This is a genomic window from Sandarakinorhabdus sp. (genome assembly GCF_051860625.1).
GTDB lineage: Bacteria > Pseudomonadota > Alphaproteobacteria > Sphingomonadales > Sphingomonadaceae > Sandarakinorhabdus.
Window position 1 is genome coordinate 56,315 of the sequence record NZ_JBHYDQ010000002.1, and the last position, 54,176, is coordinate 110,490.

Sequence of the window (54,176 nt, forward strand, 5' to 3'; positions counted from 1 at the left end):
GCACCTTTCGCGGCTGTTGCGGCGCCGGCGTATCCGGTGATCCTGATTTCCGTGGATGGCCTGCGCGCCGATTATCTGCAGCGCGGCATCACGCCCAATATCACGGCACTGGCAGCGCGCGGCGTCACCACAAGCGCGATGCGGCCGAGCTTCCCATCGTTGACCTTCCCCAACCATTATACGCTGGTGACGGGCATGCGGCCGGACCGGCACGGCGTCGTCAACAACAACATGGAAGATGCGCAACTGGGCCGCTTTGCGATGTCGATCCGCGAGGCGGTGGAAGACGGGCGCTGGTGGAGCGATGCCGAGCCGATCTGGGTGACCGCCGAGCGCGCCGGCATCCCGACTGCCACCATGTTCTGGCCAGGCAGCGAAGCGGCGGTGCGCGGCGTGCGCCCGCGCAACTGGTTGCCGTTCGATGGCAAGATGCCCGAATCCAAGCGGGTGGACCAGGTTCTCGCCTGGCTGGACATCAAGCCGCGTGCCGGCTTTGCGACCCTGTATTTCGATACGGTCGATCATGAAGGGCACGGCTTTGGCCCGGATTCGGCTGAGGTGAACAAGGCCATGGCGGACGTGGATCGCCAGATTGGGCGCCTGCTCGACGGGCTGCAGGCACGCGGGATCAACGCGAACATCGTGCTGGTCGCCGATCATGGCATGGCGCAGGTTTCGGATGATCGCCGCATCTTTCTGGATGCGCTGGTGGATGTCGCCAAGCTGAAGCTGGTGGCCGGCGGTGCCGTGGCCGGCATCAATCCGCTGCCGGGGCAGGAAGCGGCAGTGCGCAGCGCACTGGTGAAGGCGCATCCCCACATGAATTGCTGGGACAAGGCCAATATTCCCGCCGCGCTGCACTATGGTCGCCACCCGCGGGTGCCGGCGATCATCTGCGCCGCCGAAGCTGGCTGGATGATCTGGCTGAGCCCGCCAAAGCCCGATCCCAATCGTGGGTCGCTGGGCGGCATGCACGGCTATGATCCGGCGCATCCCAGCATGGCGGGGGCCTTTGTTGCAGCCGGGCCGGCATTCCGCAGCGGGATGGTGCTGCCGGTGTTCGACAATGTCGATGTCCACCCGATGCTGCTGCGCCTGATGGGCTTGCCGGCGATGGAAACGGATGGGAATGCGCGCACGCTGGCGCCCGCCCTGCGCTGATACGGCCATTGCGCTGACGCCGCCAAGGCCTTAGGCGGCGCGGCAATGATTGGGGCGAGCAACAGGACAGCGATCGTCACCGGCGGTGCCAAGCGGATTGGCGGCGCCATCAGCCGTGCGTTGGCCGCCGATGGCTGGCATGTGCTGATCCACTGCAACACCAGCCTGGCCGAAGCCGAGGCGCTGGCCGCCGAACTGGGGCATGCGAATGTGGTCGCGGCCGATCTTGGCGATCCGGCGGCAGCAGACATCATCATGGCAGCCACCGCTGGCCTGCCGCCGTTGGGGCTACTGGTGAACAGCGCCAGCCGGTTTGTTTATGACCGAATCGAGGATTTTGCGGCCGACGATTTCGACACACATATGGCGGTAAACCTGCGCGCGCCGGCCTTGCTGACCCGGGCCTTTGCCGCTGCGGTGCCTGATGGGGGCGAACCGGCGCTGGTGGTCAATCTGCTCGACGCCAAGCTGGCCAGCCTGAACCCGGACTATTTCACCTACACGCTTTCGAAAATCGGCTTTGAAGGCCTGACCGAGTTGACCGCCCGCAGCTACGCGCCGCGGCTGCGGTGTGTCGGCATCGCGCCGGCGGTGACGTTGGTTTCGGGGCCGCAGACTCGCGAGAATTTCGAAGCCGTGCACGCCATGAACCCGTTGCAGCGCGGGGTGACGGTGGACGATATCGTCGCCGCGCTGCGCTTTGTGATTGCCACCCCCACCTACAACGCGCAGACGGTCGTGCTCGATGGCGGGCAGCGCCTGCTTGGCCTGCCGCGCGACGTTGCCCATATGCTGGAAATCTGATGCCTGACGTTGTTCCGCCGCCGACCTTCATCGAACCGCTGGCGCATGGCCTGGTGCCGAACCAACTGGCGATCCGCACCCGCAAGCTGTTCCTCGAAGGCTTTGATCTGCATGTCGATATCGGCTTCCACGCCTTTGAAGTCGGTGCGCCGCAGATCCTGCGGGTAAGTGTCGAGGTGTGGGTGGATGCTGATCATTTCCCGCGTTGCGATACGGTGGCCAAGGCGTGGGATTATGATTTCCTGCGCCAGGCGGTGCTGCGGCTGGTGGAAGGCCGGCGCTTCAACCTGCAGGAAACGGTTGCGCACGCAATCTATGACATGGTGGCCGCCCGTTCCGGCGTGGTGGGCCTGAAGGTGAGCACCCGCAAGCCCGATGTCTATCCCGATTGCCAGGCGGTGGGCGTGGAGCTGTCGAGTTTTTGACTCAAGCTCCCCTCCCCTGAAGGGGAGGGGAGTTACTTCCTGAACTTGTTGTACCAGTTGATCACCGCCAGGTTGGATTGCAGCCATTGCGATGGCCGGCCCATGCCGTGGTTGGCTTCGGGCAGGCGCACCATCATCGCCGGCACGCCGCGCACCTGAAGCGCTTGGTAATAGGCTTCGGTCTGCGCGATCGGCGTGCGGAAATCGGCTTCGCCGGTGATCAGCAGGGTCGGTGTCGTGACGTTGCCGATCAGGCTGAACGTCGAGCGCCGCCAGTAAAGTTCGCGCTGCTCCCACGGGTTGCCGACCACCCAGTTGCTGAGCGTGACCGCGGTGATGTCGCTGGTCAGCGCCTGGATCGACCAGTCTGTCACCGGGCGCAGCGCGGCGGCCGCCTTGAAACGGTCAGTCTTGCCAATGGCAAAGGTGGTGAGCACGCCGCCGCCGCTGCCGCCGCCAATGAACTGGTTGTTGGCATCCGCCCACGGCCGCTTCAGCACTTCATCCACGCCGGCCATCAGATCATCATGATCGGGGCCGGGATATTCGCCGCCATATTCCGGGGTGATGCCGTTGGCGAACTTCTCGCCGTAACCCGTTGATCCGCGTGGGTTGGACCACAGTACGACATAGCCGGCGGCGGCGTAGAGCTGGTGGGTGATCGAGAAATAGGGCCCATAATCGCCATTGGGGCCGCCGTGGATTTCCAGCGCCACCGGGTATTTCTTCGCGGGATCGAAGTTCGGCGGATACTGCAGCCAGCCTTCGACGGTCAGGCCGTCGGGGGCTTTCCAGGTCAACCGCTCCATGGCGCCGATCTGCTTGTCGGCGCGCCAGCCGGTGTTGAAATCGATCTTGCCGATCAGCTTGCCGGCCCGCATCACGCCTAGTGCGGCCGGGCGGTCGGCTTCCACGGTGGTGAACGCGTGGGTATCGCCGCCAACCGACCAATCACCACCCGATGACGGCAGATACAGGCGGGTGCCGCCGATTTCGGGCACGATCACCTTGGCCGCACCGCCGGTGGCTGGAATCGTGGCGACGCGCACCAGGCCGACATCGCCGTAAGACACATGCAGCGCCTTGCCGTCCTTGCTCCACGCGAAGCTGCCCACCGGCCGGTCGAGCGTAGCGGTGAGGTGCACCGGCTCCCCACCGGCGACGCGGCGCACATACAGGCCGGGTTGGGCATAGAATTTCGTGGTTCTCGGCTGGCCGATCCATGCCAGCCATTGGCCATCGGGGGACAGGCTGGGATCGCCTTCGCCGCCATCGATGCTGGTCAACCGTTCCGGGGTGCCGCCAGTGGCGGACAAGCGATACAGATCGGTTTCGCCGGCGATGCGATCATTGCCGGGGCGCACGGCCGCCGCATAGACCAAGGATTGGCCATCCGGCGCCCATTCGGCGCCGCCCTGGATCTGGTTGGTATCACCCTTGGTCAATTGCGTGGGCGTGCCGCCGCTGGCGGCCACCACAAACAACTGGTCAGCGCCGGCCTTGATGTAGCCGCCTTCGTTGGTGCGGTACCGGAAATCGCTGATCACGCGCGGATCGGGCGCCCAGGTGGCGCCGGCGGGCTTTTCGGGCATGCCGGCGATCTTGGGGCTGGGCGCTTCGACACGGGCGGTGAAGGCGATGCGCGTGCCATCCGGGCTCCACACCGGCGTGCGGGGCGGCAGTGCGCCAGTGGTGATGGGTTTGCCGATGCCTTCGGTCACGTCCATCACCCATAATTGCGGTTTGCCCAGCCAGGGCGCGACATAGGCAATGCGCTTGCCGTCTGGCGCCCAGGCCAGGGCCGATGCGCCGGCCTGCGCCGGGATCAGCAACTGCTTGTCGAGGCCGGTCTTGGTGACGGTGGCCAGCCACCATTCGGTAACGCGGCGATCGGTCTGGATATCGAAGCTCATCCGCGTGAACAGCACATGGTTGCCATCGGGCGACACTTCGACGGCGTCGGTCATGCTGATGCGGTAGAGATCGGCCGGCTCGACCGGGCTGGCGGCGATTGCAGCGGTGCTGGCCAGCAACAGGCCGGCGGCAAGAAATTTGTACATTCGTGATCCCCAGGTTGATGGCCAATCTTCGGCCCCGCAGCGCGGGCTGGCAAGCCCGGGCGCAAGGCCCCCCGCAATTTGCGACAGGCTGGCGGCCATCGCCCGCCCGCAGCATAGTGATGGCGGGAGAAGCTTGGCATGAAGCCGCATGATCATGTGCCATTCCGCGATTTCGTGCCGCTGCCGGCGGCCGAGATGTTGGCGCGGGCATCCAGCTTTCAGGCCTTGATGGCGCGGCGCCACAGTTGCCGCGATTTTGCAGACACACCGGTGCCACAGGCGATCATCGCCGATTGCATCCGCACGGCCGGCACCGCGCCCAGCGGCGCCAATCACCAGCCCTGGCATTTCGCCGCCATTTCGTCGCCAGCCTTGAAGGCCGAAATCCGCGCCGCCGCCGAGGCCGAGGAGCGCGGTTTTTATGATGAGGGCAAGGCGGGTGACGACTGGCTGAATGCGCTGGCGCCGCTCGGCACCGACGCCTCGAAGCCTTATCTGGCTATCGCGCCGTGGCTGATCGCCGTCTTTGCCCAGCGCCGCGGCGGGCCAAATGCAGGCGATCGCGCGAAAAATTACTACATCCATGAATCGGTGGGCATCGCCGCCGGCATGTTGATCACCGCCCTGCACCAGGCCGGGCTGGCGACGCTGACCCACACGCCCAATCCGATGCAGTTTCTGAACCGCCTGTGTGGCCGGCCGGCGGACGAAAAGCCGTTCCTGCTGCTGGTGGTCGGCTATCCGGCCGATACCGCGACCATCCCCGTGCACGCGCTGGTGAAGAAGCCGCTCGATGCCATTGCCAGTTTCCTGTGAGGTATTGTCATGACGATCAGCTTTGATGAGTGGCGCACGCGTTCGCCCTATTACAACGACAGCCACGAAGCGGTGGCGATGAGCGTGCGCAAGTTCATGGCCGCCGAAGTGCTGCCCCATATCGACCAGTGGGAGGCCGACGGCGAGTTGCCACGCGAACTGCACAGGAAGGCCGCAGCGGCGGGCATCTTGGGGCTGAATTATCCGGAAGAATATGGCGGGCACAGCGAAGGCTTCGATGTGTTTCACGGCCTGGCGCAATCGGAGGAGCTGGCCGCCGCCGGGGCCGGTGGGCTGGGCGCCAGCCTGATGACGCACGGCATCGGCCTGCCGCCGATCCTGGCGCTGGGCAGCGAGGAGATGAAGCGGCGGATTGCGCCCGAAGTGCTGGCCGGTGAGAAGATCATCAGCCTGGCGATCACCGAGCCGTCGGGCGGATCGGATGTGGCGCGGTTGCAGACCCGTGCCGAGAAACAGGGCAACAAATATGTGGTGAACGGGCAGAAGATGTTCATCACCAGCGGCATGCGCGCCGATTACATGACCGTGGCGGTGCGCACCGGCGGGGCGGGCATGGGCGGCATTTCGCTGATGCTGATCGAAACGGATCGGCCCGGCGTGTCGCGCACAAGGCTCGACAAGATGGGCTGGCGCTGTTCGGACACCGCAGCGGTGTATTTCGACAATGTCGAGGTTCCGCCGGAAAACATGATCGGGCCGGAAAATGCCGGCTTTCCCGGCATCATGCGCAATTTCAACAGTGAGCGGCTGGGCATGGCGCATGGCTGCTGCGCAATGGCGCGCGTGGCGCTGAAAGAGGCGATGGACTGGGCGATGCAACGCGAAACCTTCGGCAAGCGGCTGGCGGCGCATCAATCCATCCGCATCAAGCTGGCCGATTGCGCCCGGCAGATTGCCACCACCCAGGCCTGGGTCGATCTGTGCGCGTGGCAGCACACCAAGGGCATCGGGGTGCCGGCGGACTATGCGATGTTGAAGGTGCAGGCGACGCGGATGCTGGAGCAAGTGGTGCGCGAGGCCGCGCAGGTGCTGGGCGGCGCCAGCTATATCACCGGCAGCAAGATCGAGCGCATCTATCGCGAGGTGCGGGTGAACGCGATCGGCGGCGGATCGGAAGAAATCATGCTCGATCTGGCGGGAAGGCAGATGGGGCTGGGGTGAGGGCGCCTCAGGGATTGCACCAATCGCAGCTTGCCGGGTTCGCGGCGGTCAGTCCGTCCGGCCGCGGCCGGGATGCCTGAAACCCGCAGGCGTTGCAGCCGTCGATGATTGTCTGCACGCCTTGCGTGGCGCTGCCGCAGGACGCGCAGGGCAGGCCGCGCGCCACATCCACCATCCCGAATCCCGGGCAGCCGCACGCCGGGCAGAATGTTGCCAGCCGGGCCGCCAGTTGGCCCGCAAGCGCGCGGATCGCCGCCATGCGTGTGGGGTTCAGGTGGGCGCGCATGTCGGTTTCCAATCTAGTGCCCGGAATTGCCAGACGGGCGAGCGTGGCTTCATCCTGCACGCCGCTGGCCAGTACTCCGCCGTCGCCATCGCGCACCACCAGCGCATGGGCGGGGAAACCGATCCGGCGCAGGAATGGCGCGGGATTGGCGTTGGCCGCCACATCATGCCAGGCATAATTGGTGCGGCGTGACACGGCAGACAGGGTGAGTTCGTTCCTGCGCAAGGCATCGATGAAGGCCAATGTTTCCACGCCGCCCGCGCCGAACGGCAGCCAGGGGTGCGGGCCGAAACTGCCTTCGCTGGCCAATCCCAATGACAGCCCGGACGCGGCCATCCCGGCCCGCGCCTTGGCCAGCGCGACCTCTGCAGCCGTTCCGGTTCGGGTGACGCTGCCCGTGAAGGTGCCGAAGGCATCGGTATCGATGGCGAGCGGCACTATGATCAGCCCGGGCCGCCGGGCCAGCGGGGGAGCCAGCGCCCGTTCCTTGCCGTGCTGCGTGGCCAGGGCAACCTGAACGCCGCGGTACGGATGATCAGCCAAGGAAACGCCACGCCAGGGTTTCGCCGGCGTGAAAGGGCACGATTTCGGTGCCGGCAGCGGCCAGGCGGGCGGGGACCGGGGTGGGTACCCGCTCCAGGGTGATGACATCGGCGTTCAACGGCAGACGGTAAAATGCCGGGCCATACTCGCTGGCAAAGCCTTCCAGTCGGTCGAGCGCGCCCTCTTCCTCGAACGTCCTGGCATAGGATTCGATGGCAAACGGGGCATTGTAGATGCCAGCGCAGCCGCAATCGCTTTCCTTGGCTTCGATGCCATGCGGTGCGCTGTCGGTGCCGAGGAAGAATTTGGGATTTCCGCTGGTGGCGGCGGCGCGCAGGGCGAGGCGGTGAAGCTCGCGCTTGGCGACGGGCAGGCAATAGAAATGTGGGCGCATGCCGCCATCGAACATGGCGTTGCGGTTGATGGCGAGATGGTGCGGGGTGATGGTTGCCGCAATATTGGGCCCGGCTTCCGCCACGAAGTCGACGGCGTCTTTCGTGGTGATATGCTCGAACACGATTCTCAATTCCGGGAAATCGCGGACGACGCCGTTCAGCACGCGATCGATGAAGGCAGCCTCCCGGTCGAAAACGTCCACCGTGTGATCCGTCACCTCGCCGTGGATCAGCAGCGGCATGCCGATGCGCTGCATGGCTTCCAGCGCGGCGTGGATGTGGCGCACATCGGTAACGCCGTGCGCGCTGTTGGTGGTGGCGTGGGCCGGATACAGCTTGGCAGCGGTGAACACGCCTTCGCCGTGCCCGCGCACCAGTTCGTCGGGATCGATGCCGTCGACGAGGTAGCAGGTCATCAGCGGTTCGAAATTCAGCCCAGGCGATACTGCGGCGCGGATGCGATCCCGATAGGCGGCCGCTGCGGCGACCGTGGTCACTGGCGGCTTGAGGTTCGGCATCACGATGGCGCGGGCGAACTGGCGGGCGGTGGCATCGGCCACGGCGGCCAGCATGGCGCCATCGCGCAGGTGGACATGCCAATCATCGGGGCGGCGCAGGCGGAGCGTATCGGTCATGACTCTGGCGATACAGGCTTGCAGGTGCGGCGCAAAGCCCCTCCGGCAAAACCCTTATGGTATTCATGCGTAAAGAATTGCCACCGGCAACCGGGCGATAAATGCGGGACTATCGGTGATGGCTGTCCGGGTGGGTGCATGAACGATGAAGAACATACTGCTCCACATCCATGACGATGACGAACAGGCCAATCGCCTGGGCGTCGCGGTCCACCTGGCGGAGCAGATCGGCGGGCATCTGGCCTGCGTGCAGGTGACGCCGATGGAAACCTATGCCAGCGACCCCTATGGCGGGCTGTTCGGCATGGCGGCATTGATCGACACCATCCACAGTTCCGACAAGGCCCTGCGCATCGCCACTGAAGCCCGGTTGCGCCGCGGCGATGTGCCGTGGGAATGGCATGGGTCCGATGGGAATGTGGTGGAAGGCCTGATCGATCAGGCGATGCTGGCCGATCTGGTGGTGCTGAGCCAACCGGCAAATCCGGCGCGCCGCCTGACCCGCCAGCCGCTGGCCATCGTCGGTGATGTGGTGATGTACACGCGCTGCCCGGTGCTGGTGGTGCCGCAGGGCGTTGATCGCCTGGCGCTGAATGCGCCGGTGGTGGTGGCGTGGAATGGTTCGGCGGAGGCGGCACACGCGCTGCGCCTGGCGCTGCCGCTGCTGAAACTGGCCAGCGCCGTGCACATCGTGGAAGTGAGCGACGATGAGCCGCGCCTGTCGGCCCGCGAGGCCGCATTGTGGCTGTCGCGCCACGATATTTCGGCGGATGTGCACGAATGGCCCGCCAAGGGTCGGCGGGTGTCGGTGGCGCTGCTGCATGCCGCTGCGGAATTATCGGCAACCTATCTGGTGATGGGCGCTTATGGCCATAGCCGGCTGCGCGAAACCGTGCTGGGCGGGGTGACGCGCGAATTGATCGCCACCACCACTGTGCCGATCCTGATGGCGCATTGAGCGCCATGCGATTCCAGCGTTGAAATTGCGGACATTTGCTGCACAGTCCGTGCGATGTGTCCCTTTATCAACAACCAGACGGCGCAGCCGATGGCGCTGCTCAACACCAGCGATGCGTTGCAACGCACCATCCTGGCCACTGTGCCGGATGCCATGATCGTCATCGATGAAGCCGGCACCATCCTGCTCTTTAGCGACGCCGCGTCCCGCATGTTCGGTTATGATGCGGGGGAGGCCATTGGGCAGAATGTGCGCGGGCTGATGCCCAATCCCGACCGGGATCGCCATGATGATTACATGCGCCATTACATGGAAACCGGCGAAGCGCATGTGATCGGCATCGGCCGGGTGACCAATGCCCGCCGCCGCGATGGCAGCACGTTCCCGATCGAACTGGCGGTGGGGGAGGTGCTGGGTGAGCACGGCCGGTTGTTCACCGGCTTCATCCGCGATCTGACCGAGATGCAGCGCGCCGAACGCCGGCTGGCCGACCTGCAGGCCGAACTTTCACATATCAGCCGGGTATCGGCGATGGGCAGCCTGGCCAATGCGCTGGCGCATGAATTGAACCAGCCGCTCACCGCCATTTCCAGCTATGCCGAAGGCGCGCGCACCCTGTTGGGCGAGGATGGCATGCCGCCGGAAGAAAATATCGCCATGGTGCGGGAGGCGCTCGCCGATGCCAGCGAACAGGCGCTGCGGGCCGGGCAGATCGTGCGTCGGCTGCGTGAATTCATCAGCCGCGGTGAAAGCGAGCGCCGGGTGGAGCGGCTGCGCCGGCTGGTGACAGAGGCGGCGGCGCTGGCGTTGACCGGCACCGGCCCCAGTGGCATCGATTTCGAAATCCGCCTGGATCCGGCGGTGGACAAGGTGCTGGTTGATCGCATCCAGATCCAGCAGGTGCTGCTCAACCTGATCCGCAATGCCGTGGAAGCCATGCAGCGATCCCCCCGCCAGATCCTGGAAGTGCGCAGCCGGCCCGGCACGCGCGGCATGGTGGAGGTGACGGTATCCGACAGCGGGCCGGGCCTGGCGCCGGAGGTGGCCGCCGTGCTGTTCCAACCGTTCAACACCTCAAAGGAAAAGGGCATGGGCCTGGGCCTGTCGATCAGCCGCACCATCGTGGAGGCGCATGGCGGCCGCATCTGGGCCGAGCCATCGGAATTTGGCGGCACCGCCTTTCATTTCACGCTGGAATTTGCCGCCGAAATCACGGAGGAGCCGCAGGATGGCTGAGACACGCGTCTATCTGGTGGACGACGAAGGCGCAGTGCGGCGTTCGGTCGGCTTCATGCTGAAAACCTCTGGTTACGAGGTTGAGGCGTTTGATTCCGGGGAAGCGTTTTTGAAGGTCGCGGCCGGGCTGGCGCCGGGTTGTGTGCTGCTGGATGTGCGGCTCGGCGGCATGGACGGGCTGGCGGTTCAGGAGGCCCTGAAAGGGCGCGGCATTGTGTTGCCGGTGATCATCATCACCGGCCATGGCGACGTGGGCCTTGCAGTGCGCGCCATGAAGGCTGGCGCGGTGGATTTTCTGGAAAAGCCGTTCGAGAAGGCGGCGCTGCTGACGGCGCTCGATCAGGCACAGTTGCGCAACCAGGGCCGGGCAGCGCTTGACCAGTTGGCGGAGCAGGCGCGCGCGCAGTTGAACGGATTGACCCCGCGCGAACGCGATGTGCTGAATGGCCTGGTGGAAGGGCAATCGAACAAGGTGATTGCCTATGATCTGGGCATCAGCCCGCGCACGGTGGAAATTCACCGCGCCAATCTGATGTCCAAACTGGCGGTGAACAGCCTGTCGGATGCGTTGAAGATCGCTTTTACCGCGCGCGTCAACGAACTGGCCAACACACCGCGATCAGAGCCGGCCTGAACTGCCGGGCTTTTTGGGGCGGTTGCAGGCGGCGTGACAGGCTGTTTCGCAATCGCGCGTCGGGGCTGGAATCTGTCCGCCGCTGCATGACGCCATGAAACGGGCTTCGGCACGCGCCGGCAGGCTGAGGCCGGCCACTGCCAGCGCGATCAGCGCCGGCAGAGCGGCGAACGGTTCGGCGCGCAACCGTTCAATCATCGTCCCGGGCCTCCGGCGTACGGGTGTCGCCCTCGTCATCGATGAAGATGCGCAGCGCGGCGCCATCGAGATCGTCGAACTGGCCGCGCCCGACCGCCCAGAAGAAGGCGAACAGGCCAAGCAGGCCGAGGCCGAGTGCCACCGGGATCAAGACGAGGATGCCGTTCATCGGGCGGCGCCCCGCAGGCGCAGCGCGTTGGCGACGACGATGATCGACGATCCGGACATGGCGAGTGCGGCAATCAAGGGCGTTACCAGCCCGGCGATGGCCAGCGGCACGGCAATAACATTATAACCGATGGCGAGGGCGAAATTCTGCCGGACAACGCGCTGCGTGGCGCGTGCGGCCCGGATGGCGATGGCGACGGGCGCCAGGCTGTTGCCCAGGAACACCGCATCGGCCGCATTCTGGCTGGCATCGGCGGCCGACGCCGGCGCCATCGAGACATGGCCGGCAGCGAGTGCCGGGCCGTCGTTCAGTCCATCACCAACCATCAGCACGCGGGTGCCGGCGCTGGTGAGCGCCTTGATTCGCGCCAGCTTGGCGGCGGGATCGAGGCTGCCCTCGCCTGCGATGCCCATTTCGGCGGCGACGGCGGCCACCGGGCCGGCACTGTCGCCGGACAGGATGCGCGACGAGAGGCCAAGCTGGCCCAGTTCGGCTATGGTCTGCGCCGCCTGCGGCCGCAGTGGATCAAGGAAGTGGATGATCTGTTCCGGTGCATCGCCAATCTTCAGCGCGGTTGCCATCAGGCCGCCCACATCCGCGATTGGCCGACCCAGCTTGACTATATGGCCCAGCCATTGGCCAGACAGGCCTTCGCCCGGGGTTTCGCTGATCAGCGTGACCCGCTGCGGCAGCGTGCCGGCAGCGACCAGTACGGTGCGCAGTGCTTCGGACAGCGGGTGGCGGCTGCACTGCGCCAGCGCCAGCGCGACGCCGGCGGCGTCCGGGTCGAGACCCGTGAGGTCGACCGGTCGCGGCATACCCAGCGTGAGCGTGCCGGTCTTGTCGAACACGGCGGCATCGGCTTCGGCCAGGCGTTCCAGCGCACTGCCGTCCTTCACCAGCACACCGGCGCGCATCAGGGCACCGCTGGCGACGATCTGCGCGGCCGGCACGGCGAGGCCCAGCGCGCAGGGGCAGGTGATGATCAGCACGGCCACGGCGATCAGCAGACTGTCATGCCAGCCAGCGCCGGCCAGCATCCAGCCGGCGAACGACAGCAGGGCCAGGGCATGCACGGCCGGCGCATAGAGCCGCGCGGCGCGATCGGCGATGCGCACATAGCGGGATCGGCCTTGCGTGGCATCCTGCATCAGCCGGGCGATATCGGCGATGCCGGTATCGGCGCCGGCAGCGGTGACGGTGACGTGCACGGCATTGCCGCTGTTCAGCGTGCCGGCCAGCACCCGCCCGCCAGGGCCGATCGTAACCGGCATGGCTTCGCCAGTGATCAGCGACTGGTCGAAATGGCTGCGCCCGGTCACGATCACGCCATCGGCGGCCAGCCGCTCGCCGCTGGCAACCAACATGGTCATGCCGGCGCGCAGATCGTCGGCCTTGTGCCACTTGCTACTGCCATCCTCGGCAATCACCAGCGCGCCGGCAGCCAGATTCTTCAGCAGCGCCGACACGCCATCACGGGCACGATCGCGCATCACCGCATCCAGCCAGCGGCCGGCGAGCAGGAAGAACAGCAGCATGACGGCGCTGTCGAAATAGGCGTGAGCGCCGTGATTGAGGGTTTCGTACAGCGACAGCGCGGTCGCCAGCGTGACGCCGATCGAGATCGGTACATCCATGTTGGTGTGCCCGGCCCGCAGCGCGCGCCATGCCGAGCGATAGAAGGGCTGGCCGGCATAGGCGATGGTCGGCACCGCAATCAGTGCCGACAAGAGATGGAAGAGATCGCGGGTGACTCCGCCGGCGCCCGACCATATCGAGACTGACAGCAGCATGATGTTCATCGCGGCAAAGCCGGCCACGGCCAGCGCCTTGACCAGCGCGCGTGCTTCGCTGTCGGGTACGCCCAGCGCATCGTGGATGGCGCTGGCTTCGAAGCCGAGCCCGGCAAAGGCCTTCACCAGCTCGGGCGCGTCCACATCCGCATCATGGCTGACCAAGACCTGCCGGGCGGTGAAATTGACGCGGGCGGCGCTGACGCCGGGCATGGCGGCCAGGCCGACCTCCAGCTTGGCGATGCAGCCGGCGCAGCGCATGCCGGGCACCGCAAAGCGGCTGCTGGCCTGTGCCGTTTCGAAGGCGCGCGGGCTGACAGCCTGGTTCATGACAGAGTTTCGGTCAGGCGCTTGGTGTCGCTGCCCGACCTGATTTCCAGCTTCACCTGCCAACGGCCGGCGGGCAGGGCGGCGCTGGAACGCAAGCGGCCTTCGCCGTCGGCGCGGAAGACCATCGGCACATCGGCCGCGCGGCCGAGCGGGTGATGGGCGGTGCCGGTGGCGACGAAACCTGCACCCGGCACGCCGATCAGCACGTGGCGGCTGGCATCGAGGCTGAGCGGCGTCGCCCAGCCCAGCCGATCCTGCGCGCGGGCCTGTGCCAGCCAGCCATTGAATTTCTGGCTGGCGACATAGCTGTTGTCGACCACCGTGCCGCCGAACGTGCTGCTGGCCAGCCGCGCCATGGTGATATTCACCGCCACGACCACGCCGAAAAAGGCGACGATGATGGCGGCGAACATGCGACCGGTGAAGGCGGGTTTGGCGGGGGCCATGATCTTTGTCCTTATTGGCGCACGAATTTGAGGTTGCGGGCAGCGCCGCGGGCGTCGCGGCTGCCGGCCACTTCATCCAGCGGTTTGGCGACCAGCGTGAACGGCGTTTCGCCGGCGGGCCCACGCGGTGCGACCACATAGAGATGCACCTTGGTGGTGGCATCGGGCGCCAGTTGCAGAGTCACGCTGCGCGCGGCGTCGCGGCGGTCCATGGCGTCGGTCCACAACCGGCCGTCGGGCAGGCCGGCCATGGTCAACGCCACGGTACGCGGGCGGCCCTGCATGTTGCGCAGTTTCAATGTCCAGCCATTGCGGACCTGGCCGTCCGACATGGTGACCACCATCGGATTGCGATCCTGCGCACTGTCGATGGCCAGCCGGGCGCGCTCGCCCAGCGTGAACAGCATGAACAGGCCGATGCTGCCCCACACGGCAAAGTAGATCAGCGTACGCGGGCGCAGCAGGGTTTTCAGCACCGGCACCGGCTTGGCGCCGGCGCGTTCATTGGCCTGATCATCGAGGTTCAGGAAATCGATGAGGCCGCGCGGGCGATTGAGCTTGGTCATCACCTCGTCGCAGGCATCGACGCACAGGCCGCAGTTGATGCAGCCCAGTTGCGGGCCCTGGCGGATATCGACCCCAGTCGGGCACACCGCCACGCAGGCGTTGCAATCGATGCAGTCGCCCACCTTGCCGCCGGCTGTTGCCGCCTTTTTCACCCCTTGCGTGCGCGGTTCGCCGCGCCAGTCGCGATAGGTGACGATCAGCGATTTTTCATCGAGCATCGCCGTCTGGATGCGCGGCCACGGGCACATGTAGATGCAGACCTGTTCGCGCATGAAACCGCCCAGCGCAAAGGTGGTGAAGGTGAGCACGCCGACGGTGGCATAGGCGACGAAGGGCGCGTCGCCGGCAGCGAATTGGGCGGCCAGCGTTGGCGCGTCGGCAAAATAGAAAATCCAGGCGCCGCCAGTGGCCAGCGCGATCAACAGCCAGATGCTCCATTTGCTCAGCCTGCGGCCCAGCTTGCTGGCGGTCCACGGCGCATTGTTCATCTTGATCTGCGCGTTGCGGTCACCGTCGATCCAGCGTTCGACATGCTGGTACAGATCGGTCCACACGGTTTGCGGGCAGGCAAAACCGCACCAGGCGCGGCCAACGGCAGAGGTGACGAGAAACAGGCCAATGCCCGCCATGATCAAGAGGCCAGCGATATAGTAAAATTCCTGCGGCCAGATCTCGATATCGAACATGTAGAAACGCCGGTTGGCCATGTCGATCAGCACCGCCTGGTCCGGCGCATATTGGCCACGATCCCAGCGAATCCACGGCGTGATGTAGTAGACCGCCAAGCAGAGCAGCATCACCAGCCATTTCAGCCGGCGAAAACGCCCGTTGATAACCCGCGGGAAGACAGGGTCCCTTTTCTTGTACAGGCCGCTGTTCGGATTGATGAAATCAAGAGCGGACATCGGTCTCGCCGGTTGCGGCTGCGGCTGTTTCGGGCGCAGCAGCGTCGATCGACGCTGGATTTGCCTCGCCGCCACCCAGCGAATGCACATAGGCCGCCAGCATCTTGATCGTCACGGCATCGAGCCGGTTCGACCAATGTGGCATCACGCCATAACGTGCCTTGGCGATCGTCTGGGTCAGGCTGGCGCGGTCGCCGCCATAAAGCCAGATCGCGTCGGTGAGATTGGGTGCGCCCATTTCGCGATTGCCCTTGCCGGCGTCACCGTGGCAGCTCGCGCAGTTTTCCGCATAAAGCGCTGCGCCCGCGGTGGCTGCCCGGCTGGGCTGATCCTGACCGGAGATCACGCGGACGTGGCTGACGACCTGATCAATCTGGGCCTTCGTCAGGATGTCGGCAAAGGCCGGCATCTGGCTGAAGCGGGTTTCATCCACGCCGGGGCTGCGGATGCCGTGGATCAACGTGGTCTGGATCGAAGCGATGTCGCCGCCCCACAGCCAGTCATCGTCATTCAGATTGGGGTAGCCCTTGGAACCCGCCGCGCCGGCGCCATGGCACTGCACGCAATTGACCTTGAAGGCCGCACGCCCGCCTTCGATGGCGATGCGCATCAGTTGCGGATTCTCGGCCAGGGCCTCGATGGGTGTGGCTGCCACGGCATTGAGTTTCGGGGCACGGGCGGCGGTTTCGGCCTTCAGCATCTGATCCAGATCACCGCGGCTCGACCAGCCTGACGTGCCCGCCGTATCCGGGAAGGAGGGATAAACAACCACATAACCTGCCGCGAACACCACGCAGGCGACGAAGATATAGACCCACCAGCGCGGCAGCGGCGTATCGAGTTCCTCGATACCATCCCATTCATGGCCGACCAGATGGGTGCCGGTGGCTTCGTCCACCCGGTTCGGATCAGATTTGTGATCAGTCATCGCTGTCACTCCGGAAGATGCTGTTGGCGGCGTCGTCGAGATGGCGGCGGGCGCCGGGGCGGAAGGTCCAGCCAACGAGGCCAAGGAAGACCAGCGTCATGAACACCAGGCCCCAACTGTCGGCGAAATGGCGCAGGATTTCATAATCGCTCATTTCGGCTGCTCCTGGGCTTCGGCGGCCTTGAAGTCGACGAGCGTGCCAAGCATCTGAAGATAGGCGATCAGCGCATCCATTTCCGACACCATCGCCGGATCGCCATCATAATCGCGCGACTGGGATTTGGGGTAGCGCGTCTGCATTTCGCTGGCATCGGCATCGGCGGTGGCCTGCAGCACCAGATCATCATTGGCGCGTGCAATGTCGGCATCGGTATAAGGCACGCCCACCCGGCGCAGCGCCGTGAGGTGGGCGCGCATGTCGCCAGCGTTCAGCGGCTTTTCGGCCAGAAAGGCATAGGGCGGCATGATCGATTCCGGCACGACGCTGCGCGGATCGCGCAGATGTTCACGGTGCCATTCGTCGGAATAGCGGCCACCAACGCGGGCCAGATCTGGCCCGGTGCGTTTTGATCCCCACTGGAACGGGTGATCATACATGCTCTCGGCCGCCAGGCTGTAGTGGCCATAGCGTTCCACCTCGTCCTTGAACGGGCGCACCATCTGGCTGTGGCACAGATAACAGCCTTCGCGCATGTAGATGTTGCGTCCGGCCAGCTCCAGCGGCGTGTAGGGGCGCATGCCCTCCACCTTCTCCACGGTGCTGTCGACCCAGAACAGCGGCGCGATTTCGACGATGCCACCGATGGCGACAGTGATCAGCGAAAGCACGCCGAGCAGGGTGACGTTGCGTTCGATGGTGCGGTGCGAAAAGCCCTTGTGGGTCGGCAATTCAGGGGCGGGCGCTTTGTCAGGCTTGGTAGCCATGGGTCTTGCTCCGGTTCAGGTGCGGTTATTCGGCGGGCTGCAGGGCCGGGCCTGACGGCGCGCGGGCTGGCAGCGGCCGATCGGCAGCGGCATTGTACGGCGTTTCGGTCATCGGTTTTTCGACCCGCAGGCGCCCGGCGATGGTCATCGCGATGTTCCAGGCGAACACCAGCGCACCGGTGAGGTACATCACGCCGCCCAGCGCCCGCAGCACGTACATCGGGTGGATGGCGGCGATGGTTTCGGCAAAACTGTTCACCAGATAGCCGTCGGCACCATATTCGCGCCACATCAGGCCCTGGGTGATACCGGCCACCCACATCGAAGCGGTGTAGAAAACGATCCCACCCGTCGCCAGCCAGAAGTGCCAATTGATCAGGCGCAGGCTGTACAGGCGTTCACGGTTCCAAAGGCGCGGCGCCATGTAATACATGCAGGCGAAGGTGATCATGCCGTTCCAGCCGAGCGCACCCGAATGCACATGGCCGATCGTCCAGTCCGTATAGTGAGACAGGCTGTTGACCGACTTGATCGACATCATCGGGCCTTCGAAGGTGCTCATGCCGTAGAAGGCCAGTGCCAGCACCATCATGCGGATGATCGGATCGGTGCGGATCTTGTCCCAGGCGCCGTTCAGCGTCATCAGGCCGTTGATCATGCCGCCCCATGACGGCATCCACAGCATGATGGAAAACACCATGCCCAGGCTCTGCGCCCAATCGGGCAGCGCCGTGTAATGCAGATGGTGCGGGCCAGCCCAGATATAGAGGAAGATCAGCGACCAGAAATGGATGATCGACAGGCGATAGGAATAAACCGGCCGTTCGGCCTGTTTCGGCACGAAATAATACATCATGGCCAGGAAGCCGGCGGTAAGGAAGAAGCCCACCGCGTTGTGGCCATACCACCATTGCGTCAGTGCATCCTGCACGCCCGAGAACAAGGCGTAGCTCTTTGATCCGGTCAGGCTGACCGGCATCGACAGATTGTTGACCAGGTGCAGCATGGCCACGGTGATGATGAACGCCAGGTAGAACCAGTTGGCGACATAGATATGCGGTTCGTTGCGGCGCAGGATGGTGGCGCCGAACACCAGCAGATACGACACCCAGACGATGGTCAGCCAGATATCGACATACCATTCCGGCTCGGCATATTCGCGGGCTTCGGTAACGCCCATCAGATAGCCGGTGGCGGCCAGCACGATGAACAATTGATAGCCCCAGAATACGAAGCGGGCGAGGCTGGGGAAGGCCAACCGCGCCCGGCAGGTGCGCTGCACGACATAGAAACTGGTGGCGATCAGGGCGTTGCCGCCGAAGGCGAAGATCACCGCCGACGTGTGCAGCGGCCGCAGCCGGCCAAAGGTCGTATATTCGGAACTGAAATTGAGCACCGGATAGGCGAGCTGCAGCGCGATATACAAGCCGGCGAGCAGGCCGACCACACCCCAGAAGGTGGTGGCGATCACACCCCAGCGGATCGGTTCATCGTCATAGACGCTGTGATCCGTGCGCAATCGTTCGGTCACATCGGCGCTGGACAGCACCGCCAGCGCTGCGATCAACGCAGCGAGCGCCATTATGCCCATGTGCACGGCAAAGGCCGTATCTTGCGCTGCGGCCAGACCCATCAGGGCGATGACCATGGCAGCAAACAGACTGCCCGTTTTTACCAGCGTTGCCGGCATCGGAAATGCCCCTTTTCATATCGTTGCTCTGTGGCTGTGTGGGGCCGGATGCTGCATCGCGGAAATACGGGGTTGCCCTATTAGGTAATGCACCGGAGATAGTGTGCGCAGCCTGTGTCGGTAGAAACGTTGGCAGGACGAGTATAAGCCGCAATACTGGCGGCCCGGGGGTCACGAGACACATGCCGATGCATCAGCTTGCCATCGTTTACGAACATCCGCGCTGGTTTCAGCCGCTGTTTGCCGCGCTCGAAAAGGCTGGCATCGATTATGTTGCAGTGCACGCTGATGGCCATGGGTTTGATCCGATCGGTGGCCAGCCGCCCGCGCCAGTGGTGTTCAATCGTGTCGCGATGAGCGCGGGCCCACGGGTGCCGGGCCAGCATGCGCCGGTCTGCTATACGATGGCGCTGCTCGATCATTGGCAGGGGCAGGGGGCGCTGGTGCTGAACGGCGTCGATGCGATGGCGCTGGACGCCAGCAAGACAAGGCAACTGGCGCTGATCAACCGGCTTGGCCTTGCAGCGCCGGCCAGCCGGGTTGCGCATGATGCGGCCGGCCTGATGATGGCGGCGCGGGCCATCGGCTTTCCGGTAGCGGTGGTCGCCGATACCGGTGGCGCCGGGTCCGGGTTGGCGTGGTTCGGTGATGCAGCGGCCCTGCAAGACGCGATTTTCGACGGGCGGTTGCCCTATTCGGCCAATGGCGTGTGGCTGTGCCAGGCGCTGGTGCGGCCGCGTGGTGGCGTAACCACCCGTATCGAGGTCCTGGGCGGGCGCTATCTCTATGCCGTCAATACCGTGGCCGACGAGATTTTCAGCCTGGTGCACGACGATGATCGCGGCTTGATTCGGGCGCCGCGCCGCCGCGTGCGCGCTGAACCACCGCCCAATCTGATTGCCGCTGCCGAAGTGCTGGCCCGGGAAGCCGGCATGGAAAGCTGCACCATCGATTGCCTGATCGACGATCAATGCGGCACGGTGCGGTTTCTCGATATCAACTGCCTGTCTTCGTTTGTGGACGATCCGATGGATGTGCTGGGCTGGGACCCGCATGATCGGCTGATCGAGCGGCTGTGGCATCATATCAGCCGGATGGGCGGGTAGAGCGCCGATTGCCGCAAAGGGCTTGTTGTTCTAGACACTTGCTGTGCTTGATCCGGTTCGGCCCTTCGTGCTGCTTGATGATGTGGCGGCGGGCCAGGCGCGGCTGTTCCATGGCCTGAACGAAGAACTGGTGGTGGAGCGGCATTGTGATGTTGCCGACGCCATCGCGCGTCTCGCCGCGCCGGGCCCCTGGGCGGGCTTTATCGGGTTCGAGGCTGGCCATGCGCTGGAGCCGCGCCTGGCGACGCTGCAGCGTGCTCCGCCGGACGGGCAGCCGCTGGCCTGGCTGGGCCGCTTTGCACAGGAAACGCCGGTCGATGCCGGCGCCTTGCTGGCCGAATGGGTGGCGCGGCCAGCCAGCATCGGTGCGTTGCAGCCGGCAGTGGATGCGGATCGCCATGGTGCGGCAGTGGCGCAACTGCAGGCCTGGATCGCGGCTGGTGATATTTATCAGGCCAATTTCACCTTCCCGGCAGATGTGCCGGTCAATGGCCATCCGCTCAGCCTCTATGCAAGGCTGCGCGGCGGCAGTGCTGCGCCCTATGGCGCGGTGGTGTTCACTGGCAAGCTCTGGCTGCTGTCCTGCTCACCGGAGCTGTTCTTTCGCCTGGATGGCCGGCAACTGACGGCGCGGCCGATGAAGGGCACGGCGCGGCGCGGGCGGTATGCGGCGGAAGACGCAGCGCAGCGCGCCGGCCTGGCGAACAGCGAAAAGGATCGCGCCGAAAATCTGATGATCACCGATCTGATCCGCAATGATCTGTCGCGGGTGGCCAGCGGCGTGCAAGTGCCGTCCCTGTTCGAGATCGAAGCCTATCCAACGGTGTGGCAGATGACCTCCACGGTCACTGCCACGGCCAGGCCGGGCGTGACGGCGGCCGATGTGCTGGCGGCCACCTTCCCCTGCGGATCGGTGACCGGCGCGCCCAAGATCCGCAGCATGGCGATACTGGCAGCGCTGGAACCGCAGCCGCGCGGTGCCTATTGCGGCACCATCGGCGCAGTGTCGGCCAATGGCGATGCGCTGTTCAATGTCGCCATCCGCACGCTGGCGTTGCCGGCGGGCGCAGACAAGGCGCGCCTGGGGTTGGGCAGCGGCATCGTGGCCGACAGTGTGGCTGATGCCGAATGGGCGGAATGCCTGGCCAAGGCGGCGTTCCTGCAGCGCCGCGGCCCGCCCGATCTGATCGAAACGATGCGGGTGGTGGATGGGGCGCTGCCTGATCTTGCCCGGCATCTGGATCGGCTGGCGGCAAGTGCGGCACATCTGGGCCACCGGTTTGATCGGATGGCGCTGGAAAACTCGCTGCACGCTGCTGTGGCCGGCCACACGGGACGCTTGCGACTGTTGCTGGCACCATCAGGGGCTTGGGCGATCGCATGCGCGCCGCCGCCGGCCCCGCTCCAAGATCCGCTGCCGGTGGCATTGGTGCCGTTGCCGGTGGCTGGCGATGATTGGCGCCTGTGCCACAAGACCAGCGACCGGGCGTTTTACGACGACGCAAGGCGCGCCAGCGGGGCCGGGGAGGTGATCTTCATGCGCCCGGATGGCTTGTTGACCGAGGGCAGCTTTACCAGCCTGTTCGTTGCACGTGATGGTATGCTGCTGACGCCGCCCGCTACGCTGGGTCTGCTGCCTGGCGTGCTGCGTGCGCGGTTGCTGGCGGAGGGGCAGGCAAGGGAGGCAGCGTTGACCGCCGCCGACCTGAGCGTCGCCAGTCTGACTGGCGGATTTTTCGTCGGCAATGCCCTGCGCGGCCTGATCCCCGCCAGATTGCGGGCATCGCCGGTTGCGCCGCAACAATCTGGCCCTTAAGGCCAGTTTCGCGAAAGGAACCATCCCATGAACCGCCTGTCGGCCGCCATCACCCGCATCCAGCCATCGCCCACCATCGCGGTGACCAACAAGGCTGCCGAATTGAAGCGGCAGGGGCGCGACATCATCGGCCTGGGCGCCGGTGAGCCGGATTTCGACACACCGGATTTCGTCAAGGAGGCCGCCATCGCCGCCATCCGCGCCGGGCAGACCAAATATACCGGCGTGGACGGCACGCCCGAATGCAAGGCGGCGGTGCAAGCCAAGTTCAAGCGCGACAATAATCTGGATTACAGCCTCGATCAGATCAGCATCAATTCGGGGGGCAAGCACAGCATCTTCAATGCGTTGCTGGCGACGCTGGATGTCGGCGACGAGGTGATCATCCCGGCACCTTACTGGGTGAGCTACCCGGATATCGTGCTGCTGACCGGCGCGACGCCCGTGGTGATCACCTGCGGGGTGGCGCAGGGCTTCAAGCTGACGCCGGCGCAGCTGGAGGCCGCGATCACGCCGCGCACGCGCTGGTTCATCTTCAATTCGCCGAGCAACCCGACCGGTGCCGCCTATTCCCGCGACGAAGTCAAGGCGCTTGCCGACGTGCTGATGCGGCATCCCCACGTGCTGGTGCTGGCCGACGACATGTATGAGCATATCGTCTATGACGGCTTCGATTTCGGCACCATCGCCGACGTCGAGCCGGGGCTGTATGAGCGCACGTTGACGGTGAATGGCGCGTCCAAGGCCTATGCGATGACCGGCTGGCGCATCGGTTTTGCCGGCGGGCCGCAGTGGATCATCAAGGCGATGGCCAAGCTGCAATCACAGAGCACATCCAACCCGTGCAGTGTCTCCATGGCCGCAACCGTTGCCGCGCTGAACGGTGATCAGGGCTTTCTCAGCGAGCGCAACGCCGCCTTTCAGCGCCGCCGCGACCTGGTGGTCAGCATGCTGAACCAGACCCCCGGCCTGATTTGTCCGCGGCCGGAAGGGGCCTTCTATGTCTATCCCGATTGCAGCGGCCTGATCGGCAAGACGACGCCGGGTGGCACGCTGCTGACGGATGACGAAGCGGTGGCGGCCTGGCTGCTGGAATCCGAAGGCGTGGCCGTGGTGCACGGCGCGGCCTTTGGCGGATCGCCGGCCTTCCGCATCAGCTATGCCACCGCCGATGCGCTGCTGGAGGATGCCTGCAAGCGCATCCAGCGCGCGGTCAACAGTCTCAGCTAAGGCGCTGCGCCCACAATTGCGCGAGCGGGCCAGCGGCAAAGCCGGGCCGGTCGATCGTGTAGATCACATGCACGATCGGCCCGGTGGACAATTCGACCTTCATGCTGCGGGGTGTGAGCGTGGCGCCAATGCGTTCGATGGCGGTGCGGCTGCGGATATTGGTTTCACCGATCATGAACATCACGCGCGCGCTATCGGCAAGCGCGTGGCCAACCATCAGCGCCTTCATCGCCGTGTTGGTGCGCCCGCCCCAATGGCTGCGTGCCAGAAAGGTCCAGCCGATCTCGATCTCGCCCGGATCGCAGCGGCCGGAATCGAAACGCGAAGATCCGATGATGGCGCCCGTGGCCGGGTCGCTTGCCACCAGCATGCCGCCGCTGGCCAGGCCATCGTCAAAAAACCCGCGAAACACCGGTTCCTGCCAGCGATCATTGGCGGGGTGGCCGGCCCAGATGCCAGGATCGCTGGCGACAGCAGACAGCGCCGGCCAGTCAGCGGCCGTGGCCGGTCGCAGCTCGACGAGCGGATGGGCGAGGGTTGGCTGGCGATCCATCGTCAACCGCTAAGCATGGCGGCGGCGTGGATGACAAGCCCGATGCAGCCGCCGATCAAGGTGCCATTGATGCGGATGAACTGCAGATCGCGGCCCACCGCCTGCTCGACCTTTTCGGTGACGGTATCGGCATCCCAGCCGCGCACTGTATCCGATACCAGCTTGACGATGGAGTCGCCGTGCGTTTTGGCCAGGCCGGCAATCGCGCGGCGCAGGGCGCTGTTAAGCGCGGATTTCATGGCCGTATCGTTTTCGATGCGGTTGCCGATCGCCGCCATCGCGCCGCCCAGCCGGCTGCCGGCGGGATCGTTCAGCGATGCCGACAGCGCGGCGCGCGCCGATCCCCACAGGCCGCGCACCCACTGAGCCATTGCCGGATTGGCCAGCATGTCGGCCTTGAAGCCTTCGACGCGCGCCTGGGCTTCGGGGAAATGGCGCAAATCAAACGCCCAGGTGGTCAGCGCCTCGGCGATGCGCAGCCGCACCGGGTGATTTTGATCCTGGCGCATTTCCACCAGCAGGCGCTGTACCGCGCCGATCATGCTGTTGGACATGCTTTCATCGGCGCCCGCCAGCCGCAGCAACCAGTTGGTGCGCTCCGTCACCATTGATCGGATGGCTGGTTCCTCGTCGGAAAGCGTGGCGAGGCCCCAGTCCACCGCCGCATCGATCAATGGCTCGTGGCGGCCACGGCTGACCATCATCTCCACCACATCGGCAACAATCGGCGAAAACCGGGTCGCCGCCAGCCGGTCGCGCACGACGGATTCGACCAGTTCACCGATAGCCGGATCATCCAGCCCGTCGATCAACTGCGCCACCAGTGGGCCGATGCCGCGCCGGCGACCCGCTGTCTCATCAGGCGGCGCGCTCAGCCAGCGGGACAGCACGCCGGCCAGATCGGCATCGTCCAGCCGGCGCACCACCACCTGGGTTTTCAGGAAATTGTCTTTCAGGAACTGCGCGAGCGTATCGCCCAGCCGATCCTTCTGGCGGGGAATGATCGCCGTGTGCGGGATCGGCAGGCCGAGCGGATGCCGGAACAAGGCCGTGACGGCGAACCAATCGGCCAGGCCGCCGACCATTGCAGCTTCGGCAAAGGCGCGCAGCCAAGGCAGGGCAGGATGCGCACCCTGACCCCACACCAGCGTTGCGGCAAACAGCATCGCCATGGCCGCCAGCAACAGCGTGGCCAGCAACCGCATGCGGTGAAATGGCGATTCCGGCAGCAGATGTTTCAGGGCAGGCTCACTCCGCAGGGGCTGGTCGTGGCAGTTTAGCAGCCCCTTCGTTGTTGGTGAACCAGCGCTTCATGCGCGGCGCCAGCCAGTTTTCCACCGTTACCGCGATCGAGAAGCCGGCCGGCACGATGACCAGCGTAAGCGCGGTGGACAGGATAAGGCCACCGATCACCACGATGCCCATTGGCGCCCGGAATGAGCCATCGCCGCCGAGCGCCAGCGCCACCGGCATCATGCCCGCCACCATGGCGATGGTGGTCATCACGATTGGCTGCACGCGCTTGTGGCCGGCTTCCAGAATGGCTTCGCGCTTTGGCACGCCCTTGGCCATTTCCTCGATCGCCATATCGACCAGCAGGATCGAATTCTTGGCGACAATGCCAAGCAACATCAGCATCCCGATCAGCACCGGCATGGAGATGACATTGCCGGTCAGCCAGATGGCGATCAGCCCGCCCAAGGGTGCCAGCAACAGGGACATCATGTTGACGAACGGCGGCAGCACCCGCTTGTAGAGCAGCACCAGCACCGCAAACACCATGATGATGCCGGCAACCACGGCCAGAATGAAGTTCTGAACCAGTTCACCCATCCATTTCTGCATGCCCAACTGCACTTTTTCGACGCCGGGCGGCAGGTTCTTCAGGCTGGGCACCTCGTCGACCTTGGCCTGCGCCTCGCCCGAAACCAGGCCGGGCGCAAGATCGGCGCCGATCGCCACGCGGCGCTGCTGGTTGTAACGGCGCAGTTCGGTGGGGCCGGCGCCGAAGCTGACGCTCGCGACAACCCGCAGCGGCACCGTGCCACCACGGGTGGTGGGCACCGGCAGATTCTGAATGGTGGACAGGTTGCGGCGCGAATTTTCGTCCAACGCGACGCGGATCGGGATCTGGCGGTCGGCCAGGCTGAACTTGGCAACATTCTGATCAATGTCACCCAGCGTCGCGATGCGGATGGTTTCCGAAAGCGCCGCGGTGGTCACGCCCAGCTCGGCAGCGAGATCGAGCCGCGGCTTGATGGTGATTTCCGGCCGGTTGAGATCACCTTCGATGCGTGGCTGGCGAATTTCCTTCACGCTGCGCATTTCATCCACCACCTTGCGGGCGGTCTGTTCCAGCAGGACAGGGTCGGTGCCGGTCAGCGTGATCGAGATATCCCGGCCGCCGGGGCCGGGGCCATTTTGCGTGGCAAAGCCGACCCGCGCATCAGGGATGGCCGAAAGTTGCGGCGCAATGCTGCGTTCCCATTCGGTGCGGTGCATGCTGCGATCCTTGCGCAGCGTCAGATAGATGTTGGCATTGCCCACATCCACATCGGCGAAGGCGTTTTCCAGCACAGGCGAGGCATTGAGCACCGCGATGGCCTTGTCCACGACGGCTTCCGTCTGCTCCAGCGTGACACCCGGCGGCAGGCTGATCGCCACCTGGCTGCTGCTGGTATCGATATCGGGCTGGAACGTCTTGGGAATGACGATGAACATCCAGATCGTGGCGGCAAGCGCGAAGCCGCCGATGCCGAACACGGTCTTCAACCGGTTGATCAACGCCCATTCAAGAATGCGCATGTAGGAATCGACCCATTTGCCGGTGCCATGTTCGGCAGAGCCATGACTTTTGAGGAAATAGGCCGCCAGCATGGGGGTGATCAGGCGCGCGACGGCAAGGCTGATCAGCACGGAAACGGCAACGGTCGCGCCAAAATTCTTGAAGAACTGTCCCGAAACACCCGGCATCAGCGCCACCGGCAGGAACACAGCGACGATGGAGAAGGTGGTGGCCACGACGGCCAGACCAATCTCGTCAGCGGCGTCCATCGATGCCTGATAGGCGGATTTGCCCATGCGCATGTGACGGACGATGTTTTCGATTTCCACGATGGCATCATCCACCAGCACGCCGGCCACCAGGCTGAGCGCCAGCAACGACAGCGAGTTCAGCGAGAAACCCAGCCAGGCATCGAGGAACCAGAAGGTCGGGATGGCCGACAGCGGGATGGCCAGCGCCGAAATCACGGTCGCGCGCCAATCGCGCAGGAACAACAACACCACCAGCACGGCGAGAATGGCGCCTTCCACCATGGCGTCGATGGCGCCCTTGTATTGCTGCTTGGTATATTCAACCGAGGTGTAGATCAGCTTGAACTCCACCTTGGGATATTGTTTTTTCAGCACTTCGATTTCGGTCATCGCCGCATCGTAAACGGTGACGTCGGAACTGCCCTTCGCCTTGGACAGCGAGAAGCTGAGCACCTGGCGGTCATTCATCTTGGCGATGCTGCGCTGTTCGGCATAGGAATCGCGTACGGTGGCGATGTCGCCCAGGCGCACGCCGCGGCCCAGGCCGAGGCTGATCTGGGTATCGGCCAGTCCGACGGCGCTGTCGGCATTGCCCAGCACGCGCAGGGATTGTTCGGCACCGGCGATTTCCGCGCGGCCCCCGGCGGCGTTGAGATTGACCTGACGGAGCTGCGCATTCACCTGGCTGGCGGTGACACCATAGGCCTGCATGCGATCGGGATCGAGAATGACACGGATTTCGCGGCTGACCCCGCCGGAACGGCGCACCTGCGCCATGCCGGGCACGCTGAGCAGGCGCTTGGCCACCGTATTGTCGACGAACCAGCTCAATTCTTCCAGGGTCATCGCCGTGGATTCAACCGCGAAATAGGCAATCGGCCCGCCCGCGATGTCCATCCGGTTGACCTGCGGCTGCAGGATGCCCTGCGGCAGATCGGATCGGATGTTGGACACGGCATCGCGCACATCGTTGACCGCGCGATCGACTGGCGTGCCGATGGCAAATTGCACCATGGTGCGGCTGCTGCCTTCAGACACGAAGCTGTTGACTTCGTCCACACCGCTGATGTTGCGAACCGCGGCCTCCACGCGCTGGGTGACCTGCGTTTCCAGCTCTTCCGGCGCGGCGCCAGGCTGCGCCACCACGACCTGCGCGGCGGGAAATTCCACATCCGGCTGATCGTTGATGTCCATGGCGCGAAACGACAAGGTCCCGGCCAGCAGCAGCAGCGTGAACGCCACCAGCGGCGGAACCGGGTTCTTGATCGACCAGGCTGAAATATTGCGCATCTATCGGGGCTCCAGCCTTCGTATCAGGGGCGTCGGATCAGCGGGCGGCCGCCGTACCAGCTTGCGGCGCGCGCACCGGGTTGACCTTGTCGCCGGGCTTCAGGAAGGCGCCCGCACTTGCCACCACCCGTTCCGAACCGGTCAGCCCCGACGCGATACCCACGCCGGCGTCGGTGACGTTGCCGATGGTGATCGCGCGACGTTCAACCTGATCATCCTTGCCCAGAACATAAACATAATTGCCCTCGGCGTCAGCCATCACGGCTGACTGCGGCAATTGCGGCTGGGTCGTCTCGCCCGCCGCAATGCTGGCACGGGCGAAAGCACCAACCCGCAGGCCGGGGGCATAGTTCAGTTCGATGCGGGCAATGCCCAGCCGGGTGGCAGCATCGATCACCGGATCGATCAGCCACACGCGGCCCTGATAGCTGGTGGTCGAACCCACCGGCGTCACATCGGCACGCATGCCGGTTTTCAGGCGGGCAATGTCCTGCTCGGCCATCTGGGCGCGCATTTCCAGCGTGCCGCCTTCGGCCAGGCGGAACAGGGCGCCCGAACCGGGGCCAACCACCTGGCCCGCTTCGACCGTGCGCGACAGGATCAGGCCGGCTGCCGGTGCCCGCACATCGAGGCGATCGTTGCGTTCACGCGCCGCCGCCAACTGCGCCCGGGCAATACCGACGCGCGCAATGGCGCTGTCACGCGTGGCGGTACGCTGATCGATATCGGCACGGCTGATGAATCCCTTGGCCACCAGGCTTTCGGCACGATCGAGATTGGCTTCGGCCAGACGGGCATCGGCTTCGGCCTGGCGGACGCCGGCCTCAAGCTGCGCCACTTCCTGGACCTGCACCTGGCGGTCGATCCGCGCCAGCACCTGACCAGCACCGACACGTTGGCCCGGTTCCACCAGCACGCGCACCACGCGGCCGCCTTCGCCCTGGATACCGACGGCCGCGTCACGCTTGGCGGCAATGCTGCCCGGCGCCGTGATGGTTTGCGCCACCATTGTCGATCCGGGCACCAACACGGTCACTTCCGGCAGGCTGCTGGCGGTGGCTTCGACTGGCGCCGGCGCCGGCGCGAAGGCTTGCCACGCCGCCACGCCTGCCAACCCGATCGCCAGCGCGATCAGACCGGGCTTCAGCCAGCGGTTGCGGCTGAGCCCGTGCAATCGCTTTTCCTCGCCGGGCGGGAATGGAAACACCTCCGCAGCGGCGGCCGACGGGATGTTGTTGTGGGCGTTCATGGCCATCATCTTCCTTTGCGGAAGGTGTATTACCGAAATACATCACCGCTTGCAAGGCTTTCCCTTATCCCAAGTTGCAGTTTGCAGAAAGACGGAAATTGCCAGAATTTGAGTATCACTCGATGCAGCGGTGCCGCACCCGCGACGATGGGCCAATCGTGAAAAAATCCCGGAGCAGCAGTGCCAAGTTTGCGGATGACGAAGCGGCACATCATCGTCATGGTAGGCATCTGACCTGGGAGATGAACATGCGTGCACTTGCCGGCCTGTTGTTGTTGCTGACGGCTCCCGCCCTTGCGCAGCAGCCACCCCAGCCAGTTTCGACCAGCGTTGCGCCGCCGACCCTGCTGACACTGGCGGTGACGGCAGACGTGGCCCGCCCTCCCGATTCGCTGCGGTTGATCGCCGGGGTGACGACAACCGCCGCCAGCGCCGCCGAAGCACTGGCTGCAAATGCAGCACAAATGAACGCGGTGATTGCCGCCGCCAAAGCCGCCGGGATCGCCGAGCGCGACGTGCAGACCAGCGGTCTGCAGGTGAGCGCGCAATATCGGTATGTCGCGGAACAGGCACCGAAACTGACCGGCTATCGGGCGCGGAACATGGTGACCCTGACGAGCCGCAAGCTGGCTGACGCCGGACGGCTGGTTGATGCGCTGGTCAAGGCAGGCGCCAATGAAGTGCAGGGGCCGGAATTTCGGCTGTCGCAGCCTGATGTGGCACTGGATGAAGCCCGTGCGGCGGCCGTCGCCAAGGGGCGGGCACGGGCCGAGCTCTATGCGCGCGCCGCCGGCACCCGGCTGCGCCGTCTGGTCAGCATCAGCGAGCTGGCGGACGAGGTTGAGCGGCCCGGCCCGCAGCCGATGAGGGCGATGAGTGTGCGGGAGGCTGCGGCCGATTCCCCGATCCAGGCGGGGGAGCTCAATCTGTCGGTGCAATTGACGATGATTTTTGAACTGGAACCATGATCGGGGGGAACCATGGCCTACAGCCGCGGACTGCATGAAATCGGCGATGGACTGTTCGCCTGGCTGCAACCCGATGGCGGCTGGGGCTGGTCCAACGCCGGGCTGATCACCGCTGGAACACCGCACGATGGCGGCGCAGCGCTGGTCGACACCTTATTTGACACGGCGCTGACCGCCGAAATGCTCGATGCCATGCAGCGCGCCACCGGCTTTGGTGCGCAGCGGATCGGGCAGGTGGTGAACACCCACGCCAATGGCGATCACACCCATGGCAATCATCTGCTTCCGGATGCCGAGATCATCGCGTCGGAAGCGTCGGCCCGCGAGATGGAGGCATTTTCGCCGGCGCTGCTGGCGCAGATGAAGGCGGCCGGTGCTGCCGGGCAGATGGGCGTGGCCGGTACCTATTTCGCCGAGATTTTCGCGCCGTTCGATTTTGCCGGCGTGACCGAGCGGGCGCCGACGCGGACATTTTGCGGCCACGATACGCTGGATGTGGCCGGGCGTGCAGTCGAACTGATCGAGGTTGGCCCGGCGCACACGGCTGGCGATGTGCTGGTGCATGTGCCGGGTGCGCGGGCGGTATTCACCGGCGACATCCTGTTCATCGAAGGCACGCCGATCATGTGGGCCGGCCCGGTATCGAACTGGATCGCGGCGTGTGATCGCATCATCGCCATGGATGTCGATGTGATCGTGCCCGGCCACGGGCCGCTGACCGACAAGGCCGGCGTGCGCGAGGTTGCGGATTATCTGGCCTATATCAACCGCGAAGCCCGCGCGCGCTTCGACGCCGGCCTGACGGCCGCCGAGGCGGCGCGCGACATCGGGCTGGGCCGTTATGCGACGTGGAAAGACGCCGAACGAATCGCGGTCAATGTCGATACGCTGTACCGCGAATATTCGGGCGACCAGACGCCGCCCGATGTCGTGCGCCTGTTCGGATTGATGGGGCAGCTTTATTTTGATCGGCGCTGAGCAGGCTCAGGCCGCCGTCACCCCGCCATCGATCACGAAATTCTGTCCCGTGGTAAAGGCGCCGGCCTTGCCGGCCAGGAACACTGCCATGCCGGCAATTTCATCGGGCGTGCCGATGCGTTTCAGCGGCGCGGTGGACGTGGAGCGCTTCAGGGTTTCGGCGTCGTCCCACAGCGCCTTGGCAAAATCCGTCTTGATCAGGCCCGGCGCGATGCAGTTCACCCGCACATTGTCTGGTCCATATTCGCAGGCCAGGTTGCGCGCCAACTGCATGTCGGCAGCCTTCGAGATGCAATAGGCGCCGATGATCGTGCTGCCGCGCAGGCCGCCGATGGAGGAGACGATGGTGATGGTGCCATCCTTGCGGGCCCGCATGGCCGGGGCCACCATGCTGATCAGCCAATGGTTGGACACGATATTGTTCTGCAGGATCTTGGTGAAGGCTTCATCGCTGATGCCGGCCTGCGGGCCATAATAGGGATTGCTGGCCGCGTTGCAGACCAGGTGATCGATCTGGCCCCACTTTGCCACCGTGGCATCGACCAGCGCCTGCAGACTGTCCTTGCTGGCGATGTTGGCCGGCACGCTGATCGCGGCCTCGCGGCCGACAGCGGCGTTGATTTCATCGCGGGCGGCTTCGCAGACATCGGCCTTGCGGCTGGAAATCACCACATTGGCGCCGTGCTCGGCCATGCGGTGGGCGATGGCCTTGCCGATGCCGCGGCTGGAACCGGTGATCAGGGCGGTCTGCCCGGTCAGATCGAAAAGCGCCGGAAGGGCCATGTGCGTATCTCCCCAATTGGTTGTTTGAGCCAGTTTAGACAGGGCGTTCGCCGATTGTCACGCCGCACAGATGACAGGTTCATTGCAGCCTGCCATCAGACGACATGGCCGAATCGATCCGAACGAAGCTGACGTCTGGCGGCGTGCGTGCCACCCTGTTGTCCTGCCTGTTTTTCACGGGTTTCGGCTGCCTCATCCCCTTCCTGCCGCTGTGGCTGGAAAAGGCGCAAGGCTTTACCGGTTCGCAGATCGGGCTGGTGCTGGCGATTGGTGGGTTCTCGCGGATCATTGCCGGGCCGCTCACGGCGGCCTGGGCCGATGGCCGCAAGGATCGCCGTGCGCCGCTGTTCCTGTTTGCCGCGATCCTCACCATCGGGTTCGGATCACTTTGGTTCGTGACCGGCTTTGCCGCCATATTCACCATCATCCTGCTGATGGACGTGGCATTCTGGGGCCTGTTGCCGGTGGTGGAGGCTGCATTGTTGCGGCTGACCAAATATGGCTGGCCGCGCTATGGCCTGGCGCGCGGGCTGGCTTCGGCGGCGTTCGTGGTCGGATCATCGGCGGTCGGCGCGTTGATCGGCGGCTATGGCCCCTGGGCCGTGTGGGCCTGGCTGCTGGGCGTGTCGATCATGTTGATCGCGGCGGCTGCGTGGATGCCCGCCGAGCCGGTGGCTGGGGACACTGAAGCACCGTTCATGCAGCGCCTGTCGGCCGGGGTCGGCATGCTGAAAGATCGCAAGTTTGCGCTGCTGATCTTCGCCGCCGGGCTGATCCAGGCGACGCACAGCTATTTCTATGTCGCTGGCACATTGATCTGGACCAATGATCAGCAAATCAGCTCAACGTTGTCCGGCAATCTCTGGTCGATCGGTGTCGTGGCCGAAGTCGGCTTTCTGATCTTCATGGCGCGCTGGACCGAGCGGTTCACGCCGGAAACCTTGATCCTGGTTGGCGGGATCACGGCCGTCTTTCGCTGGACGGCACTGGCCAGCCTGCCGCCGGTGTGGGCGCTTTATGGGCTGCAGTTGATGCATGCCGGCACCTTTGCGGCCACCTTCCTGGGGGCGATGCGCATGATCCAGGCCATGCATGGCGATGCCCGCACGCCCACCGCGCAGATGATCTACATGGCGCTGGCCTCGGCACCGGCGCAGGCGCTCACTACCTTGTTGTCGGGCGAACTGTATGAGCGGCTGAAGGTCGACGGCCATGCCGCCTGGGGCTATTATTCGATGACTGCGGTGGCCTTGATCGGCCTGGCATTGGCCGTGTTGCTGTGGCTGCGGCGCGACCCGGTGGGCATGCCGCAGGCGGTTGCGGCCTGATCTTCAGCTCCGCTGTTCCTGCTCGGGCTGGCTGGCGAACTGGGGCAGGGGAATGGCCGCGGCGGCGGCACGCAAGGCATTGCTCCAGCGGCTGTTGAGCTCGGTATAATATTCGTCGTCGGCCTCGATGCGGTGGATCAGTTCGAGGTCGGACACGCCCGTGCGGATGGTGGCAATATCGATCGGCAGGCCGACCGCCAGGTTCGAACGCATTGTGGCGGAAAAGCTGATCAGCGCGATCTTCATGGCTTCGGCCATAGGGGTTTCATGGGTGAGCATGCGATCGAGCACCGGCTTGCCATATTTATTCTCACCGATCTGCAGGAACGGCGTGTCCTGCTGGCATTCGATGAAATTGCCGGCGCCATAGATCAGGAACAGCCGCGGCCGCCGTCCGCCGATCGATCCGGCGAGCAGCAAGGTGGCGCCGGTGTAGACATCCGCATCCTTCACCACCCGGTCGATCTCGACCTTGGCTTCGGACAGCGCTTGGCCGACCAACTGCGCGGCGCGGAACACGGTGGGCACTTCGGCCAGAAATTCCTTGTCGCCCGTGTCGGGCATGGTCGTCCCCAGCGCCACCCGCGACAGGGCGCTTTGCGTGACCGAAAGCGACCCGGCCGATGCGCACATGATCACCCGATCCGGCCCATGTTCCATCACGCGCAGCTTGCGGTAGGTCGAGATATTGTCGACTCCCGCGTTGGTGCGGGTATCGGCCAGCAGCGCCAGGCCTTCGCGGACCAATATTCCAACGCAATAAGTCATTGCTGCCCCCTGAAACCGGCCACCCTGTAACCTCAGTCTGCCCCGCCCGCGACCGGTGAGCAAGAGCGATCAGCCCTGCGTCTGGTGTTGATTCTGACGGGCCTGTTCAGGCTCATTGAGTTGTCCAAGCCCGGGATGATTGACACTGGCCTGGGTTGTCACCGCCACGGCCATGGTTTCCTGGCCGCCGCCGCGCCGGGCGCCGCGCACCGGGGCGGCATCGCGATAATCCAGCCCCACCGCGACGCGCAGATAGGCCTGGGTGGCGCACATGCCATTCGTCGGATCAAAGGCGACCCAGCCGAGATCGGGGATCAATACTTCGGCCCAGGCGTGGGCGGCTGGCTGCGTGATGAAGCCGTCATGCCGCACGAGATGGCCCGAGACATAGCGCGCCGGAATGCCGAGCAGGCGCGTAACCGACAGGAAAATATGGGCATAATCCTGGCAGACGCCGGCCTTGATCGCAAAGGCGTGCGCAGCGTCGCTTTGGGCATGGGTGACGTCGGGATCGAATGCCATCTGGTCATAGAGTGTGCCGGTCAGGCGGTGGCAGGTGGCCAGCGCATCGCCAGTATCGATCTGGCGGGCAAAGGCCTTCAACGCTTCATCCGGTTGCGTGAGTTCGGTCTGGCGCAGGAAGATCAGCGGCGGCAGCGGTTCATGGCTGCCGGCGACAACCCCATGGCTTTCGACCGTATCGACTTCGCCGGCCACATGCAGCGACAGCCGCTTGATCGGGCCATCGGGGTAGAACATGTGGGTGATATTACCATAAGCGTCCTGGCTGCGGCGCAGATGGCCGTTCACATCGGTGTCGATGTGCCAATGCACGACATGCTGGCCATCATGCCCGCTCGGCTGCACGCGCAGCAGTTGCAGCACGTCGTTGGCCTCTCGGGCATATTCGTAAATGGTGGAATAATCGACGCGGATGCGCATGACAGTTCAATTCTCGATTTCGGTTTTTCTGGCCGGTTCCCTGGAAGGAATGGCGACAGGCATGGCAAAGTTCCGCATCAGAACAGATATTGTTCGGCGATGGCCTCGCCCAGCCGGTTGTTGTCGGCGATGAACTGGGTCAGGAATTCGTGCAGGCCCTCGCCAAAGATCGCTTCGATATTGCCGCTGGACAAGCGGGCGTGGCCGGCATGGGCCAGTCGATGCGCTGGCCCACGCCGGCCGCTGTGGCTGGCCAGCAGATCGAGATGGCGCCGGATTTCGTCATAGCAGGCCGCCAGGCTGCGCGGGATCTGGCGATTGAGGATCAACAGATCGGCCACCAGCCAGGGCTTCACGCTGTCGTTGTACACCCAGCGATAGGCGGTCATCGCCGATACGGTGCGCAGGATGGTCGTCCACTGGAAATAATCCAGGCTGCCGCCCACCGGCTCGTCGCGTGGCAGCAGCAGGTGATATTTGACATCCAGCAGCCGCGCGCTGTTGTCGGCGCGTTCAATGGCAGCGCCCAGATTGATGAACCAGAAGGCATCGCCGCGCAGCATCGTGCGGTTGGCCGCGCCATCGAAGGCTGCCACGGCATGTTTTACATATTCGATCACCTGCGCCAAGGATTCACGGCTGGACAGGTTGGTGCCAAAGCGGCTGACCTCCAGCCAGGCGGTGTTGATCGCCTCCCAGCCTTCCTCGGTCAGCGCGGTGCGCACGGCGCGGGCATTGCCGCGGGCGCTTTCGAGGCAGGATCGGATCGAGGAGCTGTTGCCGGCATTCAGCGTGAGATATTCGGTGACATCATGTTCGTCGACGTTGAGGCCGGTCGCTGCGAAATTGTCGATCTGGCAAGCGGCAGCCAGCGCCGACTCCCAGGCGTTGGATGATCCGCCATAGCTGGAGGGCAGGGCCGCCAGCCGCTGCGTCGCCTCGATCAGACGCGACGTGAAGTCGGCGCGCTCCAGATAGCGGCCAATCCAGTAAAGATTGCCTGCGGTGCGGCTCAGCATGGCACACCCTCAACCATCGACCACCCATGTATCCTTGGTGCCGCCACCCTGGCTGCTGTTCACCACCAGCGACCCGGCCGTCATCGCCACCCGCGTCAACCCGCCCGGCACGATGCGCACGCCATCGGTGCCGGTCAGCACGAATGGCCGCAGATCGACATGGCGGGCGCCGATGCCGCCTTCGGTGGCGGTGGGGCAGGTGGACAGCGCCAGGGTAGGCTGCGCAATGAATTTTTCCGGATTGGCCTTCAGCTTGGCGGCAAAGGCTGCGATCGTCGCCTTGGGCGCATGTGGGCCGACCAGCATGCCATAACCGCCCGACCCATCGACTTCCTTCACCACCAGTTCGGGCAGGTGATCGAGCACATACATAAGTGATTCCGGTTCCCGGCAGCGCCAGGTCGGCACGTTTGGGAGGATCGGCTCTTCGCCCATATAGAAACGCACGATGTCCGGCATGTAGCTGTAGATCGCCTTGTCATCGGCGATGCCGGTGCCCACGGCATTGGCCAGCGTGACATTGCCGGCACCATAGGCCGCCATCAGGCCGGGCACGCCCAACATGCTGTCTGGATTGAACACCAGCGGATCAATGAAGGCATCATCCACCCGGCGGTAGATCACGTCCACCCGCTGTGGCCCTTCGGTGGTGCGCATGAACACGACATCGTCGGCCACGAACAGGTCGCGCCCCTCCACCAGTTCGATGCCCAGCTTGTCGGCCAGGAAGCTGTGCTCGTAAAACGCCGAATTATGCCGCCCCGGTGTCATCAACACACAAACGGGATGGCTGCCGCGCAATTTGCGTGGGGAAACGCTGGCCAGGGTTTCCAGCAGTTTTTCCGGGTAGGTCTCGACCGGCGCCACCTTCACCTGATCGAACAGTTCGGGCACCAGCTTCAGCATCACCTCGCGGTTTTCGAGCATGTAGGACACGCCGGAAGGGGTGCGGGCATTATCCTCGAGCACGAAAAATTCGTCTGGGCCAGTGCGGACCAGATCGATGCCGGCAATATGCACCCAGATGCCGCCAGGCGGTGTGCGGCCGACCATGTGCAGGCAATAGGCCGGATTGAGCAGCACCAGTTCGGACGGGATGATACCAGCCTTCAATATGGCTTGCTTGCCATAAATATCGGCCAGAAACATGTTCAGCGCCGCAACGCGCTGCTTCAGCCCGCGCTCCAGCCGATCCCATTCGCTGCGGATCAGGATGCGCGGCACGATATCGAACGGGATGAGGCGTTCGGTGGCCTGGGCATCGCCATACACCGCAAAGGTGATGCCGATGCGGCGAAAGAATAGTTCGGCCTGGGCACGGCGGGCGGCCATCAATTCCGGCGGGGAATCCGCCATCCACTGCTGGATGGCGCGATAGGCCGCGGTTACACCATCCGGCGATTGGCTGTTGTAGCCATCCCCTGATCCAAACATTTCATCAAAAGCCGGCAGTGCCTGCATTGCGCCTCCCAAATCCCCATTTTTTCAATGTGTGCGGGCCGCAGGACGGCGACGCAAGGTTATTTTTGCGTATAGCTTTGCGGCCTGATGGTCAGATCAACCCGGTCGCCCGCATCGAGACATGGCCGCCGCTGCCGATGATGACATGATCATGCACGCTGAGGCCGAGGTGGCGGCCGGCCTCGATGATGGCTCGCGTCATCTGGATATCGTCGCGGCTTGGCTGTGGATCACCGGACGGGTGGTTATGCACCAGCACCATCGCCGCCGCCCCCAGATCGAGCGCCCGCTTGACGATTTCGCGGGGATACACGGGCGCGGCGTTCACGGTGCCATCGTTCATCACCTCATCGCGGATCATGATGTTGCGATTGTTCAAAAAGATCACCCGGAACTGTTCGGTGGTGCGCTGCGCCAGGCTGGCGTGCAGATAATCGAGCAGCGCCTGCCAGCCGCTGAGCACCGGCCGATCGAGCGCCCTGGTACGCAGAGCCCGCAGCATCACCGCTTCGACGAACTTGATTGCCGCCGCCGCACCGTCGCCCAGGCCTTCGACCCGCTTCAACTCTTCCGGCGTGGCGGCAATCAATGCAGCCAGGCTACCGAATTCATTGATCAATCGCTTGGCCAGCGGCTTGGTATCCTGGCGCGGGATAGCCAGCGCCAGCAGATATTCCAGCAGCTCATAATCGGCAAAGCCATCACCGCCCCCGGCCAGCAACCGTGCACGCAGCCGTTCGCGGTGGCCGGCGGCGGACAGTTTCTCGTCAGGCATTCTGGCTTGCCTGCTGCAATGGCCAGGCCGGCGTCCGCCCACACGACGCGGACCCGGCGAAAACCGCAAGTGCAAATCGCTCCAAACCACGCATGAAACGCAAGATAGCCTTATATCGGCGGTGGGCCAATGCCTGCTGCCTGTGGTGATGGCCCTGCCCGTGCCGGGTCGGGTGCCGCCTATTTCTCCTCGTCCGGATAGGGGCCGACACCGCCCCCGGCGATGAATTGATCGATCTGCGCCGCCAGCACCGGCATCGGCACCGATCCCAGCGCCAGCACCGCGTCGTGGAATGCCCTCAGATTGAACTTTGGCCCCAGCGCCGTCTGTGCCTTGGTGCGCGCCTTCTGGATCGCGTCCATGCCCAGATAATAGGACAGCGCCTGGCCAGGGCGGGCGATGTAGCGATCGACCTCGGTCTCGATCTCGTGATCGGCCAGCGTGGTGTTGACGCGCAGATAATCCTGCGCCTGTTTTCGGCTCCAGCCCTTGGCATGGATGCCGCTGTCCACCACCAGACGCGCCGCGCGCCAGGCCTGCATGCTCAGCATCCCGAAAATGTCATAGGGTGTCGGGTAAATCCCCATCTCCACGCCCAGCCGTTCCGAATAGAGCCCCCAGCCTTCTTCATAGGCAGCGATCGAGGTCTGGCGCCGGAATTCGGGCGATTCGGTGTTTTCCATCGCAAGCGGGATCTGCATGCTGTGCCCCGGCGCGCCCTCGTGCAGCGCCAGGGAGCGTAGCGCGAACAGCGGGCGCGTTTCCAGCGCATAGACGTTGACCAGGAATCCATCGGGCCCACCCCGCGCTGCGGCCGCCTTTGGGGCGATCTCCGCCGGCATTTCCCTTATGCCGAAGCGGCGTCGCGGCAGATGGCCGATATAATTGCCGATCTTGCTGTCGATCTCCTTGGAGATCCACGCCGCCTCGCGCAGCAACTGCGCTTCTGTCGTGGCATAAAAGCGCTTGTTGGTGCGCAGCTCGTTCAGAAAGGCCGGCAGCTCGCCCTTGAAGCCGGTCTGCTGCATCGCCGCCATCATTTCGGCGCGGATCTTCAGGCCCTCTGCGAGGCCAAAGTCGTGAATCTGGTCGGGCGTCATGTCGACGGTGGCGAATTCGGTGATCAGCGACTGGTAATAGGGCTTGCCGCCCGGCATGTCGGATGCCGCCAGCGTTGTCCGCGTGGCCGGCACATATTCATCGCGGTAGAAATTCAGGAAGCTGCGATAGGTAGGGACCACTGCGTCCGTGATGGCGGCCCTGGCTTCGGCGCGCAGGGCGGCCTGCGTTGCGGCCGGCATGTCGGGCGGCATCGTCACGAACGGCAGATAGAAGATATTGTCCTCGGGCGTGGCGGCATTGGCCACCGCCGCGATGCTGGCCTCACGCCCTTCCAGCGTGATCCGCGGCGGGGTGAAGCCGCGCTTCAGGCCGGCGCGCATGTTGGCGGTCTGCTGCGCGAAATAGCGGGGGATGTCGCGCATCTGGCCGATCCAGTTGCGATAATCCACCTCGCGCCGGAACGCACTGTGCGCCACGAAGCTGAAATCGTTCCAGAACGCCCCGTCCGAACTCAGTGGCTTTTCATATTCGCGGAAATTTTGCTGGGCGAGGCGCGCATCGATCTGGAAGCGATACACATCATAATCAACCTGCCGGCGCGGGGACAGCGAAGCACGCGGGATGGCCGCGAGTTGCCGCTTTACCGCGGTCCAGGTCTGCACCCGCTTTTCCTGCGCCGCCGGGCTGACATCGGGCAGGGTAGGGCCATAGAGCGTCGTGTGATCCTCACCTGCGGGGTCCTGCAAGATCCGCCAGGCCCACTCCTTTGTGTAGATCGCCTCGAACTGCGCATCGGCCGCGGTATCGACCGCCACTGCCGGCATGGCCGTGGCCAGCGCCAACGCCGCCGCAGCGCCAAGTGCGAAGCTGCGCATGAATTTCGGTGCCCGACCCACTGATATTCTCCCCATTTTACCCCGTGCTAGCAGCGGGGGTCGGCGCCCACAACCGGATTGCGGGCAGGGGAGCGACAGGCCATTCATCGGCCATCCGGTTTTGACAGTTTGGATCGTTCGTTCGGGCGTAAGCGTTGAAATATATGAAAGTTTCGGAAATGCTGCGATTTTGCGGCTGTTTCTGAAACGCCAGACAGCGCCAGGATGACAGGCTTTGCCAGTGTAGGACAGGTGGGCGGTGACGCCACCGGCGAGCAACGGCTTTCACGCTCGTCGGTGCTGAATGGCCCGTGTTACCGAAGGGCCAGAACGAACCAACTATAGTGCGCCCGGAGTGTCCGTGATCATGCTAATGCCCGACGCTGGGGTACGGCGCGAGGGGATTCGGGTGACCGCATGAGCATCTGGGGCAAGGTCATCCGCGCGGTGGTGGTTTCGGTCGGCGTCACAGTGGCGGCGATGGCGCTGATGTCGCGACTGCCGGGATTGGATATTCCGCTGCCTTATTGGGTGCTTGGCGTGGCGCTGCCGCTGTTGTTGTCGGGGCCGATCGCCTGGTCACTGGCGCGCCAGGCCGAGCGCATTGCGCAATTGAACGCCGAATTGTCCGACGCCTATGTGCGCATGAAGGCGCTGGCCGAAACCGATCAACTGACCGGCCTTGCCAACCGCGCGGCGTTTCTGGCGGCGGCCGAACACTGCCGGGCGCTGCGTGGAGGCCGCATCCTCATTGTCGATCTCGATCATTTCAAGTCGATCAACGACAGCCATGGCCATGCCGTGGGCGATCATGTGCTGCGGGGCATCGCCCAGACCCTGCTGCGCTGTGCGGGCCCAGACGATCTGGTCGGCCGCTTCGGCGGCGAGGAGTTCGCCCTGTTCCTGCCCGGCGTCGACGACGAAGTCGCCGCCGCCCGCGCCGACGCGATCCGGGCCGGGATCGAACAGGTGACGATCTTCGATGGCAACGGCGGCACCATCCACATCACCGCCAGCATCGGCGTTTCGGGCCCGCACAGCGCCAGCCTGCCCGATGCGCTGCAAGCCGCCGACATGGCGATGTACCGCGCCAAACGCGCCGGGCGGAACCGGGTGCGCATGGCGGCGTGAATTTGCAGGTCTGCACCCGTCAGTTTTCAGGCGGTCCCTGTGGCGGGCGCCTGCCATCAATTTTTGTGGGATCAGATTCCAGCCCGCTGGGTTGCTGGTTTGGTTTTAACTGTTCGGCGTCCCGATATTGACCGGTGACGCCGGGCCGGGAAGGTCGCATAGACAGCCACGGACATCAGTCCGTTCGGGAGACAGACGATGGCCAAGGGTCAGGCAAAATCCAACAAGGAAGTCCGCAAGCCCAAGAAGGAAGCGCCCAAGAAGGTGAGCCAGGCCAACCCTTCGACCAAGTGATTTGCCCGTCATTGCCGATTGCCGGCGGTGCCGGACGAGAAGCGCTTGGCCTTGCCCCTGGGCGGTCAGCGCAGGCTGGCAATGGCCAACCGATCTGCCTTCGCCCGCGCCTTCACCGATTCCTCGCTGCGGGTCAGCGCCTTGGCAATGGCGCGCAGGGGCATGCCCTTTTTCGCCAGCGCGTGCAGCTTGGCCACTTCATCGCTTGTCCACGCCTGCTTGTGCCGCTCGAACGTCTCGCCCACTGCGTGCACTCCCTTGGCTGAACCGCTGTTGTGCCGAAAATGTCGGACAGCGCCGTGATGACAGACTTTGCCGGTGTAGGACAGGTGTGGTGCAGCATCGGCGCGGGTTTGACATTGTACAATCTTTGGTGCATAGCGCGTCCATGATCGCCATGAGCTTTTCCGAGACGCGCGCCAATTTCAAGGCGGTGTGTGACCGTGTGGTCGATGATCACGCCCCGGTGATCGTGACCCGCCAGCGCGGGGAGGCGGTGGTGCTGGTCTCCCAGAGTGATTGGGATTCGATGCAGGAAACGCTTTATCTGTTGCGTTCACCCGCCAATGCCAAACGACTGCTGGAATCCATCGCCGAGCTCGAAGCCGGCGGCGGCGAGGAGCACGCGCTTATCGATCCGGCGTGAAAATCATCTTCTCTTCGCGCGCGTGGGGCGAATATCTCTGGTGGCAGGGCGAAGATCAGCGGAGCCTCGCCAAGCTGAACGCCCTGATCAGCGAATGCAGCCGCAGCCCATTCAAAGGCCTCGGCAAACCCGAGCCACTCGGCGGCAATCTCTCCGGCTGGTGGTCCCGCCGCATCACGCAGGAACATCGGCTGGTCTATCGCGTCACCGGCAGCGGAGCGACGCAGGCGTTGGAGATTGCGCAATGCCGATATCATTATTGAGCGGGGCCGAAGATACTTCAGGCATGGTCAAAGCCCGGACCACACTGGCGCAGATCGACGCCGGCCAGAGAATGACAATAGGGTTACGTCTTTAATTCGTTACTAAGTGGGAGAAATCCATCGTGTAACGGCCCATTCGCCAATCTTCTTCGAGCGCTCTTTTATCGTAATAGGTGTCCAATTTTCGTAATTTTCTGCAAGATGCCTTGCGCTCTTGAACATCGAGTCTTGTTTGTACCTTGCTCTTTTAATTCCAAATTTCGCCTTTCCAAGTCCGCTGTTCAGTTCTGTTGAAAGCAAAACAAGATTTCCCCATGTGTCCACGAGCGAATCATGGTCTGCAGAGGAAAACAATTCATTGTTATGGTCGTCGAATTTCCATTCATCACCAAATGATTGGGGAAGGACGTGCTCAATGCATGATCCGCCAGCAGGGATATCGCCTCCTAGAGATCGGTCGTACTCAGACAGAAGGAAATTACATATATTCACCCTGTAAATTTTCCGTGTCTGTATGGACTGCAAAACACGCTCGTTGCTCGGCCATTCAATTGTGCCTCTCTTTTTGAGAGCATCAGAAAACGATACAGCGTTGGGCTTGCCTTCGACCGCTGTCCAAGCCGTACGAAAGAATGCTAAGAGCCCCGTAGGTTCAAGACCGACAATTAGCCTTCTAACTAGGAAACTTTCGATAGATTCTAGACAGTCAACTGCATCTTGAGTGTGAACTGTTCCTCTTTCAACTTCCTTCAAAAGTTTCATCAGGAAAGGAAAGGTCGATGAAGGAAGATTTGCTAGACGTAAATATTCCAGCCTTTTCTGAATCTGAGGCCCCAGATATGTGTCGATCGATGGCTTGCACAAGGCTAGGTACGGCGCAGTATACTCGTCGAGGTGGGCAATGATGTCTTGCGGCGTGTCCGCAGCCTGCCAAAGTTCTCTAAGAGATTTGAAAAGATCAGCCTGACGCGTAGCACTATCCTGCAGAACGCCAAAGGGGAAAAATTAGTTATCAAAATATTCCCCCAATCCATCTCGGAATGGAAGCCAGACATTTTGATGAGTGTGATGAGCCTGTTGGGGTTCGTCGGCAATTTTTGAAAATACTTCATTCCTAACAAGGTCGCCGATTCCTATCGGGATGCCTGGATCATTTAATCCTTCAAAAACGGTAGTTGCATTTGAAGCGTCCTTCAAAAGAATAAATACAAATGTCAATTTTGTCTGAACAGCTGAAACAACAGCGTTAAAGTATTCCAAACCTGAGTTCTCAATTATTTTTTCAAGGCGTTTAATTATACGGTGAAATTGCTTAAGAAGTTTACCATCTTTCGGCCCTGTAACCGGGGGAAGAGAAATCCCAGGTGCAATCGTGTTATTAAAATCACCAATCTTGAACAATGTCTTAAAGCACTCAATCAGTTGCGCTTGATCGGCGTAGGACGAAATTAGCTTCGTGTTAGGCCCGCCCGTCCACCATGAGATTGAGAAGTGCGTGTTTGCTAAACCTACGGCGTAGCCTGTCTGTCCATTCCGGGCTGCGACGCAAGCAGCAGCTAAGTTAAATAGAAAAAGTGTGGTAAGTCGTTGTTGACCATCAACAATTTCATAAGGCTGAGGAGCTGCGGGGTTGGCCGCGCGTCGGACTGCAATGACAGCACCAAGAAACCGATTAGGCTCCTCACCGTCCGCAACAACAGTTGCCTCCCTAAAAAGCCTATCCAGTTGTTTTTGGGTCCAAACGTACTCTCTTTGAAATAAGGGAATTCGAACTTGAGTATTCTGAGCAAATAGATCGTGAAAACTCATCTCATTGGTGTTGTCCGTCACCCGATATTGGTTTTGGTTCATGATAACCCCCGTTCATTTCGAACTGATATCACTCAATAGCGGGTAGGTAAATCTCGGCATCCTTGGCGCTCCCGGAACGGGAAATTCCGGAGTTGGTTTCGTAAACTCACCTATCGCGTTAGCTTCTCATTCATCCAGGAGGCTAGCCATATCCGTGTCGATCACGGGGCGACGGTGGTGGTCGTGGCCTGCCCTAAACTAGGGTGGGTGCAGGGGCTCAGCCCCTGCCCGCCGGAGGCCTCCTTGTTCTTCCTCTGTCGGCGCCGTTGGCTACCCCTCTCCCGGGCCGGCTGCGCCGTCTCTCGACCTCCCCCCCCCAGCGGGGAGAGGTGATGGTTACTCCGCCGCCGGGAGGTAAATCTCCCCGCCCTTGGCGCGGAATTCGGCGCTTTTTTCGGCCATGCCGGCTTCCAGCATGGCGTCGGTGTTCTGTTTGGCGGCGTAGTCGCGGACGTCCTGGGTAATCTTCATCGAGCAGAACTTTGGCCCGCACATGCTGCAGAAATGCGCCACTTTCGCGCCTTCGGCGGGCAGGGTTTCGTCGTGGTATTTCAGCGCGGTTTCGGGATCGAGCGACAGGTTGAACTGGTCGCGCCAGCGGAAATCGAAGCGGGCGCGGGAGAGGGCGTCGTCGCGCAACTGGGCGGCGGGGTGGCCTTTGGCGAGGTCGGCGGCGTGGGCGGCGAGTTTGTAGGTGATGACGCCGACTTTCACATCGTCGCGATCGGGCAGGCCGAGATGTTCCTTGGGGGTGACGTAGCAAAGCATCGCGCAGCCGTACCAGCCGATCATCGCGGCGCCGATGCCGCTGGTGATATGATCGTAACCGGGCGCGATATCGGTGGTGAGCGGCCCGAGCGTGTAGAAGGGGGCTTCGCCGCAGGTTTCGAGCTGCTTGGTCATGTTGACCTTGATCTTGTGCATCGGCACGTGGCCGGGGCCTTCGATCATCACCTGGCAGTCGTGCTTCCAGGCGATCTGGGTGAGTTCGCCCAGGGTTTCGAGCTCAGCGAACTGGGCGCGATCATTGGCGTCGGCGATGGAGCCGGGGCGCAGGCCGTCGCCCAGGCTGAACGACACATCATAGGCGCGCATGATTTCGCAGATTTCATTAAAATGCGTGTAGAGGAAATTTTCCTTGTGGTGGGACAGGCACCATTTGGCGAGGATGGAGCCGCCGCGGCTGACGATGCCGGTGACGCGATTGGCGGTCATCGGCACATAGGCCAGGCGCACGCCGGCATGGATAGTGAAATAATCGACGCCCTGTTCGGCCTGCTCGATCAGCGTGTCGCGGTAGACCTCCCAATTGAGGTCTTCGGCGATGCCGCCGACCTTTTCCAGCGCCTGATAGATGGGCACGGTGCCGATGGGGACGGGGGAGTTGCGCAGGATCCATTCGCGGGTGTTGTGGATGTTGCGCCCCGTGCTGAGGTCCATCACGTTGTCGGCGCCCCAGCGGGTGGCCCAGACCATTTTTTCGACTTCCTCGGCGATGCTGCTGGCGACCGCCGAGTTGCCGATGTTGGCGTTGATCTTGACGAGGAAATTGCGGCCGATGGCCATCGGCTCGGCTTCGGGGTGGTTGATGTTGCTGGGGATGATGGCGCGGCCGCGGGCGATTTCGTCGCGGACGAATTCCGGGGTGACATAATCGGGGATGCTGGCGCCGAAATCCTCACCATCGCGGATCAGGCCCTCTTGCCGGGCGCGGCCGATGTTTTCGCGGATGGCGACATATTCCATTTCCGGGGTGATGATGCCGCGGCGGGCATAGGCGAGCTGGGTGACGGCCTGGCCCGATTTGGCGCGCCAGGGCAGTTTGTTCACGTGCGGGAATTCGGGGGTGTCCGGCTGCTTCTTGCCGCCGAAAATGCCGTTGTCTTCGGGCTTCACTTCGCGGCCGGGGTAACGCTCGACGTCGCCGCGGGCTTCGATCCAGGCGGTGCGCAAGGGGGGCAGGCCGGCGCTGATATCGATGGTGGCGGTGGCATCGGTGTAGGGGCCGCTGGTGTCGTAGATGCGCACCGGGGGTTCGTTGGCGGACGGTTCGAGCACGACTTCGCGCATGGCGACGCGGATATCGGGGAACAGGGTGCCGGCGACATGGATCTTGCGGCTGCCGGGCAGAGGCCCCGTCGTTACAGGCACTTCCAGCTTGCTGTTGATATCGGCCATCGCGTGCATCCTTGCGTGTCGGCAGGGATGGCGCGGGCAGGGGCAATGATGGCCCCGCACGTCCCTCCCTCCGCCGGTATCAACCGGATCAGGTTCTGCGGGTCTGGGCCAAAAAGCCCACTCTCAGCCGGTATGCCGGCTCCCCGGGGAATATCTGAAGCTTATGACTGCCCGGCCCAATTGGCAAGGCCGCGATCGGTGCCGCAGACCTTGTCCCAGAAGCGGAAATAGAGGCCGTAGTTGCAGGTGTAGTGGCGGTGATGGGCTTCGTGGTGGCTGGCGGAGATGACGTGGCGGCCGAACCAGCCGCCCACCCAGGATTTGGGGAACATTTCCCAGCCCATGTGATTGGTGACGCCCATGATGGTGGCGATCAGCATCACGACGGCCAGCGCGCCGATGTGGATGGGGATGATGAACACCAGCGCCGGGATCAGGATGGCGCCGGAGATGGCTTCCCACGGGTGGAAGCTCATGGCGGCCCAGGCGGTGGGGGGCCGGCTGGCGTGGTGGACGGCGTGGGCGGCCTTGAACAATTTGGGCCGGTGCATCCAGCGGTGCGTCCAGTAGAACCAGGTATCGTGCGCGAACAGATAGGTGAGGATGGAAACCGGCAGCCAGGCCAGTTGCAGCGGGCCATCGACCGTCCACATCAATTGCGTCCAGCCCAAGGAGCGGAACGCCTCCAGCGCGAGGCCGGCGGGGATGGCATAGATCAGCGCCGACAGCAGCGACCAGCGGATTTCATCGCGGACCTGGCGGGTACGCCGCGCCGGATCGGCCGGGCCGGCGACGACGCCGCGACGGTGGGTGAGCCAAGCAAAGCCGCCCGACACCGCGAGGTACCGGACGGCAATGATGATGGCCATCGAAACGACGGCAAGGATGAAGGTAGCGGTCACAATGTTTGCTCTAGCGTTCCCGGCAGGGAGCGCCAAGCGGCACCGCGTCGCGGCTTAGAGGTTCACTACGCCGAAGCTGCGCAGCAGCCACAGGACGACGGCGATGATCACCACCACGTTGATGATCGTCTTGATGGTGCCGTCCATCGGCAGCTTGTTGTTGACCAGCCACAGGAGGACACCGACGACGATCAGGGTAATGATGGTAGTGATAAGCATGTTTGTTCCTCGCGCCACTATGGCGCATTGCGGTAGTATAGCAGTTCGCGGCCAGAAATATTCAATAATCATGATGTGATAATATGAGGATTTATACTCAAACCATCTATACTGTAGATACGTAAAAGTTGATCTGGCAACATATATTGTATTTTACATTACATAGGCGTAAGATAAGGAAAGTTGCTTAGAAAAACGCCGTCGCGAGAAGAATAACAGCAAAGCGCGCCCGATCCAGTTGATACGAAAAGGATAATCAATGATGACGTCTTCAAACGCCCGCTTCGCTCTGGTGCTGGCCGCATCTGCCGCCGTGATGTTGTCGGGCTGTGCCAGTGGCAATCGTGAACTCGATGCCGGCCAGCGCATGTCGGCGCGCGGCGACTCCATCTCGGGGCGCGGCGAAGCCTGGAGCGATGGCCAACGCGATGTGCTGAAAGGCCAGAAGGCGCAGCAGAAGAACGCCGATCGCGCGGCCCGCGCCGAACGCGATCTGCGCAAGGCCAGGGACAAGACCGCCAAGGCCGAACGCCAACTGCAGGCCGCGCAGAAGGCGCAGGGGGATGCGCAACAACAGATCAATGCCGGGACGACCCAGATGCAGCGGGCGGAGGCCGAATATGGTGATATTCGCAATCGCCCGTCGGCTATCCCACCGCAGTGATCTATCACCCCGAATTCAACGCGGTATCAAGACTGGTGGAGCAGAGGGGGATCGAACCCCTGACCTCAGCAGTGCGATTGCTGCGCTCTCCCATCTGAGCTACTGCCCCGCACCAGTCTTGGCGTCCCGCAGCGCGGGAGGGCGTTCGTATAGCGCGGCGCGCCAGCTTTGCAACAGCCGCGTTCAGTTGAAACCTTCGGCCAGGAAACGCTCCGCCACGGCAGCGTGCAGGGCGGCACCGCGGGCCATGGCGCTTTCATCGAGATGCATGTGGCTGCTGTGCAGGCCGCAGCAGGCGCGCCAATCGCTGCCCTGCTCGGCGACGCCCAAGAAGAACATGGCGCCGGGCACTTTTTCAAGCACATAGGCGAAATCCTCGGCGCCCATGATCGGGTGCGCGAGGGTCTGCCAGGCCGCTTCGCCAAACAAATCCGTGGTCACGCGTTCGCCAAGTGCCACCGCGCGGCCATCGCAGATGGTGACCGGGAAGCCGGGGATGATCTCGATCATGGCGCTGGCACCGTGCGCGGCGGCGATGCCCTGCACGAGGGGCGGCAGGCCATCGTGCAGGGTCCGCCGCGTCGCTGCCGACAGGGTGCGCATCGTGCCATAGAGCAAGGCGGTTTCGGGGATGACATTGTCGGTGGTGCCGGCGCTGATCTGGCCGATGGTGATCACCGCAGGATCGAAAACGTTGATGCGGCGGGTGACAAAGCTCTGCAATGCCAGCGCAATTTCGCAGGCAATCGGCACCGGATCGAGCGCATCATGCGGCATGGAGGCGTGGCCGCCGCGGCCGGTGATGGTGATGCGCAATTTGTCGTTGCTGGCCAGCAGGGCGCCGGTGCGGCCGCCGACCACGCCCCAGGGCGCGTTGGGCATGATGTGCAGCGCGAAGGCAGCATCGGGCAGTGGGTCCAGCAGGCCATCGTCGAGCATGTAGCGGGCGCCGTGAAAGCCTTCCTCGCCGGGCTGGAACATGAACATCACCGTGCCCGCCAGTTGATCGCGGCGTTCACACAGCAGACGCGCCGCGCCGGCCAGCATGGCGACATGCGCATCATGGCCGCAGGCGTGCATGGCACCGGGGATGGCGCTGGCGAAATCCAGGCCGGTTTCCTCGGGCATCGGCAGCGCATCGGTGTCGCCGCGCAGCAGCACCGTGCGGCCGTTGGCGGGGCCGCGCAGGGTTGCAATGATGCCGCTGGTGGATGGCCCGGTGCGGATTTCCAGCGGCAAGCCGCTGAGTGCAGACAGGATTTTCTCGGCAGTGCGCGGGTTGTGCAGACCGAGTTCCGGTTCGGCATGGATGGCGCGGCGCAGCGCGGTCATGGCGGGCAGGGCGGTGTGGGCGCCGGTGAGGATGGTGGTCCAATCGGTTTTCATGCGCGGCAGGGTAGCGCCTTCCCTTGTTCGCCGCCACCCGCTACGCCCGCACGATGCAGCATGATGCGATCATATTGGGCGCCGGCGGGGCGGGGCTGTTCTGTGCGGCCACGGCTGGTCAGGCGGGCGCACGGGTGGTGGTGATCGATCACAACGTGGAGCCGGGGAAGAAAATCCTGATATCGGGCGGCGGGCGCTGCAATTTCACCAATATTGGTGCGGCGCCGGATCGATATTTGAGTGAAAACAGGCATTTTGCGCGGTCAGCTCTGTCGCGCTATACGCCGGCGGATTTCGTCGATCTGGTGCGCAAGCATGGCATTGCCTTTCATGAAAAGACGCTGGGGCAGTTGTTTTGCGATGGATCGGCGCGGCAGATCGTGGCGCTGCTGATGGACGAATGCGCGGCTGGGCGGGTGGATTTCGCGTTCGGGCAGGCGATTGCCGAGGTGACCCACGCCGATGGTCGTTTCACGGTGCGGACCGACGCCGGCCTTTATTCGGCGCCCAATCTGGTGATTGCCACCGGCGGCCCGGCGATCCCCAAGCTGGGCGCGACCGGCTTTGCTTACCAGCTTGGCAAGCAGTTCGGCCTGCGCATCATTCCGCCGCGGCCGGCGCTGGTGCCGTTCACGCTGCCGGCAGCGGAAAGCCTGTTCCGCGAGCTGGCTGGCGTGGCCGCTGACGTGATTGCGAAGGCCGGAAAATCGGCATTCCGCGAGGCGGCGCTGTTCACCCACCGCGGCCTGTCCGGCCCGGCGATGCTGCAGGCATCGAGTTACTGGCGGCATGGCGAGGCGATCGCGGTGGATTTCCTGCCGGATGCGCCGGCGGATTGGCTGGGCGCGATGAAACGCCAGCGGCCCAAGGCGGGACTGAAATCCATACTTGCCAGTGCCTTGCCGGAACGTCTTGCCGAGGCACTTGCAGATAATCTGGCCTTGCCGGGCGAGATGCAGGCGCAGAAGGATGGCGCGCTGACCGCCGCGATGCAGCGCCTGAAGGGCTGGGCGTTCCGGCCCGATGGCACGGAGGGCTTTGCCAAGGCCGAAGTGACGGCGGGCGGCGTCGACACGGCCGGGCTGTCGTCGCGCACCATGGCGGCCAATCACATTGAAGGGCTGTTCGCCATCGGTGAGGCGGTCGATGTAACCGGTTGGCTGGGTGGCTATAATTTTCAATGGGCCTGGGCCAGCGGCCATGCAGCGGGCCTGGCGATTGCAGAGCGGAGCGGGGCATGATGACATTCGACGAGGTGATAATGGGCCGGCGCAGCACGCGCGGCTTCAAGCCCGATCCGGTGCCGCGCGCGCTGATCGAGGAAGTGCTGACCCTGGCGATGCGGGCGCCATCATCGATGAACACCCAGCCTTGGAATTTCACCGTGGTGACGGGCGAACCGCTGGATCGCATCCGCGCCGGCAACACCGAGCGCAACATGGCCGGTGTGCCGCATAGCCGCGAATTCCGCATCGGCCAGGCCTTTGCCGGCGTGCATCGTGAACGGCAGATTGGCGTTGCGAAACAATTGTTTGGCGCGATGGGTATCGCGCGCGACGATGCGGACAAGCGCCTCGATTGGGTGATGCGCGGGTTCCGGCAGTTCGATGCGCCGGTGTGCGTGATCATCACCTATGATCGCGTGCTGGACGGCAGCGACGACACGCCGTTCGATTGCGGCGCGGTGACGACGTCGCTGGTCAACGCCGCCTGGTCGCGTGGCCTGGGCGCAGTGATCAACAGCCAGGGCATCATGCAATCGCCGGTGGTGCGCGAACATGCGGGCATTGCCGCCGATCAGGTGATCATGAAGGCGGTGGCGCTGGGCTGGCCGGATGAGGGCTTTCCGGCGAATGCGGTTGTTTCGGAGCGGAAGAGCGTGGCGGAGGCGGCGCGGTTTGTGGGGTTTGATTGAGGGGAAGAAGCCAAGCCCCGTGTCGAGCATGGGATGACGAATAAAATGTTACGTCACCCCGTGCTTGACACGGGGCTGGGCTATTCTTTGAAGCTTGCTGCAGGAAACCAATCGTCCCACAAATCCCGCCAGTCCGGATTATCCTTTTCGATCAGCGCGAATTTCCAGTCGCGCTTCCATTTCTTGACCAGTTTTTCGCGAGCGATGGCCTGTTCGATGTCGCCATGACGTTCGGCATAGACGATGCGGATCTTGCCGAATTCCGTGACGTGCGCTGAGCCTTCACCTTCACGATGCTGCTGAACGCGACGGACGAGGTCGGACGTGACGCCGACGTACATCCCGCCGCGGTAGCGGTTTGCCATGATGTAGGCCCAGCCGCCCTTTTCCATGGTGGATAAATCGTGGCGGCGGAAAGTAAGAAAGCCAAGCCCCGTGTCAAGCACGGGGTGACGATGATTTGTACGTCACCCCGCACTTGATGCGGGGCTTGGCTATTTTCGAACTAAACCCCATTCGCCTTGAAATGTGACAGCAATTTGGCCCAGGCGTCCTTGCCGGCTTCGGCGTTATAGCTGGGGCGATAGTCGGCGAGGAAGCCGTGGTCGGCGTTGGGGTAGAGGATGATGCTGCTCTTCGAGCCTTTCAGCTTTGCCTGCATCGCTTCCACGTCGGCCACCGGTATGCCCTTGTCCAGCGCGCCGTAAAGGCCGAGGACGGGGGCTTTCAGATCATCGACGATATCCATCGGCCAGCGGCGGTTTTCGGGGCCGGGGGCGCCTTTCAACCGTCCGTACCAGGCGCCGCCGGCCTTCAGTTGCCCGAAGCGCGCGGCGGCCATCCAGGTGACGGCGCCGCCCCAGCAGAAGCCGGTGATGGCAAAGCGTTTGGCATCGACGAACGGCTGCGCGCCGGCCCATTCCAGTGCAGTGCCGACATCGCCCATCACCTGTTCGTTACCGGCCTTGTTGACGATGGCCAGAATCGCCGGGAAATCCTTGAGCGTGCCCAGTGTCTTGTCGGGATCACCGCGAAAGAAGAACTCCGGCGCGATGGCGACATAGCCGACCTTGGCAAAGCGGCGGCAGACATCCTTGATCCATTCGTGCACGCCGAAGACTTCGTTGACGACAATGACGGTGGGGTGTTTGCCCTTGGTTGCAGGCCGCGCCACGAAGGCCGGCAGGCCGCCATAAAGCGTCTCCCACCCGGTCACCAGGCCATCGGCCGGCGTGGTGATCGGCTGCGCCTGCGCGCCGATGTCGACCGCGGCATAGCCAGCCGCCAGCAACATGGCACGGCGGGACAGGGCCAGATCCTGCGCGTCGAAACTGTCGGGGCGGGTCAGGATCGTCATGGTGAGCCTCCGGTGATGGCCTTGGCATATCATCAGAAAGCCGGTTTTTGAAGCGCGGCGCAGCGTTTCCCGATGAATGCCAACTTGTGGGTCCGGCGGCTTGGCTCCGGCGGGCAAATATCGGCCCGGCTGCGGCACTTCGCGCGGGTCTTGCAGCGTGGCGGATAAACATTACACTATCGCAATGTTTCTGCTGTGCTGCGAGGCGATATGCGTGCCGTGATCCTGTGTTTGCTGTTGTTTGCCGGGCCGGCGCTGGCCGCAGCCCCCCCAGCCGCACGTGCCCCCGCACCCGATCCGACGCTGGCGGTCGAGCATCGCAACTGGATCGATGATCATGCGCGCTGGAACTCTCAGCACATGGCAGCCGCGCGTCGGCTGGAAGCAGTGGCGGCGGCGCTGCGCCGGCACGACACGAGTTTCGACCAGCATGGCGCCGAACTGCGCGACCATGATCGCAGCGTGATTGCCGCCGGCCATGATGGCGCCAACCGTGCCCGCCATGCCCGATTGCGCGCCGCCCATGCCGAAGCGGCGCGCAGCCATGCCCGGCTGATGGCCGAAATCGCCGATATGGAACGCACGATCACCGCCAGCCTTTCGGCCGACCGGCCGCGCTGATCGGTCAGGCCCGCACGCGGATCAGGCCTTCCTGCATCACGCAGGCGACCGGGCGGCCGGCGATATCGTGGACGATGGCGCGGTTGATGCCGCGCCCCCCTGCGGCCATCGGCGAATCCTGATCGAACAGATGCCACTCATTCATGTCGGGCGTCGCATTGAACCAGATGGCATGATCCAGGCTGGCCGATTGCAGGCCCGGATTGGCCCAGCTGATGCCGTGCGGATTGAGGCAGGTATCGAGCAACGTCATGTCGGAGGCATAGGCAAACAGGCAGCGTTGCAGCACTGGATCGGCGGCGGCGGCGGCCGGCATGGGCGCGGCTAGACGCACCCAATGGCGCTGCTGCGGCGGGCCACGTTCAGGGGTGAAGAAGCTTTGCAGATCGCCCTGGCCTTCGGCGCGCACATCCAGCGGCCGGTCG

General features: G+C 63.8%; 54 protein-coding genes, 1 tRNA gene and 1 riboswitch (2 of these 56 running past the window's edge). Of the genes, 21 read left to right on the forward strand and 34 right to left on the reverse strand.

From position 1 onward, the window contains the following. The 3 genes in view from ACTIEZ_RS02780 to ACTIEZ_RS02790 are tightly spaced (at most 45 nt apart) and all read left to right on the forward strand, a layout consistent with a single transcriptional unit that may run on beyond the window. Positions 1 to 1,161, forward strand: partial view of an ectonucleotide pyrophosphatase/phosphodiesterase gene (locus ACTIEZ_RS02780; protein ID WP_439545129.1) — the 3' portion only. It extends 102 nt beyond the left edge of the window; 1,161 of the gene's 1,263 nt are visible here — the last part of the coding sequence; the start codon falls outside the window, past its left edge; it ends in the stop codon at positions 1,159 to 1,161. Positions 1,162 to 1,206: 45 nt separating this feature from the next. Next, a complete protein-coding gene (locus ACTIEZ_RS02785; protein WP_439545130.1) occupies positions 1,207 to 1,965 on the forward strand; it encodes an SDR family oxidoreductase in 759 nt (252 codons plus the stop codon). After that, entirely contained in the window at positions 1,965 to 2,390 is a 426-nt protein-coding gene (locus ACTIEZ_RS02790) for a dihydroneopterin aldolase (RefSeq protein WP_439545131.1), read from the forward strand. Before ACTIEZ_RS02785 ends, ACTIEZ_RS02790 begins: the two co-directional genes overlap by 1 nt. A gap of 32 nt (positions 2,391 to 2,422) precedes the next feature. On the opposite strand, the gene ACTIEZ_RS02795 is transcribed toward ACTIEZ_RS02790, so the two are convergent. Further along, the gene (locus tag ACTIEZ_RS02795) at positions 2,423 to 4,450 is read right to left on the reverse strand and encodes a S9 family peptidase (RefSeq protein ID WP_439545132.1); all 2,028 of its coding nucleotides are present in this window, start codon (positions 4,448 to 4,450) and stop codon (positions 2,423 to 2,425) included. A gap of 138 nt (positions 4,451 to 4,588) precedes the next feature. Between ACTIEZ_RS02795 and ACTIEZ_RS02800 the strand changes: the two genes are divergently transcribed. Both ACTIEZ_RS02800 and ACTIEZ_RS02805 read left to right on the forward strand, forming a co-directional pair. Continuing rightward, positions 4,589 to 5,266, forward strand: coding sequence for a nitroreductase family protein (locus ACTIEZ_RS02800; protein WP_439545133.1), 678 nt, complete (start codon positions 4,589 to 4,591; stop codon positions 5,264 to 5,266). 9 nt (positions 5,267 to 5,275) lie between these two features. After that, the gene (locus ACTIEZ_RS02805; protein ID WP_439545134.1) at positions 5,276 to 6,448 is read left to right on the forward strand and encodes an acyl-CoA dehydrogenase family protein; all 1,173 of its coding nucleotides are present in this window, start codon (positions 5,276 to 5,278) and stop codon (positions 6,446 to 6,448) included. A gap of 7 nt (positions 6,449 to 6,455) precedes the next feature. Here ACTIEZ_RS02805 and ACTIEZ_RS02810 read toward each other — a convergent pair whose 3' ends face one another. Together ACTIEZ_RS02810 and pyrC are read right to left on the reverse strand one after the other, a co-directional pair. Next, positions 6,456 to 7,277, reverse strand: a complete 822-nt coding sequence (locus tag ACTIEZ_RS02810; RefSeq protein ID WP_439545135.1) for a DUF6671 family protein — start codon at positions 7,275 to 7,277, stop codon at positions 6,456 to 6,458. Further along, on the reverse strand, positions 7,270 to 8,307 hold the full coding sequence (gene pyrC / locus ACTIEZ_RS02815) for a dihydroorotase (protein ID WP_439545136.1): 1,038 nt from the start codon (positions 8,305 to 8,307) through the stop codon (positions 7,270 to 7,272). Before pyrC ends, ACTIEZ_RS02810 begins: the two co-directional genes overlap by 8 nt. Positions 8,308 to 8,452: 145 nt before the next feature. Between pyrC and ACTIEZ_RS02820 the strand changes: the two genes are divergently transcribed. The 3 genes from ACTIEZ_RS02820 to ACTIEZ_RS02830 are packed head-to-tail and all read left to right on the forward strand — an operon-like array spanning position 8,453 to position 11,135. Continuing rightward, positions 8,453 to 9,265 carry a universal stress protein gene (locus tag ACTIEZ_RS02820; protein WP_439545137.1) on the forward strand — a complete coding sequence of 271 codons (813 nt, stop codon included), beginning with the start codon at positions 8,453 to 8,455 and terminating at the stop codon, positions 9,263 to 9,265. Positions 9,266 to 9,319: 54 nt separating this feature from the next. Next, positions 9,320 to 10,501 (forward strand): sensor histidine kinase, encoded by a 1,182-nt coding sequence (locus ACTIEZ_RS02825; protein WP_439545138.1) that lies wholly within the window; start codon positions 9,320 to 9,322, stop codon positions 10,499 to 10,501. After that, positions 10,494 to 11,135 (forward strand): response regulator transcription factor, encoded by a 642-nt coding sequence (locus tag ACTIEZ_RS02830; RefSeq protein ID WP_439545139.1) that lies wholly within the window; start codon positions 10,494 to 10,496, stop codon positions 11,133 to 11,135. Before ACTIEZ_RS02825 ends, ACTIEZ_RS02830 begins: the two co-directional genes overlap by 8 nt. On the opposite strand, the gene ACTIEZ_RS02835 is transcribed toward ACTIEZ_RS02830, so the two are convergent. Genes ACTIEZ_RS02835 through ccoN form a run of 9 tightly spaced genes read right to left on the reverse strand, consistent with a single transcriptional unit; the run spans position 11,121 to position 19,043 of the window. Beyond that, on the reverse strand, positions 11,121 to 11,333 hold the full coding sequence (locus ACTIEZ_RS02835; RefSeq protein ID WP_439545140.1) for a hypothetical protein: 213 nt from the start codon (positions 11,331 to 11,333) through the stop codon (positions 11,121 to 11,123). The two genes, ACTIEZ_RS02830 and ACTIEZ_RS02835, sit on opposite strands and share 15 nt — an antisense overlap. Beyond that, positions 11,326 to 11,502, reverse strand: coding sequence for a cbb3-type cytochrome oxidase assembly protein CcoS (gene ccoS / locus ACTIEZ_RS02840; protein ID WP_439545141.1), 177 nt, complete (start codon positions 11,500 to 11,502; stop codon positions 11,326 to 11,328). The genes ACTIEZ_RS02835 and ccoS overlap by 8 nt, the downstream gene beginning before the upstream one ends. Further along, positions 11,499 to 13,625, reverse strand: coding sequence for a heavy metal translocating P-type ATPase (locus tag ACTIEZ_RS02845; protein WP_439545142.1), 2,127 nt, complete (start codon positions 13,623 to 13,625; stop codon positions 11,499 to 11,501). Before ACTIEZ_RS02845 ends, ccoS begins: the two co-directional genes overlap by 4 nt. Then, positions 13,622 to 14,071 carry a FixH family protein gene (locus tag ACTIEZ_RS02850; RefSeq protein ID WP_439545143.1) on the reverse strand — a complete coding sequence of 150 codons (450 nt, stop codon included), beginning with the start codon at positions 14,069 to 14,071 and terminating at the stop codon, positions 13,622 to 13,624. The genes ACTIEZ_RS02845 and ACTIEZ_RS02850 overlap by 4 nt, the downstream gene beginning before the upstream one ends. Before the next feature lie 11 nt (positions 14,072 to 14,082). Continuing rightward, the gene (gene ccoG, locus ACTIEZ_RS02855; protein ID WP_439545144.1) at positions 14,083 to 15,543 is read right to left on the reverse strand and encodes a cytochrome c oxidase accessory protein CcoG; all 1,461 of its coding nucleotides are present in this window, start codon (positions 15,541 to 15,543) and stop codon (positions 14,083 to 14,085) included. After that, the gene (gene ccoP, locus ACTIEZ_RS02860) at positions 15,530 to 16,471 is read right to left on the reverse strand and encodes a cytochrome-c oxidase, cbb3-type subunit III (RefSeq protein WP_439545145.1); all 942 of its coding nucleotides are present in this window, start codon (positions 16,469 to 16,471) and stop codon (positions 15,530 to 15,532) included. The genes ccoG and ccoP overlap by 14 nt, the downstream gene beginning before the upstream one ends. Further along, entirely contained in the window at positions 16,464 to 16,625 is a 162-nt protein-coding gene (locus tag ACTIEZ_RS02865; protein ID WP_439545146.1) for a cbb3-type cytochrome c oxidase subunit 3, read from the reverse strand. Before ACTIEZ_RS02865 ends, ccoP begins: the two co-directional genes overlap by 8 nt. After that, the gene (ccoO, locus tag ACTIEZ_RS02870) at positions 16,622 to 17,395 is read right to left on the reverse strand and encodes a cytochrome-c oxidase, cbb3-type subunit II (RefSeq protein ID WP_439545147.1); all 774 of its coding nucleotides are present in this window, start codon (positions 17,393 to 17,395) and stop codon (positions 16,622 to 16,624) included. The genes ACTIEZ_RS02865 and ccoO overlap by 4 nt, the downstream gene beginning before the upstream one ends. Before the next feature lie 25 nt (positions 17,396 to 17,420). Further along, the gene (gene ccoN, locus ACTIEZ_RS02875) at positions 17,421 to 19,043 is read right to left on the reverse strand and encodes a cytochrome-c oxidase, cbb3-type subunit I (protein ID WP_439545358.1); all 1,623 of its coding nucleotides are present in this window, start codon (positions 19,041 to 19,043) and stop codon (positions 17,421 to 17,423) included. 230 nt (positions 19,044 to 19,273) lie between these two features. On the opposite strand from ccoN, the gene ACTIEZ_RS02880 reads away from it, so the two are divergent. From ACTIEZ_RS02880 to ACTIEZ_RS02890, 3 genes are read left to right on the forward strand one after another with little or no spacing between them, the layout of a single operon-like run. Continuing rightward, positions 19,274 to 20,191 carry an ATP-grasp domain-containing protein gene (locus ACTIEZ_RS02880; RefSeq protein WP_439545148.1) on the forward strand — a complete coding sequence of 306 codons (918 nt, stop codon included), beginning with the start codon at positions 19,274 to 19,276 and terminating at the stop codon, positions 20,189 to 20,191. 43 nt (positions 20,192 to 20,234) lie between these two features. After that, on the forward strand, positions 20,235 to 22,007 hold the full coding sequence (gene pabB, locus ACTIEZ_RS02885; RefSeq protein ID WP_439545149.1) for an aminodeoxychorismate synthase component I: 1,773 nt from the start codon (positions 20,235 to 20,237) through the stop codon (positions 22,005 to 22,007). A 27-nt stretch (positions 22,008 to 22,034) separates the two neighbouring features. Then, positions 22,035 to 23,237 carry a pyridoxal phosphate-dependent aminotransferase gene (locus tag ACTIEZ_RS02890; RefSeq protein WP_439545150.1) on the forward strand — a complete coding sequence of 401 codons (1,203 nt, stop codon included), beginning with the start codon at positions 22,035 to 22,037 and terminating at the stop codon, positions 23,235 to 23,237. On the opposite strand, the gene ACTIEZ_RS02895 is transcribed toward ACTIEZ_RS02890, so the two are convergent. Genes ACTIEZ_RS02895 through ACTIEZ_RS02910 form a run of 4 tightly spaced genes read right to left on the reverse strand, consistent with a single transcriptional unit; the run spans position 23,230 to position 29,365 of the window. Continuing rightward, positions 23,230 to 23,790 carry a GNAT family N-acetyltransferase gene (locus ACTIEZ_RS02895; RefSeq protein WP_439545151.1) on the reverse strand — a complete coding sequence of 187 codons (561 nt, stop codon included), beginning with the start codon at positions 23,788 to 23,790 and terminating at the stop codon, positions 23,230 to 23,232. The two genes, ACTIEZ_RS02890 and ACTIEZ_RS02895, sit on opposite strands and share 8 nt — an antisense overlap. A gap of 2 nt (positions 23,791 to 23,792) precedes the next feature. Continuing rightward, positions 23,793 to 24,995 carry a DUF445 domain-containing protein gene (locus ACTIEZ_RS02900; protein WP_439545152.1) on the reverse strand — a complete coding sequence of 401 codons (1,203 nt, stop codon included), beginning with the start codon at positions 24,993 to 24,995 and terminating at the stop codon, positions 23,793 to 23,795. A gap of 43 nt (positions 24,996 to 25,038) precedes the next feature. Next, complete coding sequence (locus tag ACTIEZ_RS02905) at positions 25,039 to 28,116, reverse strand: efflux RND transporter permease subunit (protein WP_439545153.1); 3,078 nt, start codon at positions 28,114 to 28,116, stop codon at positions 25,039 to 25,041. 37 nt (positions 28,117 to 28,153) lie between these two features. Next, the gene (locus ACTIEZ_RS02910) at positions 28,154 to 29,365 is read right to left on the reverse strand and encodes an efflux RND transporter periplasmic adaptor subunit (protein ID WP_439545154.1); all 1,212 of its coding nucleotides are present in this window, start codon (positions 29,363 to 29,365) and stop codon (positions 28,154 to 28,156) included. Between the two features lie 248 nt (positions 29,366 to 29,613). On the opposite strand from ACTIEZ_RS02910, the gene ACTIEZ_RS02915 reads away from it, so the two are divergent. Together ACTIEZ_RS02915 and ACTIEZ_RS02920 are read left to right on the forward strand one after the other, a co-directional pair. After that, the gene (locus ACTIEZ_RS02915) at positions 29,614 to 30,333 is read left to right on the forward strand and encodes an SIMPL domain-containing protein (protein ID WP_439545155.1); all 720 of its coding nucleotides are present in this window, start codon (positions 29,614 to 29,616) and stop codon (positions 30,331 to 30,333) included. 12 nt (positions 30,334 to 30,345) lie between these two features. Then, positions 30,346 to 31,311 carry an MBL fold metallo-hydrolase gene (locus ACTIEZ_RS02920; RefSeq protein WP_439545156.1) on the forward strand — a complete coding sequence of 322 codons (966 nt, stop codon included), beginning with the start codon at positions 30,346 to 30,348 and terminating at the stop codon, positions 31,309 to 31,311. Between the two features lie 6 nt (positions 31,312 to 31,317). On the opposite strand, the gene ACTIEZ_RS02925 is transcribed toward ACTIEZ_RS02920, so the two are convergent. Continuing rightward, positions 31,318 to 32,094 carry an SDR family NAD(P)-dependent oxidoreductase gene (locus ACTIEZ_RS02925; RefSeq protein WP_439545157.1) on the reverse strand — a complete coding sequence of 259 codons (777 nt, stop codon included), beginning with the start codon at positions 32,092 to 32,094 and terminating at the stop codon, positions 31,318 to 31,320. Positions 32,095 to 32,198: 104 nt separating this feature from the next. On the opposite strand from ACTIEZ_RS02925, the gene ACTIEZ_RS02930 reads away from it, so the two are divergent. Then, positions 32,199 to 33,422: an MFS transporter gene (locus tag ACTIEZ_RS02930; RefSeq protein WP_439545158.1), complete on the forward strand. Its 1,224-nt coding sequence runs from the start codon at positions 32,199 to 32,201 to the stop codon at positions 33,420 to 33,422. A gap of 3 nt (positions 33,423 to 33,425) precedes the next feature. Here the strand turns inward: ACTIEZ_RS02930 and ACTIEZ_RS02935 are convergent, their stop codons facing one another. The 6 genes from ACTIEZ_RS02935 to ACTIEZ_RS02960 all read right to left on the reverse strand — a co-directional run bounded on the left by ACTIEZ_RS02935 (position 33,426) and on the right by ACTIEZ_RS02960 (position 40,324). Beyond that, a complete protein-coding gene (locus tag ACTIEZ_RS02935) occupies positions 33,426 to 34,190 on the reverse strand; it encodes a peptidase (protein ID WP_439545159.1) in 765 nt (254 codons plus the stop codon). Positions 34,191 to 34,259: 69 nt separating this feature from the next. Then, a complete protein-coding gene (locus ACTIEZ_RS02940; RefSeq protein WP_439545160.1) occupies positions 34,260 to 35,132 on the reverse strand; it encodes a transglutaminase family protein in 873 nt (290 codons plus the stop codon). A gap of 77 nt (positions 35,133 to 35,209) precedes the next feature. Further along, positions 35,210 to 36,151: an alpha-E domain-containing protein gene (locus ACTIEZ_RS02945; protein ID WP_439545161.1), complete on the reverse strand. Its 942-nt coding sequence runs from the start codon at positions 36,149 to 36,151 to the stop codon at positions 35,210 to 35,212. Positions 36,152 to 36,160: 9 nt separating this feature from the next. Continuing rightward, positions 36,161 to 37,612: a circularly permuted type 2 ATP-grasp protein gene (locus ACTIEZ_RS02950; protein WP_439545162.1), complete on the reverse strand. Its 1,452-nt coding sequence runs from the start codon at positions 37,610 to 37,612 to the stop codon at positions 36,161 to 36,163. A 91-nt stretch (positions 37,613 to 37,703) separates the two neighbouring features. Then, on the reverse strand, positions 37,704 to 38,387 hold the full coding sequence (radC, locus tag ACTIEZ_RS02955) for a RadC family protein (RefSeq protein ID WP_439545163.1): 684 nt from the start codon (positions 38,385 to 38,387) through the stop codon (positions 37,704 to 37,706). A gap of 179 nt (positions 38,388 to 38,566) precedes the next feature. Then, a complete protein-coding gene (locus tag ACTIEZ_RS02960) occupies positions 38,567 to 40,324 on the reverse strand; it encodes a DUF885 domain-containing protein (protein ID WP_439545164.1) in 1,758 nt (585 codons plus the stop codon). Positions 40,325 to 40,741: 417 nt separating this feature from the next. Here ACTIEZ_RS02960 and ACTIEZ_RS02965 point away from each other — a divergent pair, with 417 nt between their 5' ends. Then, entirely contained in the window at positions 40,742 to 41,455 is a 714-nt protein-coding gene (locus ACTIEZ_RS02965; RefSeq protein WP_439545165.1) for a GGDEF domain-containing protein, read from the forward strand. Between the two features lie 359 nt (positions 41,456 to 41,814). On the opposite strand, the gene ACTIEZ_RS02970 is transcribed toward ACTIEZ_RS02965, so the two are convergent. Next, positions 41,815 to 41,994 (reverse strand): hypothetical protein, encoded by a 180-nt coding sequence (locus ACTIEZ_RS02970; protein WP_439545166.1) that lies wholly within the window; start codon positions 41,992 to 41,994, stop codon positions 41,815 to 41,817. Between the two features lie 143 nt (positions 41,995 to 42,137). Between ACTIEZ_RS02970 and ACTIEZ_RS02975 the strand changes: the two genes are divergently transcribed. Both ACTIEZ_RS02975 and ACTIEZ_RS02980 read left to right on the forward strand, forming a co-directional pair. Continuing rightward, positions 42,138 to 42,395, forward strand: coding sequence for a type II toxin-antitoxin system Phd/YefM family antitoxin (locus tag ACTIEZ_RS02975; RefSeq protein WP_353199914.1), 258 nt, complete (start codon positions 42,138 to 42,140; stop codon positions 42,393 to 42,395). After that, complete coding sequence (locus ACTIEZ_RS02980) at positions 42,392 to 42,658, forward strand: Txe/YoeB family addiction module toxin (protein ID WP_439545167.1); 267 nt, start codon at positions 42,392 to 42,394, stop codon at positions 42,656 to 42,658. The genes ACTIEZ_RS02975 and ACTIEZ_RS02980 overlap by 4 nt, the downstream gene beginning before the upstream one ends. Positions 42,659 to 42,760: 102 nt before the next feature. On the opposite strand, the gene ACTIEZ_RS02985 is transcribed toward ACTIEZ_RS02980, so the two are convergent. From ACTIEZ_RS02985 to ACTIEZ_RS03005, 5 genes are all read right to left on the reverse strand, one after another. Beyond that, positions 42,761 to 43,420: an HNH endonuclease family protein gene (locus tag ACTIEZ_RS02985; RefSeq protein ID WP_439545168.1), complete on the reverse strand. Its 660-nt coding sequence runs from the start codon at positions 43,418 to 43,420 to the stop codon at positions 42,761 to 42,763. Positions 43,421 to 43,663: 243 nt separating this feature from the next. Next, the gene (locus ACTIEZ_RS02990) at positions 43,664 to 44,509 is read right to left on the reverse strand and encodes a DUF262 domain-containing protein (protein WP_439545169.1); all 846 of its coding nucleotides are present in this window, start codon (positions 44,507 to 44,509) and stop codon (positions 43,664 to 43,666) included. A 336-nt stretch (positions 44,510 to 44,845) separates the two neighbouring features. Continuing rightward, positions 44,846 to 46,687, reverse strand: a complete 1,842-nt coding sequence (gene thiC / locus ACTIEZ_RS02995) for a phosphomethylpyrimidine synthase ThiC (RefSeq protein WP_439545170.1) — start codon at positions 46,685 to 46,687, stop codon at positions 44,846 to 44,848. 48 nt (positions 46,688 to 46,735) lie between these two features. Beyond that, a riboswitch (TPP riboswitch) is annotated at positions 46,736 to 46,843 on the reverse strand. Between the two features lie 5 nt (positions 46,844 to 46,848). Then, positions 46,849 to 47,589, reverse strand: a complete 741-nt coding sequence (locus ACTIEZ_RS03000) for a sterol desaturase family protein (RefSeq protein WP_439545171.1) — start codon at positions 47,587 to 47,589, stop codon at positions 46,849 to 46,851. A 54-nt stretch (positions 47,590 to 47,643) separates the two neighbouring features. Continuing rightward, positions 47,644 to 47,808, reverse strand: a complete 165-nt coding sequence (locus ACTIEZ_RS03005; RefSeq protein WP_439545172.1) for a Thivi_2564 family membrane protein — start codon at positions 47,806 to 47,808, stop codon at positions 47,644 to 47,646. A gap of 259 nt (positions 47,809 to 48,067) precedes the next feature. On the opposite strand from ACTIEZ_RS03005, the gene ACTIEZ_RS03010 reads away from it, so the two are divergent. Then, positions 48,068 to 48,472: a hypothetical protein gene (locus tag ACTIEZ_RS03010; protein WP_439545173.1), complete on the forward strand. Its 405-nt coding sequence runs from the start codon at positions 48,068 to 48,070 to the stop codon at positions 48,470 to 48,472. A gap of 33 nt (positions 48,473 to 48,505) precedes the next feature. Here ACTIEZ_RS03010 and ACTIEZ_RS03015 read toward each other — a convergent pair. Beyond that, positions 48,506 to 48,581: transfer RNA gene (locus ACTIEZ_RS03015), tRNA-Ala, on the reverse strand. A 74-nt stretch (positions 48,582 to 48,655) separates the two neighbouring features. After that, the gene (locus ACTIEZ_RS03020) at positions 48,656 to 49,858 is read right to left on the reverse strand and encodes a M20 metallopeptidase family protein (protein WP_439545174.1); all 1,203 of its coding nucleotides are present in this window, start codon (positions 49,856 to 49,858) and stop codon (positions 48,656 to 48,658) included. A gap of 53 nt (positions 49,859 to 49,911) precedes the next feature. Between ACTIEZ_RS03020 and ACTIEZ_RS03025 the strand changes: the two genes are divergently transcribed. Both ACTIEZ_RS03025 and ACTIEZ_RS03030 read left to right on the forward strand, forming a co-directional pair. Next, entirely contained in the window at positions 49,912 to 51,099 is a 1,188-nt protein-coding gene (locus ACTIEZ_RS03025) for an NAD(P)/FAD-dependent oxidoreductase (RefSeq protein ID WP_439545359.1), read from the forward strand. Beyond that, positions 51,099 to 51,773 (forward strand): nitroreductase, encoded by a 675-nt coding sequence (locus ACTIEZ_RS03030; RefSeq protein ID WP_439545360.1) that lies wholly within the window; start codon positions 51,099 to 51,101, stop codon positions 51,771 to 51,773. Before ACTIEZ_RS03025 ends, ACTIEZ_RS03030 begins: the two co-directional genes overlap by 1 nt. Before the next feature lie 80 nt (positions 51,774 to 51,853). On the opposite strand, the gene ACTIEZ_RS03035 is transcribed toward ACTIEZ_RS03030, so the two are convergent. Both ACTIEZ_RS03035 and ACTIEZ_RS03040 read right to left on the reverse strand, forming a co-directional pair. Continuing rightward, a complete protein-coding gene (locus ACTIEZ_RS03035) occupies positions 51,854 to 52,165 on the reverse strand; it encodes a GIY-YIG nuclease family protein (RefSeq protein ID WP_439545361.1) in 312 nt (103 codons plus the stop codon). A 113-nt stretch (positions 52,166 to 52,278) separates the two neighbouring features. Beyond that, positions 52,279 to 53,130, reverse strand: coding sequence for a dienelactone hydrolase family protein (locus ACTIEZ_RS03040; RefSeq protein WP_439545175.1), 852 nt, complete (start codon positions 53,128 to 53,130; stop codon positions 52,279 to 52,281). Positions 53,131 to 53,340: 210 nt separating this feature from the next. On the opposite strand from ACTIEZ_RS03040, the gene ACTIEZ_RS03045 reads away from it, so the two are divergent. Beyond that, a complete protein-coding gene (locus ACTIEZ_RS03045) occupies positions 53,341 to 53,751 on the forward strand; it encodes a hypothetical protein (protein WP_439545176.1) in 411 nt (136 codons plus the stop codon). 4 nt (positions 53,752 to 53,755) lie between these two features. On the opposite strand, the gene ACTIEZ_RS03050 is transcribed toward ACTIEZ_RS03045, so the two are convergent. Next, on the reverse strand, positions 53,756 to 54,176 hold the end of the coding sequence (locus tag ACTIEZ_RS03050) for an acyl-CoA thioesterase (RefSeq protein WP_439545177.1). Its footprint extends 494 nt past the window's final position; only the last 421 of its 915 coding nucleotides appear in the window; its start codon lies off the right edge, out of view; it ends in the stop codon at positions 53,756 to 53,758.

Excerpts from the sequence above, each read along its gene's own strand:
- ACTIEZ_RS02805 (WP_439545134.1), top strand. The coding sequence starts at position 5,276 with ATGACGATCAGCTTTGATGAGTGGCGCACGCGTTCGCCCTATTACAAC.
- ACTIEZ_RS02920 (WP_439545156.1), top strand. The coding sequence starts at position 30,346 with ATGGCCTACAGCCGCGGACTGCATGAAATCGGCGATGGACTGTTCGCC.
- ACTIEZ_RS02850 (WP_439545143.1), bottom strand. The coding sequence starts at position 14,071 with ATGGCCCCCGCCAAACCCGCCTTCACCGGTCGCATGTTCGCCGCCATC.
- ccoO (WP_439545147.1), bottom strand. The coding sequence starts at position 17,395 with ATGGCTACCAAGCCTGACAAAGCGCCCGCCCCTGAATTGCCGACCCAC.
- ACTIEZ_RS02930 (WP_439545158.1), top strand. The coding sequence starts at position 32,199 with ATGGCCGAATCGATCCGAACGAAGCTGACGTCTGGCGGCGTGCGTGCC.
- ccoG (WP_439545144.1), bottom strand. The coding sequence starts at position 15,543 with ATGTCCGCTCTTGATTTCATCAATCCGAACAGCGGCCTGTACAAGAAA.
- radC (WP_439545163.1), bottom strand. The coding sequence starts at position 38,387 with ATGCCTGACGAGAAACTGTCCGCCGCCGGCCACCGCGAACGGCTGCGT.
- ACTIEZ_RS02820 (WP_439545137.1), top strand. The coding sequence starts at position 8,453 with ATGAAGAACATACTGCTCCACATCCATGACGATGACGAACAGGCCAAT.
- ACTIEZ_RS02945 (WP_439545161.1), bottom strand. The coding sequence starts at position 36,151 with ATGCTGAGCCGCACCGCAGGCAATCTTTACTGGATTGGCCGCTATCTG.
- ACTIEZ_RS03005 (WP_439545172.1), bottom strand. The coding sequence starts at position 47,808 with ATGCTTATCACTACCATCATTACCCTGATCGTCGTCGGTGTCCTCCTG.
- ACTIEZ_RS02835 (WP_439545140.1), bottom strand. The coding sequence starts at position 11,333 with ATGATTGAACGGTTGCGCGCCGAACCGTTCGCCGCTCTGCCGGCGCTG.
- ccoS (WP_439545141.1), bottom strand. The coding sequence starts at position 11,502 with ATGAACGGCATCCTCGTCTTGATCCCGGTGGCACTCGGCCTCGGCCTG.
- thiC (WP_439545170.1), bottom strand. The coding sequence starts at position 46,687 with ATGGCCGATATCAACAGCAAGCTGGAAGTGCCTGTAACGACGGGGCCT.
- ACTIEZ_RS02900 (WP_439545152.1), bottom strand. The coding sequence starts at position 24,995 with ATGCGGTTGCTGGCCACGCTGTTGCTGGCGGCCATGGCGATGCTGTTT.
- ACTIEZ_RS02865 (WP_439545146.1), bottom strand. The coding sequence starts at position 16,625 with ATGAGCGATTATGAAATCCTGCGCCATTTCGCCGACAGTTGGGGCCTG.
- ACTIEZ_RS02975 (WP_353199914.1), top strand. The coding sequence starts at position 42,138 with ATGATCGCCATGAGCTTTTCCGAGACGCGCGCCAATTTCAAGGCGGTG.
- ACTIEZ_RS02845 (WP_439545142.1), bottom strand. The coding sequence starts at position 13,625 with ATGAACCAGGCTGTCAGCCCGCGCGCCTTCGAAACGGCACAGGCCAGC.
- ACTIEZ_RS03010 (WP_439545173.1), top strand. The coding sequence starts at position 48,068 with ATGATGACGTCTTCAAACGCCCGCTTCGCTCTGGTGCTGGCCGCATCT.
- ACTIEZ_RS02990 (WP_439545169.1), bottom strand. The coding sequence starts at position 44,509 with ATGAACCAAAACCAATATCGGGTGACGGACAACACCAATGAGATGAGT.
- ACTIEZ_RS03030 (WP_439545360.1), top strand. The coding sequence starts at position 51,099 with ATGACATTCGACGAGGTGATAATGGGCCGGCGCAGCACGCGCGGCTTC.
- ACTIEZ_RS02800 (WP_439545133.1), top strand. The coding sequence starts at position 4,589 with ATGAAGCCGCATGATCATGTGCCATTCCGCGATTTCGTGCCGCTGCCG.
- ccoN (WP_439545358.1), bottom strand. The coding sequence starts at position 19,043 with ATGGTCATCGCCCTGATGGGTCTGGCCGCAGCGCAAGATACGGCCTTT.
- ACTIEZ_RS02965 (WP_439545165.1), top strand. The coding sequence starts at position 40,742 with ATGAGCATCTGGGGCAAGGTCATCCGCGCGGTGGTGGTTTCGGTCGGC.
- ACTIEZ_RS02925 (WP_439545157.1), bottom strand. The coding sequence starts at position 32,094 with ATGGCCCTTCCGGCGCTTTTCGATCTGACCGGGCAGACCGCCCTGATC.
- ACTIEZ_RS03040 (WP_439545175.1), bottom strand. The coding sequence starts at position 53,130 with ATGACGATCCTGACCCGCCCCGACAGTTTCGACGCGCAGGATCTGGCC.
- ACTIEZ_RS02785 (WP_439545130.1), top strand. The coding sequence starts at position 1,207 with ATGATTGGGGCGAGCAACAGGACAGCGATCGTCACCGGCGGTGCCAAG.
- ACTIEZ_RS03035 (WP_439545361.1), bottom strand. The coding sequence starts at position 52,165 with ATGGAAAAGGGCGGCTGGGCCTACATCATGGCAAACCGCTACCGCGGC.
- ACTIEZ_RS02790 (WP_439545131.1), top strand. The coding sequence starts at position 1,965 with ATGCCTGACGTTGTTCCGCCGCCGACCTTCATCGAACCGCTGGCGCAT.
- ACTIEZ_RS02905 (WP_439545153.1), bottom strand. The coding sequence starts at position 28,116 with ATGCGCAATATTTCAGCCTGGTCGATCAAGAACCCGGTTCCGCCGCTG.
- ACTIEZ_RS02960 (WP_439545164.1), bottom strand. The coding sequence starts at position 40,324 with ATGCGCAGCTTCGCACTTGGCGCTGCGGCGGCGTTGGCGCTGGCCACG.
- ACTIEZ_RS02825 (WP_439545138.1), top strand. The coding sequence starts at position 9,320 with ATGTGTCCCTTTATCAACAACCAGACGGCGCAGCCGATGGCGCTGCTC.
- ccoP (WP_439545145.1), bottom strand. The coding sequence starts at position 16,471 with ATGACTGATCACAAATCTGATCCGAACCGGGTGGACGAAGCCACCGGC.
- ACTIEZ_RS02940 (WP_439545160.1), bottom strand. The coding sequence starts at position 35,132 with ATGCGCATCCGCGTCGATTATTCCACCATTTACGAATATGCCCGAGAG.
- ACTIEZ_RS03025 (WP_439545359.1), top strand. The coding sequence starts at position 49,912 with ATGCAGCATGATGCGATCATATTGGGCGCCGGCGGGGCGGGGCTGTTC.
- ACTIEZ_RS02935 (WP_439545159.1), bottom strand. The coding sequence starts at position 34,190 with ATGACTTATTGCGTTGGAATATTGGTCCGCGAAGGCCTGGCGCTGCTG.
- ACTIEZ_RS02795 (WP_439545132.1), bottom strand. The coding sequence starts at position 4,450 with ATGTACAAATTTCTTGCCGCCGGCCTGTTGCTGGCCAGCACCGCTGCA.
- pyrC (WP_439545136.1), bottom strand. The coding sequence starts at position 8,307 with ATGACCGATACGCTCCGCCTGCGCCGCCCCGATGATTGGCATGTCCAC.
- ACTIEZ_RS02985 (WP_439545168.1), bottom strand. The coding sequence starts at position 43,420 with ATGAAACTTTTGAAGGAAGTTGAAAGAGGAACAGTTCACACTCAAGAT.
- ACTIEZ_RS02890 (WP_439545150.1), top strand. The coding sequence starts at position 22,035 with ATGAACCGCCTGTCGGCCGCCATCACCCGCATCCAGCCATCGCCCACC.
- ACTIEZ_RS02910 (WP_439545154.1), bottom strand. The coding sequence starts at position 29,365 with ATGAACGCCCACAACAACATCCCGTCGGCCGCCGCTGCGGAGGTGTTT.
- ACTIEZ_RS03045 (WP_439545176.1), top strand. The coding sequence starts at position 53,341 with ATGCGTGCCGTGATCCTGTGTTTGCTGTTGTTTGCCGGGCCGGCGCTG.
- ACTIEZ_RS02880 (WP_439545148.1), top strand. The coding sequence starts at position 19,274 with ATGCATCAGCTTGCCATCGTTTACGAACATCCGCGCTGGTTTCAGCCG.
- ACTIEZ_RS03020 (WP_439545174.1), bottom strand. The coding sequence starts at position 49,858 with ATGAAAACCGATTGGACCACCATCCTCACCGGCGCCCACACCGCCCTG.
- ACTIEZ_RS02950 (WP_439545162.1), bottom strand. The coding sequence starts at position 37,612 with ATGCAGGCACTGCCGGCTTTTGATGAAATGTTTGGATCAGGGGATGGC.
- ACTIEZ_RS02915 (WP_439545155.1), top strand. The coding sequence starts at position 29,614 with ATGCGTGCACTTGCCGGCCTGTTGTTGTTGCTGACGGCTCCCGCCCTT.
- ACTIEZ_RS02830 (WP_439545139.1), top strand. The coding sequence starts at position 10,494 with ATGGCTGAGACACGCGTCTATCTGGTGGACGACGAAGGCGCAGTGCGG.
- ACTIEZ_RS02895 (WP_439545151.1), bottom strand. The coding sequence starts at position 23,790 with ATGGATCGCCAGCCAACCCTCGCCCATCCGCTCGTCGAGCTGCGACCG.